Genomic DNA, 57,671 nt, shown 5'->3' on the forward strand with positions numbered 1-57,671 from the left:
GAGAATTGAGACATCAATATGGCAATAAACTGATCCCACCGGGAAGCCGCTCTAAATTTCTGTCCAACATGGTGTACTTTAGCAAGTTGTTCAAAATCCTGTCGCACAACAGGTTTAATTAGCTCATGAAATACGGTATTCTGATGGGACAAAACCTGAATCCTGGTCGTTAAAGTGTTTGTTTGCACTCATATTTTAACTGTTAGGACTCAGGTTTTTTTATTTAAAGCAAACTATGGGACAGCAGTGCCCTCGGGTGCTTTTTAATTTGGAATCTGGATTTATTTAAACTTAGATAAAGAACCAGTAAATAAACAGGGAAACCAAGAAAATACACATGATATTCAGGACAAAGCCGACTTTCATCATTTCACTTTGTTGAATATGGCCAGTACCAAACACAATCGCATTCGGTGGTGTCGCCACAGGTAGCATGAAGGCACAAGAAGCCCCAATCCCGATCACAATCACCAGAATCTCTTTAGGCATACCCATCTGGTCGGCAATGGCGGCAAAGACCGGAACCAGTAAGGCAGCTGAGGCAGTATTACTGGTAAATTCAGTCAGGAAGATGATGAAGGTTGCCACAACGAAGATAATTACGAGAGGCGAGGAGTCACCGAAAGCATTTGCCAGTGTTTGACCTAAAACCAGAGAACTGCCTGAATCCTTCAAGACAGCACTTAAGGTCAAGCCGCCACCAAACAGATAGAGCACGCCCCAATCGGTATTTTCAGCAACCTGTTTCCATGTAGCCGTACCCAGAATCACCACCAGACAGGGTGCCAGAATCGCGATCCAGGTATCAGGCTGTGAAATACCGAAATTTTCAGTCAATTTTTTACTGAAAATCCAGGCCATCGCCGTACAGAGGAACAACACCATCGTCGCAATACGGGTGGTGGTCCAGGGGATATTTTCAGTGACAAAATTCACCTTATGATTCAGTTTTGGACGCAATACCACATACAGACTGATCAACATTGCTGGCAGAATAATGAACATCATTGGCAGGCCGACTTTCATCCAGTCAGCGAAGTCATAACCGAGGGCTTTGGCTGCAATCGCATTCGGTGGAGAACCGACGATGGTGCCCAAGCCACCAATACTGGCTGAATAGGCAATCCCGAGCAGAATAAATACAAAGGTTTTACGTTCTTTTTCGGCATCCAGATGCGCAAGTAAACCCAGCGCCAGAGGCAACATCATAGCTGCGGTGGCGGTATTGGAAATCCACATCGACAGGGCAGCAGTTACTAAAAAGATAGCTAGTACCGAAGCACCGAGATGTCCACCGGAGAGCGAGATAATCCATGTGGCAATCTTCTTGTCCAGTTTCTGGATATGCAGCGCCGTAGCCAAAGCAAAACCACCAAAAAACAGGAAAATCACGGGATCGGCAAAGGTAGCGAGTGCTGCCTGCATGCTAATCGGTACCAGTTCATCACCATCTGCCATCGGCATACTCAATACAATCGCCAGTACCGGTATGAGTAGGGCTGTAATCGTAATATGCAGGGCTTCGGTCAGCCATAGAATGGCGATAAAGGTCAGTAGGGCCAATCCCTTATTGGCATTTTCGTCATAGGGTAAAATATGATACAAGCCATAAGAGATCACGGCAGCGATCACAATTAAAATCCAGCCTTTGCGAATTCCTTTTGGCATGGCATTAGTCGGGGTGCGTAAAGGGTCGTTCATACAACCTCCTTGCTCAACTTTTTTATTTAAAAGCGTTTTTGAAATTCTTATAAAAGTGAATATGTGTTTTGATTAAAAAAGATATTATTTAAACAGTATAGTAGAGTGTTGTAATAATCCCACACTTTGCCAAAGTGCGTAAATCCCCAGTCCAAATAGAAAAAACAGCACCAGATATTTGAAATGTTGCTGGGAAAGTCGATGCCGTATTTTTCCACCCAGCCAGACGCCGATGAGTGCAAATAACATGATTCCGAGCAGGATATGTCGCTGATGGGTTTGTAAAGAAATGAGGATCGGGAAGAGTAAGGTCAACTGCACCAGTTTGCTGGCAATAAAGTTAAGATTACTGATGATGACGATATCAGTTTTGGAGAGCTGGCAGCTAAGCAGATACATCATCAGGAAGGGGGCCATGGCATTGGTTGCACCTCCAATCATGCCGGCCAGTAAACCGAATCCTAGCATACTGAGCTGACTGCTACTGACCCGAAGCGGAGTAGAGCGTAACTGATCCAGTACATAGAAAATAATCACCAGACCCAGTAATAATTTAAGATAGCCTTCATTGATCCAGATGAGTAATTTGACCCCCAGCACACTACCGACCAAGCTGCTTAACATGAGTGGCCAATAGCGTGAGACATAATAGCAAATGCTCTGCAACAGGCTATGTTTTGGATCGCTATTGAGCATCCAAAGGTTCAATAACAGGCAGGGGAGGATCACTAAGGTGACTGCTGTACTTAAGGCATATTCACTGGATAAGGCAGCCGTACTCAGCATAGGAAAGCCAAAGCCACTGACCCCATGCAGTAATGCTGCGATCGCACACAGCCAAAGCACAATCCATTCTGCCTGTGTCATCTGGAATCCATTTCAAGAATAAAGTATCAACTTACCCTGAACAGGTGAGCAGGGTAAAGCATAAAATGGTAATAAGACCAAAACCTAAAATCAGGCAAAAAAAACCACGATCTTTTGGGGGAAAGACCGTGGCATAAAAATTTCACCATATGAATATTTAGGTGAAAGAGGAAACGATTTTATCGGTAGTCTTTATCCTGATTCACGGTACGCACAGGACGTTCATAATCAGTTCTGCTCGCAGCATAATCAGGCATAGAATTCTTTTTTGGCATCACTAACCATAGAACCAGATAAACTAAGATACCCGGGAAAGCAGCACTCATGACCGAAATAATCACGAAGATCAAGCGTAATAAATTTGCGTTCCAACCAAAACGTTCAGCAATACCGCCCATTACACCTGCAATCATGTTTGAGCGGTTAGAGCGATATAAACCAACATTGGCCATCCAAGTCTCCTAAAAGAAAAAATAAGGTTGAGTCTAAAAAATGACTCGTATTTATAAGAATGGAGTTTTATCTGAATTTTTAAAGTATCTATTGAAAATAAATTCGTTAAGTAATGTTACGGGAGATTAAATAATCCTTAAAAAATCACTAAGATCATAAAAATTCCATTGAATTCATTATTAAAACTTATAAGTTTTCAGTGAGTCGTCTGCCTATATAGATGTGCACCCCTTCAGGTATATTTTTAAAATGAAATCGAATGTATCGCATCATTTAAGTGGTTTATGCCGGCTTGGATTTGTGCTGGGAAGTGTTGCAGGACTGATTGCCTGTGATGACCATCAAAGCAAACCCTTACCTGATACTACGAAAACTTTGGCACAAGATGGCGTAGTCATCTCCGCCGCCAATGAAAGTTATGACACCCGTAATGCTAAATCGCTCACCCAGACTGCAACCTATAATGCATTGCCTGTAGAACCAAATGTCGATCCTAAACCTGTACCGGATTATGCCAAAAGCTATGTCGGGCGTTATCTTACCCAGATTGATTGTGACGGACGGTTTGCACCTTGTACGGAAGGGAAGTCGGTGTTTATTTTGACTTTATTGCCAGATGGTACAGTGCATCGCAGTATCGTGCATTATGGCAAAGTCTTTGTGAATAATTCCAGACGAGTTCAGACCGAAAGCAATGTGACCTATCGTAAGGACCGCTGGACGATTAATCCGGAACAAACTGAACTGATCGTGGACCGTAAAGAGGGGGCAAAATTCTATTATACAATTAAAAGCCCAACCCATCTGGTCATGAATCTGGAAAAAATTTATGACGAAAAAGAACGGGCAAACCAGCAGTTATTTGATCAGGGTTATCCTGCACCTTCTAAAGCGTATGAGTTGGTCAAAGATTCTGAATTTAAGATGACAGAATAAAAGCGATAAAATCTGTAAAAAATTTAAAAACAGAGTAAATGGAAATGGCGATTCTAAAATTGTCAGGATGAATTGCGCTTAAATAAAAAGAATGAACTGAATAATATATGAAATATTATAAGAATATTGAAAGAAGAAATAAATATAGAGGGGAGAATGGTGGGCCGTCCGCGACTCGAACGCGGGACCAATGGATTAAAAGTCCACTGCTCTACCAACTGAGCTAACGGCCCATTCGGGTAATCAAAGTAGCTTTGATTGAAGTTTCTAAAAAGAGATTTTAGAAATGATGGTGGGCCGTCCGCGACTCGAACGCGGGACCAATGGATTAAAAGTCCACTGCTCTACCAACTGAGCTAACGGCCCATCAGGGGATATCAAATTTAATGGTGGGCCGTCCGCGACTCGAACGCGGGACCAATGGATTAAAAGTCCACTGCTCTACCAACTGAGCTAACGGCCCTGAACCAACAATCAAGCAAGGCTTAATTGTGCAGTGCAAAAGAAACTAAAGAGTTCTGAAAGCACCACTTTGTTTGATGGAGCGTATTGTAGCAAGATCTCATTGCAGCGCAAGTAAAAAATAACAAAGTTGCCTATGTTTGATTATAAATACAACAATTCTGCTTTATCTAAACAAAAAATAGGCAACTTCAGCACTTAGAAACGATATTGATAGGCTTGAATGTTCTCAAAAATTTCTTGAGTCAGCTCACAATACGCATCGCTGCCTGGCAATAAAACCAGCAAGCGTTCATCGGTTTTGTTTGGGTCAAAAGCCTGTTCTTTCAGTTTGTTTTTCTGATACTTGAAGGTACCGGTCGTTTCTACCTGTTCTTGAATGCGCAGAAAAACTGGAACTGCATATGCAGGCAGACAGCGTTTAAAGGTGCTGACCATATTTTTCAGGTCTTGCTCATCCAGGGTGCTTCCCGGTTGCAGGGTAATTGCAGCCATACCGGCACGGCCATTGGTATTTGGAATTTCTACGCCATAAACCACAGCTTCGATAATTTTGTCATACTCGGTCAGCATGTTTTCGACTTCAGTCGTTGAAACATTTTCACCTTTCCAGCGGAAGGTATCACCGAGACGATCAACAAACTGGGCATGACGGAAACCGATATTACGCACCAGATCGCCGGTATTGAAGTAGGAATCACCTTTACTGAACACGTCATGCATGATGACTGCCTTGTTCTTTTCCGGATCGGTATAACCATCGAAAGGGGAGCGGCGGGTAATTTTACCGATCAATAAACCGGTTTCACCTTTTTTTACCCGTTTGCAGCGACCTTTGGCATCACGCACAGGCTCATTTTTATCTTTATCAAATTCGATAATGGCATAAGGCGTTGGTGAGAAACCGACAGTATTGTCAAAGTTAAAGACATTGCTGAAACCGACATTACCTTCACTTGAGGCATACAGTTCCAGTACTTCCTTGATGCCAAAACGGGATTTGAATTTATCCCAGATATTCGGGCGCATGCCATTACCAATCATCTTGGTGACACGATGGCCTTTTTCCAGTTCAGACGGTGGGGCATCCATCAGGTAGCGGCAAAGTTCACCGACATAACCAATCGCAGAAGCATCAAATTTTTTGACATCTTTCCAGAAGGAAGAGGTGGAGAACTTGCGACGGATGGCAAAAGTACTGCTTCCGGCAATCACCCCACACCAGCACACCACAATACCTGTCGCATGATAAAGCGGCAGGGTGCAGTACATCACGTCATCTTTATTCAGGTTCAGGACATGGCCATAGGTGCCATAGGCGAGTGTCCAGCGGCTATTGGTAAAGACCACAGCTTTAGGTAAGCCAGTGGTGCCTGAAGTATAGATATAGAACAGGCCGTCTTTGCCCTGTACCGAATGCGTAGTCGGTGTATTGAATTTCGGGAACTGGTCAATCTGCTCTGCCAGGTTGATAAAACCTTCAGGTGCCTGTCCGGGATTTTCTTGCGTATTCTGATCGGCAAACCAGTGAAAACGGTCAGCGGCAATATTGAGATCATGACGGATTTCATCAATAGCAGCACGGCACTCTTCACCGACAATGACTGCAATCGGTTTCACCAGGTTAATACTATGTGTCAGGACTTTACCGACCTGAGAGGTATTCACCAGCGCAATCGTGATGCCCAGCTTGGCCAGGCCAATCACACTGGCAATAAACTCCGGACGGTTTTCGACCATCACGGCCACCACATCACCTTTCTGTGCACCGAGAGAGAGGTAGAAATGTGCGATCTGGTTCGCCCAGCCATTTAGGTGAGCATAGGTATAGGACTGATCCTCAAAACGTAATGCAATACCTTCAGGATTACGCTGTGTTGCTTTTTCAAAAGCCAAACCCAGGCCTGCGGGCGTATTGGGAGTACGTAAATACGCCTGTCGCAGTCCGTTTAGCAGATTAGGGACCTTACTGATGAAGGCAGGGATTTTGGCTGCGACATCTGCAATGCCAATAAGATCGGGTTGATTCGTCTGGGTCATGGGCGTCCTATTATTTTTCGTATCCAATGCGTTTAATTTATATGCAATAAACGGATGGTAGCCATCTTTTAGCGTGTTGAAACTAGAGTAATCAACCTATTCTGACAAAATCTAGCAAAAAAAACCTAGCCACCGAAATGACTAGGTTTTTTAGTTAACTGCAATTGGGCGAATTATGACTCAGTTGCAGTATTGGTTTTTTTCGGTGGACGGCCACGTGGGCGACGTGGGCGGGCAGCCGGTTTTTCAGCTTTTGCTACAGTTTCTTCAGCTTTATCGGCTTCCGGAGTTTCGGTAGGTGCAGCTTTGTTTTCTGCTGGAGTTACTTCAACTGTAGTTGTTTCAGTGACTTCTTCAGCGGGAGCCTGTTCAGCTTTCGCAGTTTCTACAGATGCTTCCGCAGCTGGCTCAGGAGTTTGAGTCGCTTCAGTTGTATCAGCACTTTCTACTGCAGCTACCGGAGCTTCAGCAGGTGTAGCTTCAGCACTTTCAGCTTTTGCTTCTTCTGCTGGAGCCGTTGCTTCTGGAACAGGTTCAACCGCAGTAGATTCTGCTTCAGCTTGTGCTTGCTGTTTTGCCTGCTGTAACGCTTGCTCGGCAGCCAGTTTAGCAAGACGGCGACGCTCACGTGGATCATTCGCCACACGTTTCTCTGAAACCGGTGCAGGCGGAGTTAAATCCAGCACAGGTGCAGGTTCTGCTTCAGGTTGCGCTTTGCTGACTTCTACATCGCGAGTTACAGGTTTTTTCTCTGTGGCCGCGGTCGAAACCGTTGCTAAAGTCGCATTATATTCCTGCGTGAACTTTTGCAATGCACGGTTAAATGTTGGTAACAGACCGAACTGTTCAATCAGGACTGAACAGTCTTCACCATAAACATGGCGAATCAGGCTACCAATAGTGTATTGGCCAAGTGTTGGCACCTGTGATGGTGTCAATTGCTGAGTTTTCGCCTGTTGGCCTTGTGCAGCACGACGGTCGCGACGACGTTGACGTGGGTCATTGCTGGCACGCTGTTTTGATGATGACTGAGCTTCAGGCGTTTTCTCTGCAGGAGCAGATGCAGTCACTTCAGCCAGGAACTCTTCCGCAGCTGGTGCTTCTACAGGAGCATCGGCAGGGGCAGTCACTTCAACAGCAGGTTTTGCGACTGGAGCAGTGTCATTCAATGCCACAATTTCGCTTTTCGCCTCGTCAATATTTACCACCATTGCTGTTGGCATCACTTCTTTACGAGGAGCATCGACCAGTTCCACACGAACTTGCTTTTCATTGACTGCTGGCGCTTCAACGGCAGCAGGTGCTTGAGGTGCAGCTTGTTCATTTAGAACACTTGGATCGCGGTGGCGATTTGGACGTTCTGGACGTTGCTGGTTGCGACGGTCACGACGTGGCACGTTTTGCTGTTGCTCATTGCCGTGAGTATCGCTTTGCTGTGCAGACTCATTGTGGTGCTGACGGCGAGAGTTGCGTTTGTTTTCACGCGCTTCCTGACGTTGTTCCTGACGAGAAACCTGAACCACTTCTTCATGCACCTGATGTTGTGATGCATTATCAGACTGCGCCTGTTCACGTGGCTCTTTGTGCTTGTTGCTACGTGCTTTCTTGTTATGACGCTGTGATTTCTCTTCACGTTCAGCTTTTTCAGACTGATCACGCTCTGGTTTATGGACTACAGTCGATGGCGCCAGATAAGCATTGCCGGTAGTTGCTGGTGCTGCAACAGCTGTTGGCTGTGCGGATACTGCTGGTGTTACAGGAGCAACCTGGCCGAACTGGCCACGGCTCACTGCACCGCCATTCACCATCTGTTCAATAGCAGCAGCAGCATTGTTCGCTGTGCGAGATTGATCAACAGTAGTTGCCTGTTTTTGTACAAACAGGTTTTCTAACCATGCACATGGGCTGGCAGCAGGTGCGGCAACTTGAGCAGGTGCCTGTTGTGCAGCAGGTGCTTGCTGTACGTTTTGCTGATTCTGGTTATTGCGGCGTTTATTGTTTTTGCCGTTGTTTTGCTGCTGAGTAGGTGCTGGTGCAGCGGTATGCGTATGTTCTTCTTCTAAATGCCACTCAGAAGACTCATAGCCCAGTTCTTTTTCGCTTGAACGGGTTGCTTCAGTACGCTCGTAACTTGTCGGTGCGAAACCTTCAGGATTATACGAAATTTCGTAGTGAGGTGTTTCCAAGTGTGGATGTGGAAGTACAGTCACACGTGTATTTGAAGTTTGTTCCAGATATACCAGGCTGTGACGTTTTTCATTGAGCATGAACGCCGCAATTTCTACCGGTACTTCAACCTGAACTTCACCATGACGTTCACGTAGTGCGATTTCTTCCACTTTACGCATAATTGAAAGTGATAGAGAACGCAGGTCACGTACCATACCGGTACCATGACAGCGTGGGCAGACATAACCAGTTGCTTCTTCAAGCGATGGACGCAGACGTTGACGGCTCATTTCCATCAGGCCGAAACGAGACAGTTGGCCGAACTGGATACGTGCGCGGTCGCTTTGAGTTGCTTCACGCAGTTTCGCTTCTACCATACGCTGGTTGCGGTCTTTGGTCATGTCGATGAAGTCGATGACAACTAAGCCACCGATATCACGTAAACGTAATTGGCGAGCAATTTCTTCAGCGGCTTCAAGGTTGGTATTTAACGCTGTATCTTCAACGTCCTGACCGCGAGTTGATTTTGCCGAGTTAATGTCGATTGAAACTAAAGCTTCAGTTTGATCGATCACGATCGAACCGCCTGAAGGCAGTTTTACTTCACGTTCATAAGCAGTTTGAATTTGGCTTTCGATACCGAAATGCGCAAACAAAGGCTCATTCAATGTATAAGTTTTCAGTTTGTCTAACTGAAGCGGCATTACTGCTTTAACGAAGTTATAAGCTTCGTTATAGGCTTGCTCAGAGTCAATCAGGATTTCTGCTACATCATCACGCAGGTAATCACGGATGGCACGAGTTACCACACCTGCTTCCTGATGGACCAGCATAGGTGATGGACCTGAATTTGCAGTGCTTTGAATTTGTGCCCAAAGGTCTAGCAAATGTTGCAGATCAAGCTGTAATTCTTCTTGAGAACGGCCAATGCCTGCTGTACGAACAATGACGCTCATACCACGTGGCACATTTAAAGAGGCCAGCATTTCTTTCAGTTCTTCACGTACTGAACCAGAAATCTGACGGCTGATACCGCCACCTTTCGGGTTGTTTGGCATCAGAACCAGATAACGACCAGCTAAAGAGATGAAAGTTGAGAGAGCAGCGCCTTTATTGCCGCGCTCTTCTTTTTCCACCTGAACCAGAAGTTCAGTACCTTCAGTAATCAGTTCACGGATATTTGAAGTTTGGCGAGGATCGGCTTTGTAATAAGAGTTTGCGATTTCACGCATAGACAGGAAGCCTTGGCGACCTGCGCCGTATTCAACGAATACAGCTTCTAAAGAAGGTTCAACGCGAGTCACGTGACCTTTATAGATATTAGATTTTTTTTGTTCACGGGTACGATTCTCTAAATCGAAATCGTAAAGACGCTGACCAGTGACAAGTGCAACGCGAATTTCTTCGGCATGTGTTGCATTAATCAACATACGTTTCATGGGTGTAACACCTTATAGTGATACACAGCAAAAAATCGCTATTCACGTAGCGAACATCACACATCACGGATCAATGGCCCAGATCTCCAATGCTTGGCATTGTGGTCTGAGTCTTTTATTCCCGGCGTCTACTTGAATATAGATCAGCTTCGGTATTTTGATTCACGTATTGATGATGGCAATACGGCTTCAATCTTTAAACGATTAAAGTCACCTGAACGTTTCACTGGCGGACAAGCGGTGCATTAGATGTGAGTAACTTTCACTGTCACATTGCTCGAAGATCATCCCTTCTTTATAGAAAGTGTCTTGATACGGAATTGTCGTCGTATCTTTACAAACTGTGCAGATCCAATGCATCAAACGCTGTAGCCTGAAGTCGTCTTCAGGGTGCGACTAATCTGATGTGTATCAGTTTACGTTTAAAAACCAACTAGGTTGGCGACATATTTTTTCAGACAAACTGATTTATGTACCTGAGGTACAATTAAACGCAACAGTTTGCTTTGTTTGCCGATATAATAAGCCTTCGGCGTCGGCATAATTCTTTTGGGACCTTCCCGTATCATGTGAGTCTTTAATTGAATAATCAAGTTCAGAGAAATCTGAAATGCTTCAACTTTTACTCACAAACGATGGTTTCCGTGCGCTGACTATATCAAACCTTGCATCATCTGCCTATGGGCTAAGCTTATGTTTCTTGTGTAAAGCATAACCTAAGTGATCAGTTTTTAATCAATTTTAGTAATTTTTGGGTCATAGTAACTGTATGAATTCTACACAACAATGGCAAAGCGTCACTTGGTTTGAAGTGGATGAACATCAAGATGGACAGCGAATCGATAATTTCTTGTTCAGTCGTCTGAAAGGGGTGCCTAAAAGTCGGATTTATCGTCTGATTCGTGAAGGACAGGTTCGCGTCAATAAAAAACGCATTAAGGCCGAAACCAAACTGGCGATTGGCGACCAGATTCGTGTCGCACCTATTCGTTATGAACAAAAAGATGAATCAGAAGCGCCGATTTCGGACAAGGTGGCTCAAGGTCTTCTGTCACGTGTGGTATATGAAGATGAAGGCTTGATGGTTGTCAATAAACCATCGGGTATTGCTGTGCATGGCGGTAGCGGTGTGGCGTATGGCCTGATTGAAGGCCTACGTGCTGCAACAGGTAAAAAATACCTGGAATTGATTCACCGTATTGACCGTGACACATCGGGTCTGGTGATGATCTCGAAAAAGCGCAGTACCTTAAAAACGCTACAAGATTTATTACGTGAACATAAGATTAAAAAAACTTATGCCGCTGTCGTGAAAGGGCAGGTAACGCTAGATAAGCAACTCATTGATGCACCTTTGCATCGTTATGAACTTTCTAATGGTGAGCGCCGTGTCCGTGTCTCTAAAGAAGGCAAAGAGTCTAAAACCCAGTGGAATGTGGCAGAGCGTTTTATGCATGCGACACTGGTGTATGCTTCTCCATTGTCTGGTCGTACCCATCAGATTCGTGTACATGGTCTCAGCATTGGTCATCCGTTAGTGGGTGATGAGAAATATGGTCACGAGACTGAATATCGTGGACCAAAACCACGTCGTTTATGTCTGCATGCGATGCGCTTAGAAATTCCGGGTTATCCGACGATTGAAGCGCCTTTGCCTGAAGATATGCAGAGTCTTGTAGCTCAGCTTCGTGCGCAAAAGGCGGATAAGGTGGTAATACCTACGGAAGATGACGAGTAATTTTTAGCTTTTTAATGAGTCTTATCTTGCTTTACTTGAGTGGGAGAAATTTCCCTCTTTATTAGAGATGATTCAAGACAATTTCTAAATCAATGAAGGGCGACATGGATGTCGCTGTTACTCTGTGGTACAGGGACGTGCCATCAGAGTAACAAAGGATTTTTGCTACTTTTCATCCTTGAAAAGTAGATAATACCTATACGAAAACAGCTGCTCACTGATGTTAATTGTGGTGGGGAATTAATTTAACTCACCTCTCCCAAACCCTCTCCTAGAAGGAGAGGGCTGAGGTGAGGTAAAAGTAAAGCACAACCGAGTTTTGTAGTTATAAAATCAAATTTTATCGCGTAGGCAGTGTTTTACTTTTGACGGGGGCAAAAGTAACAAAACCCCTTCTGTTGATCTGATGGCATGTCCCTATGCCACAGATCAACGGCGACATCAATGTCGCCATTGGATAGCTAATAGCTGTTGTGATATCACAATAAAAGTTATTTTGTGATGAAATTCTCCCTCCTTAGAAAAAGGAGAGTTGGGGTGGATTAACACTAAATCAAATACTAGGAACCTTATATGAATTCACCTGTAAAACTGGTCATTTTTGATTGGGATGGCACTTTATTTGATTCAGTGGGTCAGATCGTGTCGAGCCTGCAGTTTGCCGCGCAGCAATTTCAGCAACCGTTAACTGATGCAGATGCGAAGGGCATTATCGGGCTGGGTTTGCCAGAAGTCGCACAACGGCTATTCCCAAGTGTGCCAGAATTACATGCGGATATTTTGCAGGCCTATTCAGATCATTATGTGGCGAATTCAGTGAATGATGCTTGGTTTGAGGGTGTTTCTGAAATGCTGTATAGCTTAAAAGACGAAGGCATCAAACTGGCAGTGGCGACAGGTAAAAGCCGGAAAGGATTGGATCGTGTATTAAAGCAGACTAATAGTCTGGAGCTGTTTCATGCTACTCGTGCAGCAAGTGAAACCCGCTCGAAGCCGGATCCTTTAATGCTGGCTGAAATTCTGGCTGAAACTGGTGTCAATGCGCATGAAGCGATTATGGTCGGTGACACTTCTTATGATCTGGAAATGGCGATGAACATTGCCATGCCAAGTGTAGGTGTGACTTATGGCGTACATACACCGGAAACTTTGGCACAGTTTAATCCACTGTCGATTGTAAAGGATGTCAGCAGTTTGCATGACTTTTTATTGGCTAAAGTCCAATGGAAGGAAGCGATTTAATTCAGTATCTTAGTCATTCTTCAAGATCCGGCATTTTCTGAAATAGAAGATGCGGATCAATGCGGTAGATTTGAACAACTGGTCTTATCTTTTAGTCTAAAGTTGTGATTACAGTGGTTTTGTTCTGTCATGATTGTTGAGTTATTTAGTTGGATATAACTTAATTCATAATTATAAGATTATGTTTTTAATTGATTTTTATAAATTTAATTTATAGATAATAGCTATTGCAAAAAATAAAATAACTATTGGCATTCACGTCGTATTTTTCCCATCCTAAAACTGTTTATTCATATGCCCGTACTAGGCGCAATTGTTTATTGGAATGATCGAAATGATCAGGTCAGAACATTTTGCTTGTCTTAGTTCTCGGCATAAGCCTCATTTTTGCAGTTTAAGGAAACATTGATGTCGAATTCTGCTGTTGTTGAATCAGTTGCACAAGCATTACGTACTGCTGAACTCTCAAAAACTGCGATCGCACCGATTCGCCCGGAACTTGGTGGTGAAAGTGCTGACGTAGATATTGCCTATGCCGTTCAGGAAGTAAATACCGAGCGTGCTCTGGCGGAAGGTCGCCGTCTGGTAGGTCGTAAAATTGGTTTGACATCGAAAGTGGTTCAAGCACAGCTTGGCGTAGATCAGCCTGACTTCGGTATGTTGTTTGCCGACATGGCCTATGGCGATGGTGAAGCAATCCCTGCAGGTTTGCTGATTCAACCGAAAGTTGAAGCTGAAATCGCATTGGTCATCAAAGAAGATCTGACTAAAGCAAAACATACGTATGCAGACATCATTAGTGCAACTGACTATGCACTTCCTGCTGTAGAAGTGGTCGATAGCCGTATCGAAAACTGGAAAATCAGCCTGATTGATACCGTAGCTGATAACGCATCTTCTGCTGCATTCGTTCTGGGCTCTAAGCCTGTCAAACTGGAAAACCTTGATCTTGTGAACTGCAAGATGGTCATGACGCGTGGTGATGAAGTGGTTTCTCAAGGTGTGGGTAAAGCATGTCTGGCGAACCCATTAAACGCTGCTGTATGGCTAGCTGACGAAATGGTACGCCGTGGCCGTCCATTATTAAAAGGCGACATTATTTTAACTGGTGCTTTAGGTCCAATGGTCGTGGCTCAGCCGGGCGATGAATTCAAAGTTGAAATTGAAGGCTTTGGTTCAGTAACAGCTGCTTTTGCTGCTGAATAAGGGAATACAAGAGAGTACATTCATGAAAAAGATTAAATGTGCATTGATCGGTCCAGGTAACATTGGTACTGATTTGCTTTATAAACTGCAACGTAGCGAATGGTTAGAACCAGTATGGATGGTAGGGATCGACCCAACTTCTGAAGGTCTGGCGCGTGCAGCGAAAATGGGTTTAAAAACCACGGCTGAAGGTGTAGATGGTTTGCTTCCTCACGTTGTTGAAGACGAAATCAAAATCGCATTCGATGCAACTTCCGCTTATGTCCATGCTGAAAACAGCCGTAAGCTGAACGAGCTTGGCGTGTTAATGATTGACTTAACACCAGCTGCACTCGGTCCTTACTGCGTACCACCAGTAAACCTTGAAGCATTGCTTGAACAAGGCGAAGTGCCAAACGTAAACATGGTGACATGTGGTGGTCAGGCAACAATTCCGATGGTTGCTGCAATTTCACGTGTTCAACCTGTTGAATATGGTGAAATCATTGCAACTGTATCTACAAAATCTGTAGGTCCAGGCACACGTAAAAACATCGACGAATTCACACGTACAACTGCTGGCGCAATTGAACAAGTGGGTGGCGCGAAACAAGGTAAAGCGATCATCATTATTAACCCGGCTGAGCCACCGTTAATGATGCGTGACACTGTTCACTGTCTCGTTGAAGGCGAGCCGGATCAAGCAGCGATTACTGAATCTGTTCACTCGATGATCCTCGAGGTTCAAAAATATGTACCAGGTTACAAACTTGTGAATGGTCCAGTATTTGATGGTAACCGTGTTTCTATCTTCCTAGAAGTAGAAGGTTTAGGTGACTTCTTACCTAAATATGCAGGTAACCTCGACATTATGACTGCAGCAGCTGCACGTACCGCAGAGATGTTTGCAGAACGTGTTTTAAATGCAGTTGAAGCTTAAGGAGCACCTTCATGTCTAAAATTATTATTAATGATATGACTTTACGTGATGGTATGCATCCCATGCGCCATCAAACTACACCTGAGCAAATGGTTGCGATTGCAACTGCGCTGGATGATGCAGGTGTACCTTTAATCGAAGTAACACACGGTGACGGTCTTGGCGGTAACTCTGTGAACTACGGTTTCGCGGCTGCAACTGATGAAGAATACCTGAAAGCAGTGATTCCAAACCTGAAACAAGCAAAAGTTTCTGCACTTTTACTTCCTGGTATTGGTACGGTTGATCACCTGAAAATGGCGCATGATGTAGGTGTAGCAACCATCCGTGTTGCAACTCACTCTACTGAAGCAGACGTTTCTGAACAGCATATTACTGCTGCGCGTAAACTGGGTATGGACACTGTGGGCTTCCTGATGATGGCTCACATGGCAACACCTGAAAAATTGCTTGAAGAAGCACAAAAAATGGTGTCATACGGTGCTAACTGTATCTATGTGACTGACTCTGCTGGTTACATGCTTCCGCAAGACGTGACTGACCGTGTAGGTATCTTACGTGCTAACTTGGGTTCAGATATCGAAATCGGTTTCCATGGTCACCACAACTTAGGTATGGGCGTAGCTAACTCTGTTTCTGCTGTACAAGCGGGTGCAACACGTGTTGACTTGGCATCTGCCGGTCTGGGTGCTGGTGCAGGTAATACGCCACTTGAACTGTTTGTTGCGGTTGCCAATCGTATGCAAATGGAAACTGGTGTTGACCTGTTTAAAGTACAAGACGTTGCAGAAGATCTGATCATTCCAATGATGACTCATCAGATCCGTGCGGACCGTGATGCTGCAACTTTAGGTTATGCGGGTGTTTACTCTTCATTCCTGCTGTTCGCTAAACGTGCTGAAGCAAAATATGGCGTATCTGCTCGTGAAATTCTGCTTGAGCTTGGTCGTCGTGGCACCGTTGGTGGTCAGGAAGATATGATTGAAGATTTGGCATTGACTATGTCTAAAGCGAAAGAGCTTCAAGCTTAATAGTTAAAAGCTAAATTTTAAAAAAAGCGTCCGAAAGGGCGCTTTTTTATTTATTTGAATAAAATGAATAAGATATTAAAACGATAGAATAAGATATTTTAATTATTACTATTTATTTTAAGAAAATAATCAAACACATTTCCTTAAACATAAAAACGATAAATAAAAAGTTATTTTTAAATTATAAAAAAATAATGGCTGTTTATATAAGAGAAAACATGGATTTATATTGATTATCTGGTTAATTTTTTATTTTAGTTAATTGTTTATAAATATAAGTCTTTTTCAAATTTCAGCATACTTATTCTATCTATAGAGATTAATAGAAAAATTTTAATACTGTAGTCGGATTTTTAAAAAAACTAGAGTTGAGCATGATAGCGGCATAGCTTAATTTGATTACTAGGAATAAGCCATGCGTCGTCAAAACTTATGGATAGCAATGCTTGCTGCAACAGCAAGTTTAGGAACAACTGCAGCGAATGCAGATTTTATTGACGATAGTAATGTCCAGCTTAAATTTAAAAACTTTTATCTAGATCGTCAGTATCAAGATGATTTTTCTTCACGTAATTGGGGTTCTTGGTCACAAGGTGTGACTTTGGATGCGAAGTCAGGCTATCACGATATTGGTGGTGGGGTGCAGGTTGGTGCAGATGTTCTGGTTCAACATGCAGTTAAACTCAAAGGCCGTGATCAAAATCCGGATTGGGTGTTGCCTCACGATGGTAAAGAATCTAAAGATCATTTTGGTAAAGTTGGCGCAACCTTAAAAGCTAAAGTTTCTGAGACTGAGCTGAAAGTGGGTGAGTTATTGCCTGTATCTCCAGTGCTGGTATTTGATCCATCTCGTCAGCTCATCACTACTTATAGCGGTGCATGGTTAGAATCTAAAGAGATTAAAGATACCAAACTGACTTTGGCTTATATTGATAAAATTAATAATCGTTACGACAATCAGTTCCGTGATTTAGCTTTATTTTCTCCAGGTAGAACTTTACCTGATGGTACACAAGGTCATTATGACTTAGGTCCTGAATCTGATGGTATGTGGATTGCCGGTGTAGATCACCAGTTCACGCCTGAAATTGGTGGTAGCTACTGGTATGCAGATGTTCAAGACATCTACCAACAGCATTACTTGGGTGTGAATTACAAAACTGCGCTAGGCGAAAAAACCAAATTAGATAGCCATGTGCGTTATTTTGATAACTCAGATTCAGGTGACAAACTGTATGGTGATATTGATAATCAGGCATTGTCAGTAGGGGCAAAAGTTAATCATGGTGCGCATACCGTAGGTCTGGGTTATCAGCAAATGTTTGGTGATACTGCATTTCCATCACTCGGCGGCTGGGTGCCGCAGCCTTATCTGGTGAACTGGGGCGTTGCAACCTTTACTGCACCAGAAGAAAAGTCATGGAATATTTCTTATGGCTATGACTTCTCTGAAATGGGTGCCAAAGGCTTAAATGCGACTGCAGTTTATTTCAAAGGTTATGATGCTAAATCAGATGATCAAAACTTTAATACTGATGAGTTAAATCTGATTGCGAATTACACTGTTCCAGAGGGTAAGTTAAAAGGTTTAGGCATCCAAGCGATGTATATTGATGTAAATTTTGCAAATCCTACTAAACCAGATCTTCAGGAATACCGCGTAGCGACAACTTATACTCATAAATTCTAAGTTAAGCGCAGTTTAAGGGCAGTCAGTATTCTGGCTGCTTTTTTTTGAGTTGAGAATCTAGTCAAAGCCTTAAATTAAACAGGGTTTTAAATTTAAAATAATTAATTAAAACAAATACTTAAATAATATATTTTTTGTAGTATGCAATCGTAATTTTATATCAGTTGAAGACAGTAGAGCGGTTAATATAAGACTGTAAAAAGATCATTTTTAATGAGTCAACTTGACGTCGAGTTCTCGTCATCGAGGAACACGCAAGCAAGAAACTGTAAGAGGAATCATGATGAGCACTGTTCAAATCCCTGATTATAAAACAGATCCTTTCTTCGGCTTAGAAGACAAATGGATTGAAACTGCAGAAGGTGAGTTGACTCACTACCATGAAATTGGTGAAGGTACACCTATTCTGTTCCTGCACGGTTCAGGTACGGGTGTGTCTGCTGCGGCTAACTGGTGGTTAAACCTGCCTTCAATTGGTGAACAAGCACGTTGTATCGCAATCGATACTATTGGTTATGGCCAAACTGTGGTTGCACCAGGTACTGCTTATGGTATCCGTGCATGGGTGGATCATGCTATACGTACTCTAGATGCTTTAGGTATCGAAAAAACCTGGTTAGTGGGTAACTCTCTGGGTGGCTGGTTGGCATTCCAGATGGCACTTGATTATCCTGAACGTGTTCTAGGTATCGTGTCTATGGGTACTGGCGGTGCAAAACAGACTGCTGCACTAAAAGCACATGCAAACCCTGTATTAACTGAAGAAGGCATCAAGAAAACACTTTCTATGTTTGTCGTGAACAAAGACCTGATCACTGACGAACTGGTGAAAGTACGTTTTGCTTCTGCTGCAAATGACTATGCATCAAATCGTTTGATGGATGTAGTGGGCGCACGTGACCGTGACCGTTTCGAATTCCCGTTAGACTTCGAAAAAATGAAAGACATCACTGTACCTGTATTATTGATTCATGGTACTCAAGACGTGGTCATTCCGGTTTCTCGTACTTGGGACATCCTGAACATCGTGCCAAATGCTGATGCACACATCTTCAGTCAATGTGGTCACTGGTCTCAAGTTGAAAAATCAGATGAGTTCAACACTGTGATCAAAAACTACCTGGCTGTACACGGCGTAAAATAAGTCGTAAACAGTTTAGAAAAAGGATGGCTTCGGTCATCCTTTTTTCTTTCTAAAATATTTGATTTACTGCTGCCAAATGAGTGTCATTTCATTCAGTGAATTTTTTGAATGTTTTTAATGCCTTTTAGCTATTAATCAGAATTTCAAAAATTAAAATGGGCCCTAGACTTCTTATTAGACTTAAGTTGTAAAAGAAGCCTAATTTGAGCAAAAATTAAACCTAATAAGCCATGGTCGGAGATGTTGGAAGCCAAGCTAGATGTGGTCTGTCATAGGAAAAATGAATATAAAATGAAATTTTGATCAGAAAAAATAAAAACAAAAAAGCACACGTATTCTCAGAGGAAATTACGTGTGCTGCTATAAAAATAGAAAATTAATGTGGTTCGTCGCGGTTAATGTCTAGGTAGAATACGCGAGTCAGGAGTTCCAGGAACTTCTTCACTGCGACTGAATTACTATCCTTGCGATAGCTAACATAAAGATCTAAAAAGGGAAGTTCTACATCCAGCGGGCGGATTACAGTATTGTTCATGGTCAATGGTGCGATATAGCCTGGCAGGATGGCACAGCCCAAGCCCATTCCAATCGAGTTGATATTGAACAGGATATTATCCGCCTTTTGCACAATATTAAGCTCAATGCCATTGGTCTTGGCAAATTCCATAATCGTATTGTGCAGGGTGAGTGACTGTTCTGCAGATGGAATAATAAAATCTATACCATTCAGTAATTTAACTGGAATACGGTCGTATTTCGCTAAAGGATGATCCTTCGGCAAAATGAAGATCAATGGCTCACGAATCACAAACTGGCTTTCAATTTCATCACTATGGAAATTGTGACGGGTGAAAGTTAGATCCAGTTCACCTTTCTTCAATAATCGCATTTGCTCATTATTGTTCAGACTGAGCAATTCAATTTTTAAATCAGGGTTTTGCACGCGCAGATTCGGCAAGATATACGGGAAGATTTTCATCTCTGCGACAGGGACGAAACCGATGCGTAGCATCTGCTGCTTGGCCTGTGAGACTTGACGGGCCATGGCAATCGCCTTATCGGCTTGTGCCAGCGTCAGGCGGGCCTGTTCTAGGAATACAGCACCTTCTTCGGTCAGTTCGACTTTACGCTTGGTACGGTGTAGCAGTTTGACACCGACATCTTCTTCCAAATCTTTGATTTGCTGACTAAGTGATGGCTGAGCCGTGTAAAGTTTGAGTGCTGCCTTACTGAAGTTGAGTTCTTCAGCCACAGTAATGAAGTAGCGGAGGTGTCGTAATTCCATATCATCAGCCCGTCGAGTAATCCAAAAAATGTCTTACTATAATTTCAGAAGAGTATAATCTATAAACAACTATGTCGTGAAGATTATTTTGTCATTTAGAAAGTAAATGCTTTGGAGGGATTGATTAGTGTTTTAATATAAAAATACACGCCTAGAATAATTGCTTAAAACTATTAATTGAAACAAAAAAAATATTTCCCCAAAACCGCCCTAAAATCCATCATCGTTGAAAAGTTGAGTCTATTACTTTGTGCCATAACTGGTCACAGGAGAGCTTTTCATGAGTGGAAAAATTGATGTGCGCGAAATCGACGCTTTAGTCGATGCACAAAATGGACGTATCACGCCATCTATCTATACAGATCCTGACATTTACGAATTAGAACTTGAACGTGTCTTCGGTCGTACATGGTTATTCCTTTGCCATGAAAGCCAAATTCCTAAGGCTGGCGATTTCTTCAATACCTACATGGGTGAAGATCCAATCATCGTGGCACGCCAAAAAGATGGCTCAATCAAAGCATTCTTAAACCAATGCCGTCACCGTTCTATGCGCGTAAGCTTCGCAGACTGTGGTAATACACGTGCGTTCACTTGCCCATACCACGGCTGGTCATACGGTATTGATGGTTCTCTAAAAGACATCCCGCTTGAAGATCGTGCTTACCCACATGGTGCATGTAAAGAACAATGGGGTCTGGTAGAAGTTAACCGTGTTAAATCATACAAAGGCCTGATTTTCGGATGCTGGGATGAAACTACGCCAGATCTAGAAGAATACATGGGCGATATCGCTTGGTACCTGGACGGTGTTGTAGATCGTCGTGAAGGCGGTACTGTGATTGTGGGTGGTGTACACAAATGGGAAATCGAGTGTAACTGGAAATTTGCAGCTGAACAGTTCGCATCTGACCAATATCACGCGTTGTTCTCTCACGCATCTGCAATTCAGGTGCTTGGTGCGAAACCAGACGACGAATCTTCTAAGAAATTAGGTGCTGCACAAACTGCTCGTCCAGTTTGGGAAACTGCGAAAGACGCGATCCAATACGGTTCACGTGGTCACGGTTCAGGCTTCTTCTTCACAGAGAAACCAGATGCAAACGTATGGGTTGACGGTGAAGTAGCGAACTACTTCCGCGAAACTTACGAAGAAGTGAAAGAACGCCTAGGTGAAACTCGTGCGCTTCGTTTAGCGGGTCACAACACCATGTTCCCTACATTGTCTTGGTTGAACGGTACTGCGACTCTTCGTGTATGGCACCCACGTGGTCCAAACAAAACTGAAGTTTGGGCATTCTGTATCTGTGATGCGGACGCACCAGAAGATGTACAAGCAGCATTTGAACGTTCTGCAACTCGTGCCTTCGGTCCTGCAGGCTTCCTGGAGCAAGATGACTCTGAAAACTGGATCGAAATCCAAAAAGTTTTACGTGGTTACAAAGCGCGTCAAAACAAACTCATTATGGAAATGGGTAAAGGTAACGAGAAAGTACGTGAAGATGGTATCCCGGGTATCACTAACTATATTTTCTCTGAAACTGCAGCACGTGGTATGTACCGCCGTTGGGCAGATTTATTGATTCATGAAAAATGGGAAGACGTTGAAGCTGCGGCTGACGAATATGAGAAGGAGCTTATGAAATGAGTCAAATCAGTTTAGAACTTCATCACCAAATTAGTCAGTTCCTGTATCAAGAAGCCAAGCTTCTTGATGACTGGAAATTCCGCGAGTGGTTAGACACGCTAGCTGAAGATATTTCTTACACGCTACGTACTACACCAAACGCTCAAACGCGTGACCGTCGTCGTTCAGTTGAACCACCTACTACCTGGGTATTCAACGATACGAAAGATCTTCTGGAACGTCGTGTTGCACGTCTAGAAACTGGTATGGCTTGGGCTGAAGAGCCTCCATCACGTACCACTCACATGGTGAGCAACGTGATTGTTGAGCCAACTGAAGTTGAAGGCGAATACGATGTGTACGTGACATACCTACTGTACCGTACCCAGAAAGAGAAAGACGTTACGATTTACTGTGGTAAACGTCATGACAAGATCCGCAAAGTTGAAGGCGGCCTGGGCTTCCAGATCTTCAACCGTAAGATCACGCTTGACCAAGTTACCTATAACTCACATAACCTGAGTGTGTTCTTCTAATGAATAAGATTTTTGTTTGCCAAGTTGACGAATTAGACGAAGGCGAAGCGTTAAAAGTGGATTGCGGCGTAAACGGTATCGAAGCGCTTGCAGTATTCAACAACGGTGGCGAATTCTTCGCAATGAACGACCGCTGTTCACACGGTAATGCTTCTATGTCTGAAGGCTACCTTGAAGACGACGGTACAGTGGAATGTCCACTTCACGCAGCTCGCTTCTGTTTGAAAACAGGTCAGGCACTTTGCTTACCAGCAACTGACCCAATTCAAACATTCCCAGTTGTACTTGAAGATGGTGCGTTATACGTAGAGATGGCAGGAGAGTAATCATGGGTTGGCTACAAGGCGAAGTTGCACTGATCACTGGTGGTGGTTCAGGTCTCGGTTGGGCACTGGTAGAACGTTTCCTGGAAGAGGGCGCACAAGTGGCCGTTCTTCAACGTTCACAGTCTAAAGTCGATGCACTGAACGCACATTTTGGTGACCGCGTGCTGGCAATCGCAGGTGATGTGGCCAGCTATGAAGACAACGTCCGCGCTGTTAAAGCGACTGTAGAGCGTTACGGTAAACTCGACTGTTTCGTGGGTAATGCCGGTATCTGGGATCACTATGCCGATATCGTCAATACTTCAGGTGAGCAGCTGGAAAAAGCCTTTGATGAGATTATGGGGATTAATACCAAATCTCTGATTTTAGGCGCGAAAGCTGCACTGGATGAGCTCGTGAAATCTGAAGGTTCGATCATTTTCACACTGTCAAATTCTGCACTTTATTCTGCAGGTGGCGGTCCGGTTTACACTGCATCAAAACATGCCGGTGTAGGCATTATGAAAGAACTGGCTTATGAACTTGCACCTAAAGTCCGAGTCAATGCCGTTGCGCCATCAGGTATGAATGTGAACATCAAAGGTGCTGCATCTTTGGGTCAGGAAAATCTTGGCCTGCTCGATGCACGTGATCCTGAGAAAATCGCCCGTGGCATGCCACTGAATTTCTTACCTGAGCCGGAAGATATGACTGGTTCATATGTGCTCTTGGCATCTCGTCAAAATAACCGTCCTTTGACTGGTGTTCTGATCAATGCAGAATGCGGTCTGGGTATTCGTGGTCTACGTCAGCCACGTGCCGGTTTCTTTGACGAATAAAAATCTAGTCTGAAATGGACTTTTCGGCAGCCTGTTCTTGGCTGCCTTCCTTTTAAGGAGTCTCTCATGGCCGTTAAACTTATTTGTGCGTCGCACAGTCCTTTAATGGAATTTGCTTCACCGCAGGAAAAACGCAAAGAACAGGCTGTTCGTGAAGCGTTTGAAAAACTGTCTGCTGAAGTGAAAGCTTACGACCCAACCCTGATCATTACCTTTGGTCCTGACCATTTCAATGGTTTCTTCTATGACCTGATGCCGAGCTTCTGCGTGGGCATTCGCGCGACTGCTGCAGGTGACTGGGACTATGGTAAAGACAATGCACACATTGATGTACCAGAAGACAAAGCACTGGGCTTAGTGCGTCGTGTACTCGATGAGGGCGTGGACGTTGCGTATTCTTACCGTATGCAAGCTGACCATGGTGTGACTCAGCCATTGCACTTCCTGTGCGACGGCAAACTTGATCGTTATCCAACGATTCCAATTTTCATTAATGGCGCTGCAGCACCGATGCCAACTACGAAGCGTACCATCGCTTTAGGCCGTGCTGTAGGTCAGTTCATCAAATCTCTGAACCTTGAAAATGAGCGTGTACTTGTCCTAGGTACAGGTGGTCTGTCACACGATCCACCAACTCCGCAAATGGGTTCTGTACCACCAGAAGTGGAAGAGTTCCTGATTGCAGGTCGTAACCCGACACCTGAAGCACGTAACGCGCGTCAGTCAAAAATTATTGCAGTGGGCCAGAAACTGGCAGCGGGCGATACCTCTGTTGCAGTTCCTCTGAATGCTGAATGGGATATCGCATTGCTTGAAAAATTCAAAAATGCTGATTTCGCTGCACTAGAAGCCATGACTGAAGCTGAAATCCGCCGTGATGGTGGCCGTGGTGGTCAGGAAGTTCGTTCGTGGATGGCGGCATTTGCTGCTTTAAGCGAAATGGGCGAGTACGAAATGACAACGCACTGTTATGAAGAAATCAGTGAATGGATTGCGGGCTTCGGCATCGTATCTGCAGAGTTAAAAGGTTAAAGACATGAGCAACATCGAAACCATCGTAATTGTAGGTGCTGGCCAGGCAGGTGCAAGCGCGATTTTAGAACTTCGTGGCAATAAATACGAAGGTAAAATCATTCTGATCGGTGATGAAACGCATCTTCCTTATGAGCGTCCACCCCTGTCTAAGGATGTAATTCTAAAACCTGAAGAAACCAAGATTGAGATTCTGTCAGAAGAAAAACTGGCGGAACTTGGTGTAGAAACCATTCGTGGCAATGGCGTAAAAAAAATCAACGCTGAAGCGAAAACGGTTGAACTTCAAAATGGTGACGTTGTTGCTTATGACAAACTGTTGCTTGCTACAGGCGGCGCAGCTCGTCGTCTGCCGAACTTCGATGCGCTGGGTAAACACGTTTATACGCTGCGTAACCTAGAAGATTCACAAGCACTGGTCCCTGTATTGCAATCAGGCCGTCGTATTGTCTTGATTGGTGGTGGTGTGATCGGTCTGGAACTGGCTTCTTCTGCACGTTTCAAGGACTGTCAGGTGACTGTAATTGAAATGGGTCCTATGGTCATGGGTCGCTGCTCGCCGCGTATCCTGAGCGAATTCCTGCTTGAACAACAACGTTTGGCAGGGATCGACGTTCGCTTGGAAACCAAAATTGCAGACTGCAAACTTGACGGTGAAGAAGTGGTGATTACCCTTGAGGGTGGTGAAGAGCTTCGTGCTGATGCTGTAGTTTATGGTATCGGTATCGTGCCAAATGCACAATTGGCTGTAGAAGCTGGCCTGGATGTTGATTTCGCGATTAAAGTGAATGAAAACTGCCAGACTTCAAATGCAGACATTTATGCAGCGGGTGATGTGGCAACTCAACTCCGTAACTGCGGTAACCACCGTCGTGTCGAAACCTGGGAAAATGCCAACCTTCAAGCAGGGATCTTTGCACGTCATGTGATGGGCGTTGAGCATCCGACACCTAACCCGGCATGGTTCTGGACAGATCAGTTGGACATCAATTATCAGTTCGTAGGTGACATGGCGGCTGCTGAATGGCAAGTTCGTGGTGAAATCAATCCAGAGCTTCGCGCTGAATCATCATTCGTGATGTTTGGTGTGACTGATGGCGTTATTGTTGGCGGTATTACTGTAAATGCGGCAAAAGAAATGCGTCACCTGAAAAAGCTGATCAGCAAGAATGCAGCGTTTGAAGCAGACAAATATTTAGATCTCAGCCAGGATCTTCGTAAACTTGTGAAATAACTTTGTTTTATTGATAAGTTTACAAAAGGGCAGACCTCGGGCAACCTAGGTCTGCTTTTTTATGTCTGTCAGATTGTGCTGTCATGACCTCACATTCCCTTGTGATTTGAAATGGCTTTGTGTAGGTTTGACTTACTTTTCAAAGATGAAAAGTAATAAAAATCTTTTGCTAAACTGAGGATATATCCCTATATCCCAGTTTAGCGGCGGCATCCCTGCCGCCATCAGTATTGTCGATTGTGGATTTGAACGAGAAGTTAGTTCAATTCTTTCTAAAAAAATTTAATTGAGTCTTTTATGAATTCAAATTCATCTCCCATGCTGGTGACGGCAAGTATTTATGCCTTGCTGGTGCTGATCTGGGCAGCAACGCCACTGGCGATTGTCTGGAGCGTGCAGGAAGTGCACCCGATGTGGGTGCTGATCATCCGTTATTTCGGCGCTTCTCTGCTGGCGTTGGCGATCTTGGCTGCCATGCGTAATCCATTGCCATTTGATCGAACCTCCATGATGAGCTATGTAGCAGGTAGCCTGAACTTGATCGGCGCGCAGTTATTTATCTACCTGGCTGCGAATTATTTGACCTCTGGCTTAATGGCCTTAATTTTCGGTTTCTCACCACTGGTTGCAGGTCTGATCGGGCATGTCATCCTGAAAACCAACCGTCTGATCTGGCTGCAATGGCTCGGTATGGCAGTTGCCGTCGGTGGTTTAAGTTTTGTCTTTGCGGAGTCAGCAGATAGTAAAGTGAATCCGTGGGGTGTGGTGCTAATGCTGATTAGCATGGTGTCTTATATCAGCTCGATTTTCTGGGTGAAGCAGATCAATGCACCGTTAAAACCAATGTCACAAGCAACGGGTTCTTTGATTGTTTCCTCATTGGGATCATTACTAATCATTCCTTTTATCTGGCAATCTTTCCCAACACAAATGCCAAGTATGCAGGCGCTATTCGGCTTTGGTTTTACCATGATCCTGTCTTCGATTGTGGCGATGCTCTGTTACTTCTGGCTGATTCGCCGTCTGGCTGCATCCACCGTATCCCTCAGCAATGTGATGACGCCAATCATTGCCCTGATTCTCGGTGCAACCCTGAATAACGAAGTGATCAGCAGTCATGCGTTTGCCGGAATTGCCGTGGTGATGTTCGGGATCGTGATGTACTTCTGGAAAGAATGGCGCGAGCAGTATTTTTCTAAATCTTAAAATAGATTGTTCAAGTTAAATTCAGACCTAAAAGCTTTGGCTTCCTTTTTTATTTTTGCAGTTTTAGATGCAGAATTGGGTAGGGATTACCTTCAGCATCGGTTTCTGAACGGCTGATCATCTCGAAACCATGTTTTAAATAGAAAGCAGTCGCATCAGGATTCTGCTCATTCACATCAACTTCAGTCACACCTAGAGCAAGCGCATGTTGTAATAACTGGCTGCCTATGCCTTTTCTAAATGCCGCAGGAGAGACAAACAGCATTTCCAGTTTGTTGCCTGCAATGCCCGTAAAACCCAGAATCTGCTGCTGATGTTCCACATGGAACAGTTGCACCTGATCAAAATAACCATGCTGGATAATGTGCTGACGGATCTTTAGGATCTGCGTGTCATTTAGGAAATGATGCGTAGCACGGACGGATTGTTCCCACAATTCTAGGAGCTGAGGATGCCGATCGGCAGAAGTATGGACAATTACAGGCATGAAGATTCCGATTAAAAATGAGAACAACAAAACAATAAACAATTTATCGCAGCAGTTTATTAAGATGCAAAGAGATAAAATGAAAAATCAAATAGATCCATCTGTTTGAGAAAAAAATTAGGACAAATTTGAATGTCGTCTGAATCGAATAAAATTGTGGTATATGCAGCGCTGTTTGGTAATCTGGCAATCGCGCTGGTGAAATTTGTCGCAGCCTATATCACCAACAGTTCTGCCATGCTGAGTGAGGCGATTCACTCGGTAGTGGATACCCTGAATGAAATTCTGCTGCTGCACGGTATGAAAAAGGCTGAGCAGCGCCCTGATGCCTTGCATCCTTTCGGCTATGGACGTGAACTGTACTTCTGGGCCTTTATCGTGGCCTTGATGGTCTTTGCACTGGGTGCCATTGTGTCGATCTATCAGGGCATCCAGCACATTATTCATCCTGAAGAAATGCAGGATCCGATGATCAACTACGTGGTGCTCGGTATTGCCATTCTATGTGAAGGTTTTTCATGGTTTGTCGCATTGAAAACATTCCGAAAAATGAAAGGGAAAATGGGCTATTTTGAAGCCTTTAGACGCAGCAAAGACCCAACAACCTTTACCGTGTTATTTGAAGATACAGCTGCATTGATCGGTCTGTTTATTGCCTTGACCGGTATCTTCCTGGCACATCAACTGAATATTCCTGAGCTGGATGGCGCAGCTTCAATTCTGATTGGTGTTGTGCTGGCGGTATCGGCCTGGTTGCTGGCACGTGAAACCAAAGGCCTATTACTGGGAGAAACAGCAGATCCTAGACTGCGTGAAAATGTACTTAACATTGCTCAGCAGGATGCTGCGGTCTATAGCGCCAATGGTGTACTCACCGAGCAGATGGGCGCGCATCAGGTGATTGCCTCCTTAAGTCTGGAATTTAAAGATGATCTTACTTCTGATGAAATCGAAGCTTGCGTCAACCGGATTGAAGCGCAGATCAAACAGCTACACCCTGAAATTATTACTCTGTTTGTGAAACCTCAAACCAAAGCGGTATGGCTGGAACGGACCCAAGGTCGTATTTGAGGAAGTGAAGATTTCAGCAGATAACTTTCGTCGGATAGTCAGGAGGGCATCAAGCGTGATTACATGAATACGGAATAAAAATTTAGGTCATGAAATCATGTACAGTCAGGTATGGAGTGAGAATTGTCGGATGAATATCGATCATTCTCCTGTCTTTTTAGAAAGAAGAATGGACACAAACTTGATCTCGAGTATTCATTTTTTTAGAAGCTTTTCATCGGTTTTAGTCTTTCCATGGGCTCGATGTTTTGCTAAAAATAACAAAAACATAAATGAATCTTAGGCACGTATTTCATACTATGCTGAAATACCGAAGTATATAAGTTTGTATGCGATTTAAAGAGATGCTCCGTTTGAAAATTCCAGGTGGATGCTGTCTTGCATATAACAAATAATAAATAGTGGATATTTATGCAAGATCTTTTCAAGACTAAAAAATTTCAGCTTGAGACTGAGTCCAGTTGGAAACATCTCTGGTCCAAGCCGGTATTTGATTATCTACATTCCGATCATTTTGATGGTGAGCGGTTTAAGAATCTGGAGCATCATTCGCTCGAGCAGAGTCGCTTTGACTTGTATAAATGGTTATTCACCAGAAAATCCAGAACTTGGGAAGTAAATCTGGAACAGGAACGTGCCGAGTTTTTTTCACGTCCGCGTGCCTTGCCACAAAATCGGCCGGAAGCCACTTTAGATGACTGGCAAATCTGGTTTATTGGGCATGCTACCGCTCTGATCCAGATCGGGCCGTATAATTTTCTGACTGATCCGGTCTGGTGTGAATATGCCAGTCCTTCTGCATCCCGAGGGCCACAGCGCGTCATTCCTGCTGGCATTGCCCTGGATGAGCTGCCGCATATTGATGCCGTATTGCTCAGCCATAACCATTATGATCATATGGATCTGGCGACCTTGGCCTGGCTGCATCAGACCTATCAAATGCCGATCTATACCGGCCTTGGTAATGGCTGGTACCTGCCTAAAGACTATAATGTCATTGAAATGGACTGGTGGGAAAATGCATTTTTTGAAGATATCCAGATTGTCTATTCGCCAGCACAGCACGCTTCAGGACGTGGAATGCGTGACCAGAACTGCGCATTATGGGGCGGTTTTTCCTTATTGAATGGCAAGGATCATTGCTATTTTGCTGGGGATAGCGGCTATGCGCCGCATTTCAAGGAAATTCGCAAACGCCTTGGACCACCACGAATTGCGCTGTTGCCGATCGGTGCCTATGAACCGCGTGAACTGATGCACAATATTCATATGAATCCGGAAGATGCTTTTCATGCCCATCAGGACTTAATGGCACGTTGTTCTATGGCCATTCATTATCGGACCTTCCAGCTCACCGATGAAGCACGTGACCAGCCTGAAAATGAACTGCAGCATATTATCCAGCATTCATCCAAGCTGATTAACCCGTTTTACTGTATTCGTGAAGGCAAACGGATTATTGTCTAAGGGCTTAAGATCACTCCTGTATAACGATTGAGTCGTTAGCTAGCATATAGAGTAGCTCTCATTTGTATAGGATTAAATCCTATGCTGAAGGGTACAGGTGCCAATCGTGGTGGAAACAAGCATGGCATACTGACTGATCGGGTGGGTATGTTGAGCAATGATTTCTTCGTGAATCTGATGGATATGAAAAAGATCTGGGTACCGGTAGAAGAACCTTTTTGAAATCCGTGACCGTCAAACACATGACCTGAAATGAACTGCAATTCATATTCCTAATGCTTTAATTTAACACCAATAAAAAAACCACCCTCGGGTGGTTTTTTATTCGCTCAGTTCAAGCTAAAAAACTTAGAGAAAGCTTGGTAGGCCTTTAGCTGGATCAGTTGCTCGAGCCATCTGGGCATCAGCTACGCTCATCCCAAGAGCTTGAGCAATACCTTCACCATAGGCGGGATCACAGGCATAACAGTTACGGATATGACGGTACTTGATGAAATCAAGCGCATCACCCATTGCGGCTGCGGTATTATTAAATAGAGCCTGTTTCTGCTCATCATTCATCAGGTTGAACAGGGCACGTGGCTGGCTGAAGTAGTCATTATCATCTTTGTGATAATCCCAGAAATCTGCATCACCCGTGATTTTGAGGGGGGGCTCTCTGAATTCTGGCTGTTCCTGCCACTGGCTGAAACTGTTCGGCTCATAATGCGGCAATGAACCATAGTTGCCATCCATACGGCCCAAACCATCACGGTGATTTGAATGTACCGGGCAACGTGCGGCATTGACCGGAATCTGGGCATGATTCACACCTACACGGTAACGCGCTGCATCAGCATAATTGACCAAACGTGCCTGTAGCATGCGATCCGGTGAATAGCTGATACCTGGTACCAGATTGCTTGGCGCAAAAGCGGCTTGTTCTACGTCCTGGAAATAGTTTTCCGGATTACGGTTGAGTTCGAATTCACCTACTTCAATTAGTGGATAATCACCTTTCGGCCAGACTTTGGTCAGGTCAAACGGATGATAAGGCACTTTCTCGGCATCTGTTTCAGGCATGATCTGAACGTACATTTTCCATTTCGGATAATCGCCACGTTCAATCGCATCAAACAGGTCGGTTTGACTGCTTTCACGGTCTTTAGCAATCAACTCTGCTGCCTCAGCATCAGTCAGATTCTTGATACCTTGCTGGGTACGCATATGGAATTTTACCCAAAAGCGTTCATTTTGGGCATTGATAAAACTGTAGGTATGACTGCCGAAACCGTGCATATGACGATAGCCGGCTGGAATCCCACGATCGGACATTACGATGGTAACTTGATGTAGTGCTTCCGGCAATAAAGTCCAGAAATCCCAGTTATTGGTGGCGCTACGTTTATTGGTTTTCGGATCACGTTTTACTGCTTTGTTTAAGTCAGGAAATTTACGTGGATCACGCAGGAAGAATACCGGTGTATTGTTACCGACTAGATCCCAGTTCCCTTCTTCGGTATAGAATTTCAGGGCAAAACCACGAATGTCACGTTCTGCATCAGCTGCACCGCGTTCACCAGCGACGGTCGAAAAACGGGCAAAGAGTTCAGTTTTTTTACCGACTTCCGAGAAAATTTTTGCACGGGTATATTCGGTAATGTCATTGGTTACGGTAAAGGTACCAAATGCACCTGAACCTTTTGCGTGCATACGGCGCTCAGGAATCACTTCACGAACAAAGTTAGCCAGTTTTTCATTCAGCCATAAATCTTGGGCCAGCAATGGGCCACGGCTACCTGCCGTCATACTGTTCTGGTTGTCGACTACAGGTGCGCCAGCTTCAGTAGTCAGATGGGTGACAGGGCACTTTTTCATATCTTGGCTCATATTTCTCTCCAAGCGTTGAGAATTTTATTCGTTATTCCAGCATTCAAAAAAATCATCTATAAGCGCAGGAATAACATTAGGGGCTTTATTTCCAACAGATTTTTAATTAAGTGAGTTGTTGAATTGGGTGTTTTGGCAATAAGTTTGGTTTTTCTGTAACTTCAGAAAATACTGCCTAAATGAATAAAAATTAAGTCATTGAAAATAAATAATCTAATTTGAACATAAGATATTTCTAGAAATGTGACAATGTTAAAATATGCAAATTTTTCACTCAGTTTAAAATGATTAAGTAAGAAAATCAGAATTTAAGATGTCTTCTCTAAGTCAGAAAAATGCTTCAATATCTCTTTTAGATTTCATTAGGTTTTATTAAATATTTATTAAGTTATTAATTTTATAAATATTTTTTAAATAGAAAGATTTAAGGATTAAAATTCAAGGATTAAACAGGTAGTTAAATCAGCATTCTCTTGCTCACAATTTTCTGATTTTTACAGCAAGAATATCTACCAAATTATCTATTTTCTGGAAAATATTTAAGTCCTGATCTGCTTGAAAATTGGCCAGTCGCCCTTATAATCATTTCACATCCCGAGCGGATCATTTCCTTAGCCCAAATTAAACAGAGAGCAAGATGGCAAAGAAAAAAGCTGTAGAGGCAGTCATGCCAAACTTCGTGGCCAAACATATGCATGAAGTCAATAAAAGCCAGGTTTTTGTAGACCGGAAGAAAAATGCAAAACGTGGTTATACCAAGCACAAACAAGGGCGATATCAACAAGATGATCGCCCTTTTTTATGGGCGGCTTAGGGCGGCCAGGAAGAAGTGGATCTGCTTTGGACAGGAGCTGACTTTAAGGGATTCTGGAGGGTATAGTGAAAAGATGAATTTCTTTTCGAAGAATGCGGTGAAGTCCGCCGGGTGGTTGAAGAAGCTTCTTCGGGAAACATATTTTGAAAAAAACGGGGCAGGGTCGCAGAACTCGAAGATCTATTTGGATCAGCATCAGCCATAGGCCGGGTTTGCTGAAAACTGGCAAATTTTCCTAGCTGTTGCCGATACAGTTTTGCCGCAATGACCGATGGATCATTCTTGCCTAAACGCCGTTGCTGGGTACGAGAAATTTCAATTCCCCATAAGGGACAGGCTTTAGGACGTTCAGTTTCACGGATATACTGATGACTGGTACTTGTGTTATTACGACCACGAGAAAATGTATATCTGGATTTTTGCGAACGTAAGGCTGGTGCAACAATAATAAAATAAAACGCTGCAGCCAGCATAAGCAGGATAAGCACAAATTCCATAAGTACCTCGACTGATGCAGAGGAGCCTGGAAAAGTTCCTCCTTAAGCGCTGACCATACGGGTGGTGGATTTCACCATATCTCCTAAACCATGTGTTCTAAAATAATGCTCCATCCAGCTTTTTACCATGAGTGGATTGTCCAGTTTTAGTACATGTTTGAGTAATTCCTGTGCATCAGGCATCGGTACATGACAAATCGTTTTTCGGACTCTCAAAATATTACTGGAACTCATGGACAGGGTATTGAATCCCATGGCCATTAATAGTACGGCCGATAGAGGATCACCGGCCATTTCACCACAGATACTGATCGGTTTGTTATTACGGTGACAATCCTCTACCAGACGGGTCAGGGCACGCAGGATCGCTGGATGTAAGTGTGAATAGACATTGGCCACACGTGGATTATTCCGGTCTACAGCAAGTAAATATTGGGTCAAATCGTTAGAACCGACCGAGAAGAAATCGACCAGTTCAGAAAATTCATCAATCTGATGCAGTACGCTTGGTACTTCGACCATAATTCCGATTTGCGGTTTGGTAATTTTGACCTGCTCTTCTTCCTGAACGGCATGATGATCACGTTCTAACAGATACAGTGCTTCTTCAACTTCACTGACACTGGTCACCATCGGCAACAGGATATGCAGATTGTTCAGACCGATACTGGCTTTCAGCATGGCGCGAATTTGTGAAGAGAAGATTTCAGGATGATCCAGCGTAAAACGAATTCCGCGCCAGCCCAATGCTGAATTTTCTTCCTCAATCGAGAAATATGGAAGGTCTTTATCTGCACCAATATCCAGCGTTCGCATGACTACCGGTTTATTGGCAAAGTGACTCAGTTGCTGCCGGTAAATGGCACGTTGTTCCTCTTCTCCCGGGAAGCGGTCACGTAGCATGAACGGGATTTCCGAACGGTATAGGCCAACACCTTTGGCACCACGCTGTACACCACGAACCACATCAATCATCAGGCCGGTATTTACAAACAGACGTACAGCGGTACCATCTGGCGTAATTGCATCTTTGGTCTCGTATTGACGTAGATCTTTGGCAATCTGTTCTTCTTCTTTCTGAATTTCTTTATAGCGGGTACGCAGACGACGTGGTGGATTGATAAAGATACGGCCCTGATGCGCATCGACAATCATCTCGACGTCATCCAGGGTATTGATTGGCAGTTCAGTCACACCCACGACAGTCGGAATACCGAGTGCGCGTGCCACAATCACCATGTGTGAATTCATGGCACCTTCAGTGGTGACAATCGCTGCAATCTTATCGACAGGCAGTTCCACCAGTGCAGCCGTTGAAATTTCTTCACCAATCAGGATACTTTCATCTGTCAGTTCGCGATGGCTTTCATCGGCTTCCTGCAACTTGGCCAGAATACGACGTCCCAGATCTTTTAGATCAGCGACACGTTCACGCAGGTAATCATCCTCCATCTGGGCAAACTGCGCCACATGGTTATCAATCACGATGCGAACCGCACCTTGTGCCCAGTGACCATCACGAATCAGTGCTTTAATCTCCGATGGGAGGGCATTTTCATCCAGCATACGCAGGAACACACTGAACAAAGCACGTTCTTCGGCCATCAGCGCATCCTGCATCTTGTCATCCAGGAACTGAATTTCTTCACGTACCGAATTTAAGGCATTATCCAGCAAAGCCAGTTCTTCGCTAATATCATCCGCTTCACGATCCGGAACAGCGCCCAGATCTGCAGGTGGATAAAGCACAATGGCACGGCCGAGTGCAATACCGCCAGAACCCGATACGCCCTGGAAGGTTTTATATGCCGGTAAATTATTTGGCTTGCGGAATACATCAATATTGCCGACTGCATGGGCGTGAGCGATTACGCCCGAAAGCTGGGCACATAGCGTAACCAGGAACGATTCAGCCGCTTCACTAAAATCCTGGGATTCTTTATTTTGGACCACCAGTACGCCCATGACCTTACGGCGGTACATGACCGGAACGCCCAGAAAGGAATTATAAATTTCTTCGCCCGTTTCCGGTAAATACAGAAAACGATCATGCTTAGGGGCATTGTCGAGGTTAACGATTTCCTCACGCTGACCTACCAGACCTACCAGACCTTCACCAGTATGTAAAGAGACGTGACCAACAGCTTCAGGTTTCAGGCCTTTAGATGCCATCAACAGATAGCGCTGGTTGCGTTCATCGAGCAGATAAATGGAGCAGACATCCACATGCATGGCCTCGGCCACCTGATTGACCATAATATCGAGTGATTCATGCAAACTGGCAGACGCATTAATCTCTTGGACAATGCGTCTCAGGGTATCCAGTTGCATATTCGACATGGGAGCTGCTCCGTATTTTTTTAGAAGTCCGGTAATTTAGTTTATTTATAACAATAGCCGAGCAAAAAATCTGCACATGCACGCGATTTTTTTAAGGTTTTTGTTGTGGTAATTGCTGACAGAGTTCAATCATGGCCTTGCGATAAACATCGCGTTTAAAATTCACCACTTGGCCTAATGGATACCAGTAACTGACCCATTGCCATTGATCAAATTCGGGCGGATCGGACAGATCAAGTTGAATGTTCTGTACGGGCGCCGTCAGTTTGAGTAAAAACCACTTCTGTTTTTGACCGATACATACCGGATCTGAATCCGTGCGAATGTATCGATACGGCAAACGATAACGCAACCATCCTTTGGTCTGCGCGATAATCTGGACGTGTTCAGGCAGTAAGCCAACTTCTTCTCTCAGCTCACGATAAAGTGCCTGCTCAGGGGTTTCTCCATATTGGATACCTCCTTGTGGAAATTGCCATGCATTATGACCAATGCGTTTTGCCCATAAAACCTGTCCAGCATCGTTTGCCAAAATGATCCCGACATTCGGTCGGAAACCTTCTGAGTCGATCATTTGGCTACCTAAAATTGTTTAATTTATGCCTTTGCTTTCGGGGAATATTATTTCTTTATCCAACTCGAAAAAAAGCAAAGTTTAAAAATGTTAAAATTGCTATGATCTTAACGAATTTCTATCGACTAGCGGAGATAGATTTACAATTTTTTTCTTAAATTTCAGTTTTTACGAGTATTTTCATGAAATTGGCGCTATTTGATCTCGATCACACCCTGTTAAACACCGATTCGGATCATTCCTGGGGGGAATTCCTGGTCAATGAAGGCCTGGTGGATCCCGTTCATCACCGCGCCATGAATGACAAGTTCTATGAGGACTATAAAAAGGGTCAACTGGATCCCTATGCCTATAATGAATTTGTGTTCCAGTTTTTGACCCAACATGACCATGATTATCTGACCGAATTACATCAACTGTTCATGCAAAAAGTCATTCGCCCCCAGATGCGTCTGGAAGGTTTTAAAGCGATTCAGCGCCATAAAGATGCAGGGCATGAAATTGTAGGCATTACTGCAACTTCGGACTTTATTACTGCACCGATTTTCCGTGAGTTTGGGATTACTGAAATTATTGCCACAAATGCTGAAGTCGTTGATGGTAAATATACCGGTAAGGTGACCAATATTGCCTGCTATCAACAAGGTAAACTGACCCGTCTGGAACAATGGCTGGCAGGTCGTGACGTGACCGAGTCTTGGGCCTATTCAGATTCAATCAATGACCGTTTTCTGCTGGAATATGCCGATCATGCCATTGCCGTAAATCCGGATGAGCGTCTGGAAGCATTGGCCAAAGAACAGGGCTGGGAAATTCAGGACTGGTCGATTTAAGCAATTCTTTTGATTTAATCAGGCACAACTTCGGTTGTGCTTTTTTATAAGCAGAATAGGGTACTTTTTGACATGCCCGTTGCTGAATAAACATGCTATGCTCAGAATAAATAAAGCAAGTCGACAATAACGATAGCAAGCGCTGAGGTAATGAAAATGACCCAAGTTAGACCGCGTATGACTCATCTATTTGCACAGTTAGGTCTGGATTCGAGTGCAGAAGGGATTGCCCAATTTATTCATGAGCATCAATTACTCAAAGATGTAAACCTGATGGAGGCGCCGTATTGGTCAGATGCACAGCGCCAGTTCCTGGCTGAAAAAATTGCTTCAGATGGAGAATGGGCCATTGTGGTGGATCAGCTCAATGAATCTCTGCATGAGGATGCCACTAGCGGAATTGAGTAGTGAACAAAAAGCCAATCAACTGATTGGCTTTTTTCATTTGGGGCATTACTGTGTCCGTTTCCATAAAGTTACTTGGGACAGGGTATGTTGATATTTACGCGCTGTTTCCCGAATCACAAAAGGCACATCCACAGGTTCGTCCAGCATTTCAAAATGTGGACTTAGCAAAGCTTTGATGCCCTCTAAGGTACTCAGGTTTTCTCCCGCCTGCTTAAATCCGCCGATCCACTCACTGCGTGCTGTATGTTCTTCCTGCCAGGTATAAGGCGAGGCTAGCATCAGGATGCCGCCCATATTCAGCCGATTATGAATTTCACTTAGAAAAGCTTTAGGATGATGCAGACGATCAATCAGGTTGGCTGCCAGAATAAAATCATAATCTTTGAATTGCGGTTTCATATTGCAGGCATCGGCCTGATAAAACTCGACCTTATTGGCAACCTGTTCAAGTTCAAGTTCTGCCAGTGAGCAGGATTTATATTCCACCAGTTCGCCCTCAACAGGAATGCTATAGCGCAGGGTCTCTCCTTGCGCCAGCACCACACCTTGCTGAATAAAACGGGCTGAAAAATCCAGACCTGTGACCTGATCAAAATCCTGAGCCAGTTCAAAGCTGGCGCGCCCGGTGGCACACCCGATATCCAGCGCTTTATGACACGGAATGTTTTGAAAATAAGGACGGGCCAGTTGAATGAGGCTTTGGGCAAAGTTTGGAACAGCAAAATATTCCGCCCCATACTGGAATTCTAGATATTGGGAAATCAGCTGATCGCTTTCATATTGAGAGTGAAACTGCGGTGATGTCTCGTCCGCGGCAACATAGCGAAAACCAGCATGCTGGAAAAAATGTCGCCGGAACGCATAGCGTGAACTGTGCAGGGCTTCATTACCGGCTGAAATCCAGGAACCGCCTTTAATCAGATGATGTTGGCCATCGAAGGTTGGGGTACTAAAATCATCATAGAAAGGATGGACTTGAAAGCCTTCGAAAGGATAAATCGGGGTCTCGGTCCATTGCCAGACATTGCCCTGAACATCATAAAAATCGCCATGCTGAAAATGATCCACCGGAAAAGAGTTAGGGCCATATTTTAATTCAATATTGGCTTGCTCAGGACTTGGTAATTTTGGATCCAGTCCTGAAACTGCATACAATCGATACCATTCATCCTCAGTGGGCAGACGAATGGATTCTCCAGTCTGTGTTGATTTCCAGTTACAGAAAGCTTTGGCTTCATGATAATTCACTTCGACTGGCCAGTCCCAAGGCATTGGAACTTCTTCCAGCATCAGTCTTAAGGACCAACCCAGTTCCGTTTTGACCCAGAAGCTAGGATGTGTGGCTTGAGAAAATGCTAACCATTGCTGGCCCTCTTCAGTCCAGTAGTCAGCTGTCTGATAACCTTCTGCTTCAACAAAGGCTAAAAACTCCTGATTGGACACCAGATATTTAGAGGCTTCGAATTCTGCAATTTCGGCATGATGGTGGCCGTATTCATTGTCCCAGCCATAAAAAGCATGTTCGAAATTTTTATGTAAATTGACCTGACCTGCCGGTACCTTTACCAGACTATTTTCAGGCGCAATGCCGGTAATGACATTGGCACGCCACTGCGGATGATTCTGTACATAACGTAACTGATGCTGGCGAATTAAAACTGAAGAGGTTTCCAGATGAATCCGTTCATGCTCAATGCCCATGATGATGGTCCACCAGGGATTGTGCCAGTTCAGTGGAAGTTGTAGCGGCGCATGTTCTATCACTTTCAAGACCAGGGCACGCACCTGATGCCGGTAATCACGTACCGCCTGAATGCTAGGCCAGTGATAGTTCTGTTCATCCAGATCATCCCAGCTCATTTCATCTACACCAATCGCGAAGATACTTTCCAGATGCGGATTTAAACGTTCCGGGATCAGTTGAGCCAGCAACAGCTTATTGATAAAAAAAGTGGCAGTATGACCAAAATAAAAGATCAGTGGATGACGTAAGGCAATCGGTTTGTCATAAAAGGCTTCTTCATTTTTCAGACAGTCAAACAGTTGCTCATAGGTGTCAAAGGTATTTAGAAAATAATCACGTAATACGGCACGCGCTGTCGGTTCATCTTCAAAATCAAGGTTGGGAGTCGGGTGTAGCGTTGGTTTAAGCGGTTTCCATAAACCCATTTCTTCGAGCAGGTCATGAGAAGAAGATAATAAAGTTTTGGAATCAGAAGATTTGATCTGCATTCTGTGCTTCCTTGAATACGTTTTAATTTTTCATCTTCAGGAAAATGAATTTGATACTTTTAAAAGTACTTGAAAGGAAGCAACTGATGCGATGTATTTAGGTAACAAAATGCTGCATCGATATTGATGCAGCCGAGAAATGTGAAAATTAATTTTAAATTGATGGACCTTGCATCAGTTGAACCAATGCTTCAGCCGCCTTCGATTGAGTACGTCCCGGATGCCAGACCATACCGAGCTGACGGTTCATTTCCAGATTCAGATCCAGTTCTTGCAGGTCATGGTTGACCAGGGTTTTGGGCAAGACTGACCAGCCTAAACCAATTGAAACCAGCATCCGGATGGATTCAAGGGGATTATTACTCATGGTCGTTTTCGGCTTGATGCCCTGTTTTTCAAACTCGGCCATGGTGATCTGCGTGGTATAGGTCTGTGCAGAAGGCAGAAGGCTTGGGTAATTCACCAGATCTTCAAGAGACAGGTCTTTTTGCTGAGCCAGCGGATGGAATGGTGCTACCACAAAAACCAGAGGATCATTCCAGATGGTGACATATTTCAGGCGCTCATCCCCATGCGGTGGCAGAGTAAGGAAAGCCAGTTCCAGATCACCGGCAATGACCTGTTCATGTGCCTGTTCAGAATCTACAAAATGTACATCCAGGGTCACATTCGGATATTGCTGTACATATTCACGCAGATGGCTCGGTAAATGATGCAGACCAATATGATGGCTGGTGCCAATTTTCAGTTTGCCTTGTACCTGACCTTGTTCATGACTCAGGGTATAGTGAATATCACCCAGCTCGTTCAGCCAGTTTTTTACTTTAGGCAGCAGGGAATGTGCTGCATGAGTGGCCTGTACACCACGGCCCGCAGATTCAAATAATTTCACCCCGAAATATTCTTCCAGACTGTGAATACGTTTGGTCACAGCTGGTTGGGTAATAAAAAGCTGATCTGCAGCCAAAGAAATCGAACCTGTTTCCATGACTTTTACAAAGGCTTCAAAAGCTGCGAGATTCATCTTGATCACCTATAAAGTTTTTTTATGCTTAAGTTTATTATTGTAATAATTTAAGAATAAATCAAAGTAAAAATATAGAACTATTGGTTTAATGTTGAATTAATACACATTTTCAAATGTTTTATTTTATGTCATAAAAAAAGCCACCGAGGGGTGGTGGCTCAAAGAGGAAGATCGAAAAAAAATTATGCGGTGATTTCCTCATCCTGTTGCTGGCTTTTTGCTTCCCAGATTTTCTCGTGGAAGAAGAAAGCAACTGCCTGTACAGTCGGTTCTAATAAACTCAAGGCAATCGCCATGGTTAAACTGCCGGTGACAAAATAGCCCACTAACATCGCGACAGTGATGTGCATGATGTAATAGCTAAATGTCTTTTTGAACATGCGCTGATTGTTGTCTACGAAACGTTGAATATGTGCCATGTGGATCTTCCTCAAAACAAATGATCTGTGCCGATGAGGAAATAATAATAATTCTCATTTAATTTGTAAAAACGAATATTTTTAATAAAACGATCGGAAAATTAGATTTATAAAAAGAGAGCTAAACCATGATTTAATTTAAGTTTTAAAAGATTCCAAAAAGTTTTTTAACTAATAAAAATGATAAATTAGATTTATGTGAATGCAGCGATATAATCAAAATTAGCGAAAGAATTTACCCAGTCCAGTGGAGCACATCGACATGGCAGGCGAGACCCAAACAGCAAAAACATTATACGATAAGTTATGGGATGACCATTTAGTAAAACAACGAGATGATGGTTCAGCTCTACTTTATATCGACCGTCATTTATTGCATGAAGTGACTTCGCCACAAGCCTTTGAAGGCTTGCAACTTGCTGGCCGTAAGCCATGGCGTTTAAGTGCCAATATTGCGACACCTGACCATAACGTACCGACCTCTAAAAAAGAGCGTGAGCAGGGCGTGGCTGGGATTGAAGATGATACTTCACGTATCCAGGTACAAACCTTGGATGATAACTGTAAGACGTTCGATATTGTTGAATTTGATATTAACGATATTCGTCAAGGCATCGCGCACGTTGTTGGTCCTGAGCAAGGCTTAACCTTGCCAGGTATGACCGTTGTATGTGGTGACTCACATACTGCAACACATGGTGCATTTGGCTGCTTGGCACACGGGATTGGAACATCAGAAGTTGAACATGTATTGGCAACCCAATGCCTGGTTCAGAAGAAAATGAAAAATATGTTGGTACGCGTTGACGGTAAATTGGGTCAAGGCGTAACACCGAAAGATGTGGTTTTAGCCATTATCGGTAAAATCGGAACTGCAGGCGGTACAGGTCACGCGATTGAATTTGGTGGTCAGGTGTTCCGTGACATGTCGATTGAAGGCCGTATGACCGTGTGTAACATGGCAATCGAAGCGGGTGCACGTGTCGGTATGGTCGCAGTCGATGAAAAAACCATTGAGTATGTTAAAGACCGTCCATATGCACCGAAAGGCGAGCAATGGGATCAGGCGGTTGCGTACTGGAATACTTTGCACTCCGACGAAGGTGCTCACTTCGATACAGTTGTAGTGTTACAAGGTGAAGAGATTGAACCGCAAGTGTCTTGGGGGACTTCTCCTGAGATGGTGATTCCGGTGTCTCAAGCGGTTCCAACTTTGGAACAGGCCAAAGATGATGTACAGCGCAATGACTGGAACCGTGCTTATCAATATATGGGCTTAACTGCAGGTCAGCCTTTAGCAGATATTCAGTTAGACCGTGTATTCATCGGTTCTTGCACCAACTCACGTATCGAAGATATTCGTGCTGCGGCTGAAGTAATCAAAGGCCGTAAAGTGGCTTCTAGCATTAAGCAGGCCATGGTCGTTCCGGGTTCGGGTTTAGTGAAACAGCAGGCAGAATCTGAAGGTTTGGACAAAGTCTTTATCGAAGCTGGTTTTGAATGGCGTGAACCAGGCTGTTCTATGTGCTTGGCAATGAATGCTGACAAGTTGCAGCCAGGCGAACATTGTGCCTCAACTTCAAACCGTAACTTTGAAGGTCGTCAGGGTAATGGCGGTCGTACCCACTTGGTGAGTCCAGCCATGGCGGCGGCGGCAGCGATTGCCGGTCACTTTGTTGATGTCCGTTCATTTTAATTGGTACGCAGGAGCAGAAATATGAAAGCTTATACCGTTGAACAAGGTATTGTTGCACCCTTAGACCGTGCCAATGTCGATACAGATTTAATTATTCCAAAACAGTTTTTGAAATCGATCAAACGTACCGGTTTCGGTGAAAACCTGTTTGATGAATTGCGTTATTTGGATGAAGGTTATCCGGGTCAGGATAACTCGGTTCGTCCGATTAACCCGGACTTCGTGTTAAACCAGCCACGTTATCAAGGTGCATCGATTTTAATTTCTCGTGCTAACTTTGGTTGCGGTTCAAGCCGTGAGCATGCGCCGTGGGCATTGAATGAATACGGTTTCCGTACTGTGATTGCACCAAGCTTTGCTGATATTTTCTTTAATAACTGTTTTAAAAATGGCATGTTGCCGGTGATCTTGCCGGAAGAAACGGTTGATCGGTTATTTAAGGAATGTGCAGCAGCTGAAGGTTATCAGTTAACGATTGATCTGGAAGCGCAGGAAGTTCGTACACCAAATGGCGAAAGTTTCAAGTTTGAAGTGGACCCATTCCGTAAGCATTGTTTGTTAAATGGTTTGGATGATATTGGCTTAACTTTGCAGGCAGCAGATGATATTCGTGCCTACGAAGAAAAAACCAAACAATCACGCCCATGGGTATTTGCTGAAATTCATTCATAAAACAGCAAAAATTGTCATGGCATGACTGCGAAGGCCTTGCTAATATCAGAAGATTATTAATTTTTTTTGATAGGTTAATACAGACATCATGGCAACGTATTGGAAACAGTGGCTTGCTCTAAGTGCAGTATCAGTGCTGATGACCGCGTGTCAGAGCATTGATACCTTCAAACTTAAACATGCCAAAGAAGATGCAGAAAGCAAATCCAATGCCTTGATTTATTGTGCAGGCACACCGGATTGTCAGTTTGAACGTTTAAATCGGACCATGATTGTGGATGAGTCCACCAAGCGAATCAGCCCAGAAGCGCTGGATCAGCGTCTGGTTCGTTTGCAGGCCAAAAACCTGAAACAGGATAATCCGATTTATTTATCTGTGCCGGAAGGGCAGCATGAACTGGTGGTGCGTTTCTATCCGATTAGCAAGGATAAGGCTGAGACCTTGCATCTGTTCCAGCAGTTTAAGGCGAATAAACGCTATACCCTGAAAATGTTCCGTGACCGAAATGCACGTAGCACCAGTTTATTAAATGCCTCTGCACCTGATCCATTGTGTGTGGACCTGTTGCAAGAGCAGAAAGTGATTCGTCGTTTTTGCAAACCGTATAATGTCATCAATGGCATTGCAGAGTTTGTAGAAAAAAAAATTTAACCTAGTCAGGTGGATGCCTGACCTTATAAATGGAAAAGCTCATGTCTAAACAAATTTTGATTTTAGCTGGTGACGGTATTGGCCCTGAGATTGTAAAAGCCGCAGAACAGGTGCTTACACGAGTTAATGAAAAATTCAATCTGGGTTTAACATGGGAACAAGGTCTGTTGGGCGGTGCTGCGATTGATGCACACGGTTCACCTTATCCAGACGTAACGTCTGAACAGGCGAAAAAAGCAGATGCAATTCTGCTCGGTGCTGTAGGCGGTCCAAAATGGGATACGATTGAGCGTTCAATCCGTCCAGAACGTGGCCTGTTAAAACTACGTAGTGAGTTGAATCTGTTTGCGAACTTGCGTCCAGCAATTCTTTATCCACAATTGGCTGATGCCTCTAGCTTGAAACCGGAAATCGTCTCTGGTCTGGATATCCTGATCGTACGTGAATTGACTGGTGGTATTTACTTCGGTCAGCCACGCGGGATCCGTGAACTGGAAAATGGCGAAAAACAAGGTTTCAACACTGACGTTTATGCAGAATCTGAAATCAAACGTATTGCCAAGGTTGCGTTCGAACTTGCTGGTCTGCGTGGCGGTAAAGTATGTTCAGTTGATAAAGCCAACGTGCTTGAAGTGACTGAGCTTTGGAAACAAACCGTGACTGCACTGAAAGAAGAGCAATATCCGGACATTAACCTGTCTCATATGTATGTAGACAATGCTGCGATGCAGTTAGTACGTGCGCCTAAACAGTTTGACGTGATCGTAACGTCTAACCTGTTCGGTGACATCCTGTCTGATGAAGCTGCAATGCTGACTGGTTCAATCGGTATGTTGCCATCAGCTTCATTGGATGAAAATGGTAAGGGTATGTATGAACCTTGCCATGGTTCTGCACCAGACATTGCAGGTCAAAACCTGGCAAACCCATTGGCAACCATTCTGTCGGTAGCCATGATGCTGCGTTATACCTTCCGTGAAGAAGCAGCCGCTAAAGCGATTGAAGATGCAGTAGGGAATGTTTTAGACCAAGGTCTGCGTACTGCTGACATCATGTCTGAAGGCATGACTAAAGTGGGTACTGTGGAAATGGGTCAGGCAGTTGTGACTGCATTGAACTAAGTTACACATTAGTTCCACGTAAAAAACGCAGCCTTGAGCTGCGTTTTTTACGACTGATTTTGATTAACAGGTTCGACCCGAAAGGCTGACAGAAGTTGCAATATTGTCTTTGAGCAAAAAGGTAATCTTGCATTGCAAATTCACATCATAACCTGATGCAGGACTCACAGTGACTGGAACCGGAACTGTGCCAGTACCTGCTGCCGGAAACTGGGCAATCGGTAAGGGAACGGTCACAGGACGTTCCACGACATAGCTGAGCTGTTGGGAGCTGAGCTCAGGTTCACTGATTTGCTGATAACCCAAACGTTTCAGATCTAAATTGCGATCAATATACTGGCTACTCTGCCCAATAAATTGCTGTAAATAAGTTTCACGGTCAGTCTGGCTGATCGTAGGTGTTTGTGCACACCCTGACAGACCGAGCAACAGGATGCTCAAGCCCAATACCAGAGAAGTACCTTTGCTTAACAACATCACATCACTCCTACTCAAGGAACGCTTAAAAACAGTGTAGTAGCAAAGTGTGAGAGGAACTGTTGTAATTTATTATTAGGCAAGACAGGATCAATCAGGCAGTTAGCTGTAGCTGTCAAATTCAAGACAACTTAGAACGCTCTTATATCCACTTTAAAATGAATAAAACGCAAAAATAAGTCTTAACAGGCACGTCCGCTATATTGCACGGATTGAGCAATCCCTTGTTCTAGTTAAAAATGAATCTGGCAGGGCATTTCAACCTGATAACCTGGGCCGGGTGCAGTCGCGAATCGTACAGGAGCACCTATACTGACACTTTGCTGAATGGTCGGTGTTCCCAGCGGAAGTTCAATGGTGCGAAGTACAGTATAACTCAGACGTTTTTCCGTTTGTACAGGTGCTTTTGAGGTCTTAAAACCGAGTGCAGTTAAATCCAGATCCTTGCGAATCGACTCTGCAGATTGGCCGATATATTGCTATAACTGCTGATCTATTTGTCGTAATTTTGTCGAATTGGTAGTGGCGCAGGCAGTCAGGCTGATTCCTAGGATCAGAGAAAACAAGATTTTTTGCATGAATGATTCACTGTTTTTATTAGAAGAAAAATAGAAATTATTATCTTCGAATGCAGTATAGGGAATGTGCAGGGGAATTGATATAAAAGAAAAGACAATAAAAAAGCCACTGGATGAGTGGCTTTTGCTTCCGCTAAAACTTAGCGCGCACGGTATGTGATACGACCCTTAGTCAAATCATAAGGAGTCATTTCGACCTTCACGCTATCGCCAGTCAAAATACGAATATAGTGTTTACGCATTTTACCAGAAATATGGGCAATTACTTCGTGACCGTTTTCTAAACGTACACGGAACATAGTATTAGGAAGCGTCTCGGTGACAACGCCTTCGAACTCGATGAGTTCCTCTTTATTGGCCATAGCCTACCTGAATGAATAAATTGGAAAGGCGCAAATTATAGTCAATTTTTTCGCAAAACACAAGGTGTAACGGGCGTTAGACTGATCATCTGTCAGTAAAATAAGCGAAGTGTGAGTTTAAACTTTTTAACTAAAAAGCGTGTGGTATCTGTTGTCAGTTTGGTCAATCACAGTTAATCTAATTTCAATCTTTTTAAGTATAAATGAAGTACATACAAGGAAGGTTTTTGAGTGAGTCAGCTAACGGATGCATCAGTCGTATTGCGTTTAGGCTATCAAGCGATTCGTCGTGCAGGTTTGCCAACAGAAGAACTTCTGACAAAAGCAGGAGTCGCTTTAAATCAGGTGGAGACCAATGATCGTACTCCGCTCAGTGCTCAGTATGCCTTCTGGGTTGCCGCAGAAGAGGTCAGTAAGGACCCGGATATCGGATTGCATCTGGGTGAACATTTGCCGCTCTATCGCGGACAGGTGATCGAGCATCTGTTTATTTCATCAGAGAATTTTGGTGAAGGCTTGAAACGTGCACTGGCTTATCAGCGTCTGATCAGTGATGCCTTTCATGCCAAGCTGGTGGTCGAAGACGATCGCTGCTATCTGACCAATGGTGAACAGCCTTTTGCTGAAAGTCTGGTCAATCGTCACTTTACCGAATGTGCGATGTCGGGTGTGCTGCGTTTCTTTAAATTTATTACTGAAGGCCGCTTTGAACCGATCTATATCGATTTCAATTTTTCCAAAGGCGCGGCAGATGAAGAATATTTCCGGGTTTATGAATGTCCGGTAAGTCTGGGACAGAAAGAAACCCGTTTGTATTTTGATCCAAGCATTCTTGATTTCCCGCTTTGGCAGGCAGAGCCGGAACTGTTGCAGCTACATGAACAGCTGGCAATTGAAAAATTACAGGAACTGGCTCGTTACGATTTAGTCGGGGAAGTGCGTCGGGCTATTGGCTCTACTTTAGAAAGTGGTGAAACAACGCTAGAAACTGTAGCCGCTCAACTGAATATTACTCCACGCCGTTTACGTACCCAGCTCAGTGAGGCTAATACCAGTTTCCAGCAGATTCTGTCTGATTATCGCTGTCGTCTGGCTAAACGTCTATTGGCGAGTACCAATGAAAGTGTGGAGCGGATTGTTTATCTGACTGGATTCTCGGAGCCAAGTACCTTCTACCGTGCTTTTAAACGCTGGACCAATGAAACGCCGGTGGAATATCGGAAGCGCAAGCAGCGTTAATCTTTAAAATCTAAAATCCTCCCCCAACCCCTCCTTTAATAAAGGAGAGGAGTTCCTCCCTTTTTCAAAGGGAGTTTAGGAGGGATTTAAAAATTAAAAATAATTAGCTTATTCCGGCATATTTAACCAGTATGGACCCAAAGGTACTTTGGGTAGGTCAAAATACTCTGGATATTCAGCCTGGATAAAATACAGACCGTCCGGTGGTGCGGTAACACCGGCTGCTTTACGATCTTCTGCTGCAAAAATATGGTCAATATGGTCAACCCCATACATGCCTTGGCCGATTTCCAGCAAACAGCCCATGATATTGCGTACCATATGATGCAGGAAGCCATCCGCCTGAATATCTAGAATCAGATAAGGCCCATGCTGGATCAGGCGGCAGTGACGGACGTGACGTACCGGCTGATTGGACTGGCAGGCTGCTGCACGAAAACTCTCAAAGTTATGTGTGCCTTCAAACTTTGCAGCCGCTTCAATCATCTTTTTGACATCAAGTGGATAGTAAATATGAGTGACCTGTTTATGCAGCAAGGCAGGGCGTACCGGATAGTTATAGACAATATAACGATAACGGCGTGCCTGTGCTTTAAAGCGTGCATGGAAGCCATCATCCATCTCCTTGATCCATTGGATTGAGATATCCTTAGGTAACTGGCTATTTGAGCCCATTAACCAGCCTCGTTCAGAACGCAAGGCATGGGTATCAAAATGTGCGACCATATTGGTCGCATGCACGCCGGCATCGGTTCGGCCTGCACCATGCAGAATAATCGGTTCATCGGCAATTTTACTGAGAACCTTCTCGATGGTTTCCTGAACACTGATTACGCCCGGTTGTTGAGTCTGCCAACCTCGATAATTCGTTCCACAAAACTCAATTCCCACCGCAAAACGCTGCATAATGACCTCAAAACCTGACTAATCGTACCAATGGGCATGCCATTGTTCTACCGTGTCATATTGTAAATACATTTTTAGGGCTTTTGCATAAAGATCAGCATGGCCATAACTTTCATTGAGTAGAATTTTGCAATCATGCACCCATTCAGCAATGGCATAACGCTGATCGGTGGCACCGAAAGGCACTTGAGTAGTTAAGACCGAGATACAGCCTTTGGCATAGAGCTGATTGATAAAATCTACGATCTCTGGATTGACGGCCAGATTGCCGGTTCCAAAGCCTTGCAGGAATAGAAAATGCGGAGGATAGGCCAAAATATTTTTCAGATTATTGAACTGTTGAACTAAATCGATCGGCTGCATCATCAAGCTCATACAGTTAAAATCCAGAGCTTTGGCAATATCGTCTGCTGTAACCTGATGACTTTGCTGGTTGGCCTGAATAGCGATATGCGCATCCAGACCAGTAAAGGCATTCAGCTCAGTGGTATGTTGCTTTAAGGCAGTTTGAGCATGAATCAGTTGCTGATGAAAAGCCAGATAAACACCTGCATTACACTGAGTTACTGAAGCGAGCGCAAAGCTCAGATTGTCCATGGCATCGCTAAATTCGCGTTGCGCATCGCCTTCAGCATTCAGGAGGGGATACTGGCTGCCAGTCAGCACAATATGAGCCGAATTCCCCATAAAATGTGCCAATACTGCGCTGGCATAGCTCAGGGTATCTGTCCCGTGAATAATCACAAAATGTTGTATCTGCTGTTCAGATTGCAGATTTTGGATAAATTGCACCAGTTCTAACCAGTCTGTAGCAGTACAGGCACTACTGTCCTTAATCACAGGAGCGCAGTAATACTGAATGAACGGTTGATCTGTAAGTAGCTGTTCCAGTTTTGGAATAAATAAATCGGCAGACATAGGGGCGAGCGGATCACCGACACAGCCAAAGGTGCCGCCCATATAAATCAGTGCAATATCTTTCATCATAAAAAAAGCAGCCAAATGTGACTGCTTTAGTGTAAAGGGAAATTGATTAAGATGCGATTTGATTCAGCAACTGATCGGCTTGCTGACGTTGTGCTGCTGTATATTCAGCTTCACGTTCAGCTATGACTTCACGGGCAGCTGCATAAGCGCCTAACTGGATATATTGCTGTGCCAGCTCCAGGTTAAGGTCCGCTTCATTAACTTCCATCAGTTCCGGGAAGGACTGCACCAATGGATCATGTTGATCGGTTGTTGAAGTCACAGGCGCTGTCGGAATCTCAAAATTCACCCCTGTAGAAACAGGAGCCTCTTTTACAGCTTCGACATTATCAAGTTTAAAATCTAGTCCAGATGTTTCAGTCGCAGCAGGCGTTTCAGTTGCAGGCGTTGCAATATCGAGGCTAGACAGGTCAAACTCAGTCGCAGGTTCGGCGGTTTTTTCCGCTGCAGGTGTTGGAGTGTCTAGAGAGAAAGAGAAATCTAAAGGCTGGATTTCTTCTGTTGTTGCAGGCGCTGATTCTGTTTCTAAGGATATAGATGGTTCAAGCTTAAGCTTAAAATCCAGAACCGGTGCTGACTCAGTTGCTGTTGTTGGAGCAGTCTGGGTTTCAGCAGTATTCATCTGAAGATCAAATTCAACTGAATTATCTGATACAAGCGAAGCTTCTTCCGTTTTTACTGGCTCAGCCGCTGGAATCTTCGGTTCAAAGTTGAACTCTAAGGGTTGGATATCAGGTACTGGTTCCGCTACAGCAGCTGGTTTGCTTGGTTGCAGTTCCTGTTGTAATGCATCAAATGCCTGTTCGTTTGAAGCAGGAGTGGCAACCAGGTCTGCAAAGGCATCTGTAGAAGGTTTGCTTTCCTGTACAGGAGGGGTTTGTGGCTGAGCACTTGGGAAATCAATAGTATCCTGAACAGCGACCGAAGAGTTTTCAAACTCACGCTTTTTGACCTCAGCCTGAGCCAGAATATCTTCCAGTTCCAGAGAGCGAACATGGTTAATCAGCTGTGAAATCGCAAATTCATCTTTTTGCAGGATATGAATGTCGAGTAGCAGTAAATACAACTCATGTTGAGAATTATCGCGATTCAGTGCCTGATTGATTTGCGCTTCAGCTGCAAAGAAATTACGTTCCTGAATCAGACCTTCAATTTTCTTGCGTGTCTCTGCTGATAGAGGCGTTGCTGATTTTTTAACGACTCCGGCTGGCTCGACCACTTTGGTTCTTTGTGAAGTGGATTTTGACGCAGCGCCAGGTTTTTTCGCTTTTACAGTTTTAGTTTTTGCTTTATCTGATTCTTGAGCATCTTGTCGTTTTTTTACGACAATTAATACGATGATCAATATCACTAATGGAATCACATAAATCAGCATGTTTTACCCCTTGGGGATAGAGTCATTAAGTTCGCCTATCCCAATAAATCGTCATGTGTAACTTTTTAATTAATTGGCTTTTTATCTGCCTGTTGTGCTTTAAGCTGTTGTTGCAGCTGGGCAAGACGAGCATTTAATAATTGAATTCTGTGATCCTTCTGATTGAGTGCCAATTCTAGTTCAGTTACGTTTCTCTGTAATTTAACGGTTTTTTCACGGGCTGTCATAACTTTTAATGACAACTCTTTCGAAGTTCGATTTTCTTTTGTGTTTGAGTTGGCAGAAACCTGGCCGGAATCACGCTGATTCTCGGCAACCAGGCTCATTTCAGCCTCATTCAGGCGATATTTGGTTTTTGCAGCAGGTTTGGAGGGTGCTTGAGCAGACTTAATCGCTGCGGCCTGTATCGGAGTTTTCGCAGTATGAACGGTCGCTAAATTAAGCGCTGCACCTTTACGCAAGCGGTTGGCATCGCCTCCAATAAAAGCATGTTCATTCTCACGTTTGATCTGCTGCATGACCTCACTCACTGGACGCTGCTGTTCATTGGCAATCCTGGAAGCAATGCCCCAAAGCGACTCATTTGACTGTACCACATAGGTCGGTTTGATCTGGGTTGAGACGCTTTGTTTGAGAGCTGTTGGCTGTGCCTGAGTTTTAGCCGCTAAACTTGGTTTGTCCTGTGCAGTAATGGATGCAGCCTGCTTGCGTGCCTGTTGTTCTGCATATTTTTTGACAAGTGGATCACTGGACACCATCTGATTTTCAGTGCTTGTCGGTGCAGAAACTTGCACTGAGGCCACATTTTTATTTGTTGGATCTACTGCAACTTCAGCTGGTTTTGTTTCAGCCTGAACTTTTGTCGCTACAGCCTGTAAGTTTGGCGTTACATCTGCTTGAGTTACAGCCGTGTTGATTGCTTTGGATGGAGTATTCACTGGCGCAGTGTTTACAGTACCAGCTTGCTGTGAACTATGACTTGTCGTTGCTACCGCAGTTTCAGTATTAAGTTTTGTTGGGCTCGCGATCTGAGCTGCAATACTTGATGTTGGCTCATGGGTAACAGCAGCTATGGCTGTTTTAGGAATCGAGCTGGCTGATAATGCAGGAGGTGCTGTGTTTTGTAAGGCTAACGGTTTTTCTGCTACAAATGAGGTGGCTGGTTTGGATGGGGCATTGGTATAACGCGTACTCACCGGTAAGTTCAGGGCAATATCTTTTTCACTCACGACTACGACAGGCGCGAGTGGCTGTTCATTCTGTTTCAGGCTGGCCTGTAACAAATCAGTTTTAGGTCTTAATGCAGTACGGATATGCTGTAGGCGTGCTGCATTGCCTTCCTTTATTTTGACAATGATATTTAATTCACGATCAGTGACCGGGCGCGAGGAGGTAATGGTAATAACCCCAGTACCATTACTGTTGCGACGGGTGAAAAAATTTAAATGACCCGGTGGCTGATGCGATGCATCCATAGAAATCAGGTCTTCTGGCGAGGCTAAACTTACCTCAATGGGCAAGTTAATATCTGATTGACGGAAATTCATTTCCGCATAAAGCAATTCCCCAGGTGCAGACTGGATTTGTACCGAATCTACATTAATCGCATAGATATTTTGTGAAGCAACAATGGCTAAAATGGCAAGCTTTAATTTGTTATATACAGTCATCTGTGAGCTCAGTCATTATCGCATAGCGAAAATTATAGATTAACGGGATGTTTGTTTTTTGTAAAATACTTACGCAATAGTTACACAAAAAAGCCGATCAATAAAGATCGGCTTCATGCTTTATTTCCTGACGGAAACTTAAGAGTTTTTATAGTCAATCAAGATGCGCAGCATACGACGTAAAGGTTCTGCAGCACCCCAAAGTAACTGGTCACCTACTGTGAATGCACCTAGGTATTCTTTACCCATGTTCAGTTTACGCAGACGACCAACAGGTACAGTTAATGTGCCAGTCACTGCGACAGGAGTCAGGTCAGTCATTGAGGCTTCACGAGTGTTTGGCACGACTTTAGACCAGTCATTTGCATTTGCAATGATATCTTCGATCTCATCCAGTGGAACGTCTTTGCGAAGTTTCAGCGTTAATGCCTGAGAGTGGCAACGCATTGCGCCAATACGTACACAGTGGCCATCAATCGGTACAATCTGCTGGTTACCTAGAATCTTGTTGGTTTCAGCCTGACCTTTCCATTCCTCTTTAGACTGGCCGCTTTCCAGCTGCTTGTCGATGTATGGAATCAGAGAGCCCGCTAAAGGTACACCGAAGTTTGCAGACGGGAAGCCTTCACCACGTTGCAATTCAGCAATTTTAGAATCAATGTCCAGAATTGGTGAACGCGGATCATCTAGCAAGTCTTTGGTATTGTTATATAAATAACCCATACCAGTAATCAGCTCACGCATGTTTTGCGCGCCAGCACCCGAAGCTGCCTGATAAGTCATTGAAGTTGCCCATTCCACCAGATTGTTCTGGAACAGACCGCCTAAGCCCATCAACATCAGGGAAACGGTACAGTTACCGCCCACGAAAGTTTTGGTGCCTTTGACCAGACCATCTTTGATTACATGCATGTTCACCGGATCAAGTACGATAATCGCTTCATCATCCATACGCAGGGTAGATGCTGCATCAATCCAGTAGCCATCCCAGCCTTCAGCTTTAATTTTCGGGAAAACTTCAGTGGTGTAATCGCCACCTTGACAGGTAATAATGACATCCATTTGCTTCAGACTGTTAATGTCTGTTGCATCCATAAGTGCTGGGGCAGTCTTACCACCAAATGCCGGAGCTTCACCACCCGCATTACTGGTAGAAAAATAGAATGGCTCAAAATGAGCAAAATCATTCTCTTCAACCATACGTTGCATAAGGACGGAACCCACCATCCCGCGCCAACCGACCAGACCTACTTTCATGTCACTTTGCCTCGGTGCGTTAAAAAATCAAAAGGGATTCGAGTGTATCAAAAAGGGACGTGACTGCAAGAGCTACACAATCAAAACATCAATATTCTTGAGCGAAATATCTGCTTTATGATACATACAAAATTGATAAAGCAATTTTTCTTTTAGAAAAAATAATAACTTAGTAAAGAGTGTATCTTATGGTAGGGTTTATCCAGATCATGGCAATCGTGGTCATCTGGTTAAGTTTTTGGTCGCTGATTCCCCGAGATGAATGGTGGATTCGTGGTGCCGATTTTCCACGTTTACAGATTCTGGTTTTGGGCTTCATAGCCTTTGTTCTTTTTCTCCTCGTCGATCATCCTTGGACGGCCTTCAATCAGCTGCTTTTTGTTGGTCTGATCGCAGCTTTGGCGTATCAGCTAAAAATGGTGCTGCCCTATACCTTTGTCTGGAAAAAACAGGTCAAGCAGGTCAAGCAGGATCAGCTGGATCCGGATCGTCAGATTTCCCTGATTGTCTCTAATGTCCTCACGACCAATACTAAATATCATTTACTGATTGAACAGATCCAGACCCATCAGCCAGACTTGGTCTTAACGCTGGAAACCGATCAGGCATGGCAGGATGCATTGGCTGTCATTGAGCCAGATTATCCCTATCGGGTGCCCGTACCTTTGGATAATCTGTATGGCATGCATCTGTACAGCAAACTTGAGCTGAGTGAAACCGAGGTTAAATTTATTCTGAGCGATGAAATTCCCTCGATTCATACCAAGGTCTTGTTACGTTCCGGACAGCCGGTACAGCTCTACTGTCTGCATCCGAAGCCGCCAAGTCCAACTGAAGCCAAAGATTCAACCTTACGTGATGCGGAACTGCTGATTGTAGGGGATCAGATTAAGGATCTGGATGAAAGCTGCATTGTGATGGGAGATTTGAATGATGTGGCCTGGTCACGCACGACACGTTTATTCCAGCGTATCAGCGGTTTGCTGGATCCACGTGTCGGTCGACGCTATGTAAATACCTTCCATGCCGATTATCCTTTATTACGCTGGTCGCTTGACCATGTGTTTCACAGCACCGATTTCGCTCTGGTGCATATGGAGCGTTTAAAACACGTCGGGTCAGATCATTTTCCGGTTTATCTGGTTTTACAAACTGGGCGGGTATTTGAGCATCACCAGGAAGCGCTGGAAGAAACGGATCAGGATGATCAGGAAGCCAAAGAAGCGATTCAGGAAGGAATTGAAAAGGCAGAGAAAGAAGAGAAGAAAGTCACTGATAAGATTGCGATGGCATATAAGAATGAGGAGAAATTCTTATAGTTTTAGCTGAAAAGTGTACGATATTGCTTACAGCAGTTTCCGCTTCTTGCGAATGGGCAGTACAGAGGAATCCACGTATTCTAAGCTCATCAGCACAGGGAGTCGAGAAAGGATATTCTCATAAGGAAGACGAAGCTGAATGAAAACATCATGGAAATGATGCTGAAAGGGAAATCACAACAACGAAGAAGCAATTATAACATATGAAAGCACAACCTCATTAACCCGGGTTTTACAGGATGTAGAACCCGGGTTAAATTATTTTTGGCTCATTTTTTATTATAATTAATTGATTATTAAAATAAAATTTAAATTAAAAAATGGATATTACCTGAATGGAAGTTATGATTTCCGATCATGATTCAGTCAATGAATTCGAAGTGCTACAGCTCTATCTTGTCAATCAATGGTCAGCTGCAGAAAAACCTCAATTGCTTTTAAAGGCTTTGCAGCATTCTTATAGTCTGGTGACGGCACGTATCAACGGTCGGCTGGTCGGCTTGGGAAATGCGATTTCAGATGGTTATCTGGTGGTGTATTTCCCACATTTATTGGTTCACCCGGAGGTGCAGCGACAGGGTATTGGTCGTCTGATCATGCAAGAAATGCTGCAACGTTATTCAGGATTTCATCAGAAAATTCTGGTGGCTGATTAGCATGCCACTGAATTTTATAAAGCTCTAGGTTTTGAGCGTGCAGGGCATACAGAAGCGATGTGGATTTATCAAGGAATGGATCATTGAGTTGTCTTGCCAATAATACCGTTCATATTTTTTCTAGTTTTTAATAGATTTTATCATAGCCTTCAGGACGGGTCTTAAAGCGACGGTGGAACCACATATATTGCGTTGGTGCAATGCGCAACTGGCGTTCAATAATCAGATTTACCCGGGTTGCATCGTCGACTTCATCCGCACTTGGCAAGTTCTCTACCGCAGGCTCGATCAACACACAGTAACGTGGATCTTTAATATCGCCAGTCCGGTAAAAATAGAGTGGAATGGCAGCGGCCTTGGTCATTTTCAATAAGCGACGATGTGCAGTGACTGTGGCTGCAGGTACCCCAAAAAAGGGCGCCATTACACCCTGTTTTAAACCAAAATCCTGATCCGGACTGTACCAGATGGCATGGCCATTTTTCAGGTTACGCACCAGACCACGCATATCATCATGGTCAATCTGGTTGGCATAAATGGTGGCACGGCAACGGTAAATCAGCATATCAAGCAGGGGATTATTTTGTGGTCGATACACCACATCTGGCTCAAAATACTGTGCACATAAATAACCGCCGGCATCTAGCAAAGTCGAGTGGGTGCCGAGCAATAAAGCCCCTTTACCTTCTGCCTGAGCCTGCTGGATATGTTCCAGCCCTTCAATCTGTACCCGGCCTTTAAACCATTTTGGACAGTACCAGGCATTCAAGGTCTCAAATACACCGAGCATCTGGTCAATAAAGACCATACGAGCATTGTCCTGAACTTCTTGAGCTGACCATTCAGGGAAACAAACTTCCAGATTGCGAAGCGTGGTTTCACGGCGAGATTTCAAATATTTAAATGCCATCTGGCCAAGTAGACGTGCCAGACGATGCTGAATCGCCCAAGGTAAGATGGCCAGAATCATCAGAAATACAATACCCACCCAGATACCCCAGTATTGCGGTAACAGGAATGACCATTGAAATTCACCGGGTTTGTATTCTGGCGTTCGACTCATAAATTCAATATTTGAAATCAAAGATGTCAGCAGTGTAGCAGAAGAGCTTTTTGAAATAAAAAACTGTAAAATAAAAAAGCACCTGTACGAATACAGATGCTTAGTGACTAGGCGATTTAAAGATTAGCCTTTGGTCATATTTTCCAGTTCGTCCCAACGTTCCATTTTTTCCAGCAAAATCTCATCAATTTCGCCTAAACGTTCAGAGGCCTTGGTCGCTGCTGCTGCATCTGTGACAAACCACGAGCCATCCGCCAGTTTGTCAGAAAGTTCAGCTTGTTCTTTTTCCAGTGCTTCAATTTCAGCCGGTAACATTTCCAGTTCACGCTGATCTTTGTAGCTGAGTTTTTTCTTCGGAGCCGATGCTACAGGTGTAACTGCTGCTTCAGCTTTGGCCTGAGCTTTTTTGACAGCCATTTTCTGGTCAACCACAGTTTGATCTGGACGTTGTTCCAGATAATCCTGATAGCCACCGACATATTCATCAATATTGCCTTTGCCA

General features: G+C 44.1%; 52 protein-coding genes and 3 tRNA genes (1 of these 55 running past the window's edge). 28 read left to right on the forward strand and 27 right to left on the reverse strand.

The window, feature by feature from the left end; translation table 11 throughout:
* From FTV34_RS01470 to FTV34_RS01485, 4 genes are all read right to left on the reverse strand, one after another.
* Nucleotides 1–152: DUF4372 domain-containing protein (locus FTV34_RS01470; protein ID WP_141214591.1), on the reverse strand; the 152-nt coding region annotated here is incomplete at its 3' end.
* Nucleotides 153–291: 139 nt separating this feature from the next.
* Nucleotides 292–1,701, reverse strand: coding sequence for a DASS family sodium-coupled anion symporter (locus FTV34_RS01475; protein ID WP_180068566.1), 1,410 nt, complete (start codon nucleotides 1,699–1,701; stop codon nucleotides 292–294).
* An 84-nt stretch (nucleotides 1,702–1,785) separates the two neighbouring features.
* Nucleotides 1,786–2,568, reverse strand: coding sequence for a sulfite exporter TauE/SafE family protein (locus tag FTV34_RS01480; RefSeq protein ID WP_180010971.1), 783 nt, complete (start codon nucleotides 2,566–2,568; stop codon nucleotides 1,786–1,788).
* A 179-nt stretch (nucleotides 2,569–2,747) separates the two neighbouring features.
* Complete coding sequence (locus FTV34_RS01485; protein ID WP_034169835.1) at nucleotides 2,748–3,020, reverse strand: PspC domain-containing protein; 273 nt, start codon at nucleotides 3,018–3,020, stop codon at nucleotides 2,748–2,750.
* Between the two features lie 250 nt (nucleotides 3,021–3,270).
* On the opposite strand from FTV34_RS01485, the gene FTV34_RS01490 reads away from it, so the two are divergent.
* Nucleotides 3,271–3,957 carry a hypothetical protein gene (locus tag FTV34_RS01490; RefSeq protein ID WP_159123913.1) on the forward strand — a complete coding sequence of 229 codons (687 nt, stop codon included), beginning with the start codon at nucleotides 3,271–3,273 and terminating at the stop codon, nucleotides 3,955–3,957.
* 157 nt (nucleotides 3,958–4,114) lie between these two features.
* Here FTV34_RS01490 and FTV34_RS01495 read toward each other — a convergent pair.
* From FTV34_RS01495 to FTV34_RS01515, 5 genes are all read right to left on the reverse strand, one after another.
* Nucleotides 4,115–4,190, reverse strand: a tRNA-Lys gene (locus tag FTV34_RS01495).
* Nucleotides 4,191–4,247: 57 nt separating this feature from the next.
* Nucleotides 4,248–4,323: transfer RNA gene (locus FTV34_RS01500), tRNA-Lys, on the reverse strand.
* 21 nt (nucleotides 4,324–4,344) lie between these two features.
* Nucleotides 4,345–4,420: transfer RNA gene (locus tag FTV34_RS01505), tRNA-Lys, on the reverse strand.
* Nucleotides 4,421–4,617: 197 nt separating this feature from the next.
* Entirely contained in the window at nucleotides 4,618–6,459 is a 1,842-nt protein-coding gene (locus tag FTV34_RS01510) for a long-chain-acyl-CoA synthetase (RefSeq protein WP_180010969.1), read from the reverse strand.
* 173 nt (nucleotides 6,460–6,632) lie between these two features.
* The gene (locus FTV34_RS01515; protein WP_180068568.1) at nucleotides 6,633–10,067 is read right to left on the reverse strand and encodes an Rne/Rng family ribonuclease; all 3,435 of its coding nucleotides are present in this window, start codon (nucleotides 10,065–10,067) and stop codon (nucleotides 6,633–6,635) included.
* A gap of 769 nt (nucleotides 10,068–10,836) precedes the next feature.
* Here FTV34_RS01515 and FTV34_RS01520 point away from each other — a divergent pair.
* The 7 genes from FTV34_RS01520 (at nucleotide 10,837) to FTV34_RS01550 (ending at nucleotide 19,037) form a co-directional block, all read left to right on the forward strand.
* Nucleotides 10,837–11,805: an RluA family pseudouridine synthase gene (locus FTV34_RS01520; RefSeq protein ID WP_004781807.1), complete on the forward strand. Its 969-nt coding sequence runs from the start codon at nucleotides 10,837–10,839 to the stop codon at nucleotides 11,803–11,805.
* A 573-nt stretch (nucleotides 11,806–12,378) separates the two neighbouring features.
* On the forward strand, nucleotides 12,379–13,047 hold the full coding sequence (locus FTV34_RS01525) for an HAD-IA family hydrolase (protein ID WP_180010964.1): 669 nt from the start codon (nucleotides 12,379–12,381) through the stop codon (nucleotides 13,045–13,047).
* 408 nt (nucleotides 13,048–13,455) lie between these two features.
* Nucleotides 13,456–14,253 (forward strand): 2-keto-4-pentenoate hydratase, encoded by a 798-nt coding sequence (locus FTV34_RS01530; RefSeq protein WP_004781809.1) that lies wholly within the window; start codon nucleotides 13,456–13,458, stop codon nucleotides 14,251–14,253.
* Nucleotides 14,254–14,275: 22 nt separating this feature from the next.
* The gene (locus FTV34_RS01535) at nucleotides 14,276–15,172 is read left to right on the forward strand and encodes an acetaldehyde dehydrogenase (acetylating) (RefSeq protein WP_180010962.1); all 897 of its coding nucleotides are present in this window, start codon (nucleotides 14,276–14,278) and stop codon (nucleotides 15,170–15,172) included.
* 11 nt (nucleotides 15,173–15,183) lie between these two features.
* Entirely contained in the window at nucleotides 15,184–16,203 is a 1,020-nt protein-coding gene (gene dmpG, locus FTV34_RS01540) for a 4-hydroxy-2-oxovalerate aldolase (protein WP_125279391.1), read from the forward strand.
* A gap of 415 nt (nucleotides 16,204–16,618) precedes the next feature.
* Nucleotides 16,619–17,893 (forward strand): OprD family outer membrane porin, encoded by a 1,275-nt coding sequence (locus FTV34_RS01545; RefSeq protein ID WP_180010960.1) that lies wholly within the window; start codon nucleotides 16,619–16,621, stop codon nucleotides 17,891–17,893.
* 283 nt (nucleotides 17,894–18,176) lie between these two features.
* Nucleotides 18,177–19,037 carry an alpha/beta fold hydrolase gene (locus tag FTV34_RS01550; protein ID WP_180068570.1) on the forward strand — a complete coding sequence of 287 codons (861 nt, stop codon included), beginning with the start codon at nucleotides 18,177–18,179 and terminating at the stop codon, nucleotides 19,035–19,037.
* 376 nt (nucleotides 19,038–19,413) lie between these two features.
* Here FTV34_RS01550 and hcaR read toward each other — a convergent pair whose 3' ends face one another.
* A complete protein-coding gene (gene hcaR, locus FTV34_RS01555; protein WP_159123907.1) occupies nucleotides 19,414–20,322 on the reverse strand; it encodes a DNA-binding transcriptional regulator HcaR in 909 nt (302 codons plus the stop codon).
* A 280-nt stretch (nucleotides 20,323–20,602) separates the two neighbouring features.
* On the opposite strand from hcaR, the gene hcaE reads away from it, so the two are divergent.
* The 7 genes from hcaE to FTV34_RS01590 all read left to right on the forward strand — a co-directional run bounded on the left by hcaE (nucleotide 20,603) and on the right by FTV34_RS01590 (nucleotide 27,101).
* Nucleotides 20,603–21,970, forward strand: coding sequence for a 3-phenylpropionate/cinnamic acid dioxygenase subunit alpha (gene hcaE, locus FTV34_RS01560; protein ID WP_004781815.1), 1,368 nt, complete (start codon nucleotides 20,603–20,605; stop codon nucleotides 21,968–21,970).
* Entirely contained in the window at nucleotides 21,967–22,485 is a 519-nt protein-coding gene (hcaF, locus tag FTV34_RS01565; protein ID WP_004781816.1) for a 3-phenylpropionate/cinnamic acid dioxygenase subunit beta, read from the forward strand. Before hcaE ends, hcaF begins: the two co-directional genes overlap by 4 nt.
* The gene (gene hcaC, locus FTV34_RS01570) at nucleotides 22,485–22,811 is read left to right on the forward strand and encodes a 3-phenylpropionate/cinnamic acid dioxygenase ferredoxin subunit (RefSeq protein WP_004781817.1); all 327 of its coding nucleotides are present in this window, start codon (nucleotides 22,485–22,487) and stop codon (nucleotides 22,809–22,811) included. The genes hcaF and hcaC overlap by 1 nt, the downstream gene beginning before the upstream one ends.
* 2 nt (nucleotides 22,812–22,813) lie before the next feature.
* Complete coding sequence (hcaB, locus tag FTV34_RS01575; protein WP_004781818.1) at nucleotides 22,814–23,629, forward strand: 3-phenylpropionate-dihydrodiol/cinnamic acid-dihydrodiol dehydrogenase; 816 nt, start codon at nucleotides 22,814–22,816, stop codon at nucleotides 23,627–23,629.
* 66 nt (nucleotides 23,630–23,695) lie between these two features.
* Nucleotides 23,696–24,661 carry a 3-carboxyethylcatechol 2,3-dioxygenase gene (locus FTV34_RS01580; RefSeq protein WP_004781819.1) on the forward strand — a complete coding sequence of 322 codons (966 nt, stop codon included), beginning with the start codon at nucleotides 23,696–23,698 and terminating at the stop codon, nucleotides 24,659–24,661.
* Nucleotides 24,662–24,665: 4 nt separating this feature from the next.
* On the forward strand, nucleotides 24,666–25,895 hold the full coding sequence (hcaD, locus tag FTV34_RS01585) for a 3-phenylpropionate/cinnamic acid dioxygenase ferredoxin--NAD(+) reductase subunit (protein WP_180068572.1): 1,230 nt from the start codon (nucleotides 24,666–24,668) through the stop codon (nucleotides 25,893–25,895).
* Between the two features lie 297 nt (nucleotides 25,896–26,192).
* Nucleotides 26,193–27,101: a DMT family transporter gene (locus FTV34_RS01590; protein WP_125279397.1), complete on the forward strand. Its 909-nt coding sequence runs from the start codon at nucleotides 26,193–26,195 to the stop codon at nucleotides 27,099–27,101.
* Between the two features lie 49 nt (nucleotides 27,102–27,150).
* Here FTV34_RS01590 and FTV34_RS01595 read toward each other — a convergent pair whose 3' ends face one another.
* Nucleotides 27,151–27,588, reverse strand: a complete 438-nt coding sequence (locus FTV34_RS01595; protein WP_180068574.1) for a GNAT family N-acetyltransferase — start codon at nucleotides 27,586–27,588, stop codon at nucleotides 27,151–27,153.
* A 132-nt stretch (nucleotides 27,589–27,720) separates the two neighbouring features.
* On the opposite strand from FTV34_RS01595, the gene FTV34_RS01600 reads away from it, so the two are divergent.
* The 3 genes from FTV34_RS01600 (at nucleotide 27,721) to FTV34_RS01610 (ending at nucleotide 30,348) form a co-directional block, all read left to right on the forward strand.
* Entirely contained in the window at nucleotides 27,721–28,659 is a 939-nt protein-coding gene (locus tag FTV34_RS01600) for a cation diffusion facilitator family transporter (protein WP_004781824.1), read from the forward strand.
* 411 nt (nucleotides 28,660–29,070) lie between these two features.
* Nucleotides 29,071–30,126 (forward strand): MBL fold metallo-hydrolase, encoded by a 1,056-nt coding sequence (locus FTV34_RS01605; protein WP_180068576.1) that lies wholly within the window; start codon nucleotides 29,071–29,073, stop codon nucleotides 30,124–30,126.
* A gap of 81 nt (nucleotides 30,127–30,207) precedes the next feature.
* Nucleotides 30,208–30,348 (forward strand): hypothetical protein, encoded by a 141-nt coding sequence (locus FTV34_RS01610; RefSeq protein WP_171431268.1) that lies wholly within the window; start codon nucleotides 30,208–30,210, stop codon nucleotides 30,346–30,348.
* Between the two features lie 126 nt (nucleotides 30,349–30,474).
* Here the strand turns inward: FTV34_RS01610 and FTV34_RS01615 are convergent, their stop codons facing one another.
* On the reverse strand, nucleotides 30,475–31,995 hold the full coding sequence (locus FTV34_RS01615) for a catalase (RefSeq protein ID WP_180010952.1): 1,521 nt from the start codon (nucleotides 31,993–31,995) through the stop codon (nucleotides 30,475–30,477).
* Nucleotides 31,996–32,632: 637 nt separating this feature from the next.
* Between FTV34_RS01615 and FTV34_RS01620 the strand changes: the two genes are divergently transcribed.
* Nucleotides 32,633–32,809, forward strand: a complete 177-nt coding sequence (locus FTV34_RS01620; RefSeq protein WP_004781833.1) for a hypothetical protein — start codon at nucleotides 32,633–32,635, stop codon at nucleotides 32,807–32,809.
* On the opposite strand, the gene FTV34_RS01625 is transcribed toward FTV34_RS01620, so the two are convergent.
* The 3 genes from FTV34_RS01625 to FTV34_RS01635 all read right to left on the reverse strand — a co-directional run bounded on the left by FTV34_RS01625 (nucleotide 32,806) and on the right by FTV34_RS01635 (nucleotide 36,220).
* On the reverse strand, nucleotides 32,806–33,306 hold the full coding sequence (locus tag FTV34_RS01625; protein ID WP_180068578.1) for a hypothetical protein: 501 nt from the start codon (nucleotides 33,304–33,306) through the stop codon (nucleotides 32,806–32,808). The two genes, FTV34_RS01620 and FTV34_RS01625, sit on opposite strands and share 4 nt — an antisense overlap.
* A 42-nt stretch (nucleotides 33,307–33,348) precedes the next feature.
* A complete protein-coding gene (gene ptsP / locus FTV34_RS01630) occupies nucleotides 33,349–35,646 on the reverse strand; it encodes a phosphoenolpyruvate--protein phosphotransferase (RefSeq protein ID WP_180057641.1) in 2,298 nt (765 codons plus the stop codon).
* A gap of 91 nt (nucleotides 35,647–35,737) precedes the next feature.
* Nucleotides 35,738–36,220: an RNA pyrophosphohydrolase gene (locus FTV34_RS01635; RefSeq protein ID WP_004781838.1), complete on the reverse strand. Its 483-nt coding sequence runs from the start codon at nucleotides 36,218–36,220 to the stop codon at nucleotides 35,738–35,740.
* 182 nt (nucleotides 36,221–36,402) lie between these two features.
* On the opposite strand from FTV34_RS01635, the gene FTV34_RS01640 reads away from it, so the two are divergent.
* Both FTV34_RS01640 and FTV34_RS01645 read left to right on the forward strand, forming a co-directional pair.
* Nucleotides 36,403–37,053, forward strand: coding sequence for an HAD family phosphatase (locus FTV34_RS01640; protein ID WP_180068580.1), 651 nt, complete (start codon nucleotides 36,403–36,405; stop codon nucleotides 37,051–37,053).
* Between the two features lie 156 nt (nucleotides 37,054–37,209).
* Complete coding sequence (locus FTV34_RS01645; protein WP_180068582.1) at nucleotides 37,210–37,461, forward strand: DUF2789 domain-containing protein; 252 nt, start codon at nucleotides 37,210–37,212, stop codon at nucleotides 37,459–37,461.
* 45 nt (nucleotides 37,462–37,506) lie between these two features.
* Here FTV34_RS01645 and ovoA read toward each other — a convergent pair whose 3' ends face one another.
* The 3 genes from ovoA to FTV34_RS01660 form a co-directional block, all read right to left on the reverse strand.
* Nucleotides 37,507–39,630 carry a 5-histidylcysteine sulfoxide synthase gene (gene ovoA / locus FTV34_RS01650; protein ID WP_257226095.1) on the reverse strand — a complete coding sequence of 708 codons (2,124 nt, stop codon included), beginning with the start codon at nucleotides 39,628–39,630 and terminating at the stop codon, nucleotides 37,507–37,509.
* Nucleotides 39,631–39,847: 217 nt separating this feature from the next.
* Nucleotides 39,848–40,717: a LysR family transcriptional regulator gene (locus FTV34_RS01655; RefSeq protein WP_180068586.1), complete on the reverse strand. Its 870-nt coding sequence runs from the start codon at nucleotides 40,715–40,717 to the stop codon at nucleotides 39,848–39,850.
* 185 nt (nucleotides 40,718–40,902) lie between these two features.
* Entirely contained in the window at nucleotides 40,903–41,139 is a 237-nt protein-coding gene (locus tag FTV34_RS01660; RefSeq protein WP_159123642.1) for a DUF2061 domain-containing protein, read from the reverse strand.
* Nucleotides 41,140–41,401: 262 nt separating this feature from the next.
* Here FTV34_RS01660 and leuC point away from each other — a divergent pair, with 262 nt between their 5' ends.
* From leuC to leuB, 4 genes are all read left to right on the forward strand, one after another.
* On the forward strand, nucleotides 41,402–42,835 hold the full coding sequence (gene leuC / locus FTV34_RS01665; RefSeq protein ID WP_004781848.1) for a 3-isopropylmalate dehydratase large subunit: 1,434 nt from the start codon (nucleotides 41,402–41,404) through the stop codon (nucleotides 42,833–42,835).
* 21 nt (nucleotides 42,836–42,856) lie between these two features.
* On the forward strand, nucleotides 42,857–43,507 hold the full coding sequence (gene leuD / locus FTV34_RS01670) for a 3-isopropylmalate dehydratase small subunit (RefSeq protein ID WP_034702382.1): 651 nt from the start codon (nucleotides 42,857–42,859) through the stop codon (nucleotides 43,505–43,507).
* Between the two features lie 88 nt (nucleotides 43,508–43,595).
* On the forward strand, nucleotides 43,596–44,159 hold the full coding sequence (locus FTV34_RS01675; protein ID WP_034702380.1) for a hypothetical protein: 564 nt from the start codon (nucleotides 43,596–43,598) through the stop codon (nucleotides 44,157–44,159).
* Nucleotides 44,160–44,200: 41 nt separating this feature from the next.
* The gene (gene leuB / locus FTV34_RS01680; protein WP_004781852.1) at nucleotides 44,201–45,280 is read left to right on the forward strand and encodes a 3-isopropylmalate dehydrogenase; all 1,080 of its coding nucleotides are present in this window, start codon (nucleotides 44,201–44,203) and stop codon (nucleotides 45,278–45,280) included.
* A 63-nt stretch (nucleotides 45,281–45,343) separates the two neighbouring features.
* Here leuB and FTV34_RS01685 read toward each other — a convergent pair whose 3' ends face one another.
* Together FTV34_RS01685 and infA are read right to left on the reverse strand one after the other, a co-directional pair.
* Nucleotides 45,344–45,757, reverse strand: a complete 414-nt coding sequence (locus tag FTV34_RS01685) for a hypothetical protein (RefSeq protein ID WP_159123639.1) — start codon at nucleotides 45,755–45,757, stop codon at nucleotides 45,344–45,346.
* 718 nt (nucleotides 45,758–46,475) lie between these two features.
* Nucleotides 46,476–46,697, reverse strand: coding sequence for a translation initiation factor IF-1 (gene infA / locus FTV34_RS01690; RefSeq protein WP_001284370.1), 222 nt, complete (start codon nucleotides 46,695–46,697; stop codon nucleotides 46,476–46,478).
* Between the two features lie 231 nt (nucleotides 46,698–46,928).
* On the opposite strand from infA, the gene FTV34_RS01695 reads away from it, so the two are divergent.
* Nucleotides 46,929–47,936: an AraC family transcriptional regulator gene (locus FTV34_RS01695; RefSeq protein ID WP_004781856.1), complete on the forward strand. Its 1,008-nt coding sequence runs from the start codon at nucleotides 46,929–46,931 to the stop codon at nucleotides 47,934–47,936.
* A gap of 108 nt (nucleotides 47,937–48,044) precedes the next feature.
* On the opposite strand, the gene truA is transcribed toward FTV34_RS01695, so the two are convergent.
* The 5 genes from truA to asd all read right to left on the reverse strand — a co-directional run bounded on the left by truA (nucleotide 48,045) and on the right by asd (nucleotide 54,131).
* Nucleotides 48,045–48,842 (reverse strand): tRNA pseudouridine(38-40) synthase TruA, encoded by a 798-nt coding sequence (gene truA / locus FTV34_RS01700; RefSeq protein WP_159123637.1) that lies wholly within the window; start codon nucleotides 48,840–48,842, stop codon nucleotides 48,045–48,047.
* An 18-nt stretch (nucleotides 48,843–48,860) separates the two neighbouring features.
* Entirely contained in the window at nucleotides 48,861–49,829 is a 969-nt protein-coding gene (locus tag FTV34_RS01705) for an asparaginase domain-containing protein (RefSeq protein WP_004781859.1), read from the reverse strand.
* A 46-nt stretch (nucleotides 49,830–49,875) separates the two neighbouring features.
* Nucleotides 49,876–51,204, reverse strand: coding sequence for a fimbrial protein FimV (locus tag FTV34_RS01710; protein ID WP_180068588.1), 1,329 nt, complete (start codon nucleotides 51,202–51,204; stop codon nucleotides 49,876–49,878).
* 65 nt (nucleotides 51,205–51,269) lie between these two features.
* Nucleotides 51,270–52,874 carry a hypothetical protein gene (locus FTV34_RS01715; protein WP_180068590.1) on the reverse strand — a complete coding sequence of 535 codons (1,605 nt, stop codon included), beginning with the start codon at nucleotides 52,872–52,874 and terminating at the stop codon, nucleotides 51,270–51,272.
* Between the two features lie 138 nt (nucleotides 52,875–53,012).
* Nucleotides 53,013–54,131, reverse strand: a complete 1,119-nt coding sequence (gene asd, locus FTV34_RS01720; RefSeq protein WP_004781864.1) for an aspartate-semialdehyde dehydrogenase — start codon at nucleotides 54,129–54,131, stop codon at nucleotides 53,013–53,015.
* A gap of 188 nt (nucleotides 54,132–54,319) precedes the next feature.
* On the opposite strand from asd, the gene FTV34_RS01725 reads away from it, so the two are divergent.
* Nucleotides 54,320–55,450, forward strand: a complete 1,131-nt coding sequence (locus FTV34_RS01725; RefSeq protein WP_180068592.1) for an endonuclease/exonuclease/phosphatase family protein — start codon at nucleotides 54,320–54,322, stop codon at nucleotides 55,448–55,450.
* Between the two features lie 335 nt (nucleotides 55,451–55,785).
* Nucleotides 55,786–56,106, forward strand: coding sequence for a GNAT family N-acetyltransferase (locus tag FTV34_RS01730; protein WP_257226088.1), 321 nt, complete (start codon nucleotides 55,786–55,788; stop codon nucleotides 56,104–56,106).
* A 127-nt stretch (nucleotides 56,107–56,233) separates the two neighbouring features.
* Here the strand turns inward: FTV34_RS01730 and FTV34_RS01735 are convergent, their stop codons facing one another.
* Both FTV34_RS01735 and FTV34_RS01740 read right to left on the reverse strand, forming a co-directional pair.
* A complete protein-coding gene (locus FTV34_RS01735) occupies nucleotides 56,234–57,169 on the reverse strand; it encodes a lauroyl acyltransferase (RefSeq protein WP_180068594.1) in 936 nt (311 codons plus the stop codon).
* Nucleotides 57,170–57,292: 123 nt separating this feature from the next.
* Nucleotides 57,293–57,671, reverse strand: partial view of an ATP-binding cassette domain-containing protein gene (locus tag FTV34_RS01740; RefSeq protein WP_180052971.1) — the end only. It continues 1,529 nt past the right edge of the window; 379 of the gene's 1,908 nt are visible here — the last part of the coding sequence; the start codon falls outside the window, past its right edge; its stop codon occupies nucleotides 57,293–57,295.

This window comes from Acinetobacter sp. YH16038, from assembly GCF_013417275.1.
Taxonomy (GTDB): Bacteria; Pseudomonadota; Gammaproteobacteria; order Pseudomonadales; family Moraxellaceae; genus Acinetobacter.

Excerpts from the sequence above, each read along its gene's own strand:
- FTV34_RS01660 (WP_159123642.1), bottom strand. The coding sequence starts at position 41,139 with ATGGCACATATTCAACGTTTCGTAGACAACAATCAGCGCATGTTCAAA.
- FTV34_RS01600 (WP_004781824.1), top strand. The coding sequence starts at position 27,721 with ATGTCGTCTGAATCGAATAAAATTGTGGTATATGCAGCGCTGTTTGGT.
- FTV34_RS01515 (WP_180068568.1), bottom strand. The coding sequence starts at position 10,067 with ATGAAACGTATGTTGATTAATGCAACACATGCCGAAGAAATTCGCGTT.
- FTV34_RS01735 (WP_180068594.1), bottom strand. The coding sequence starts at position 57,169 with ATGAGTCGAACGCCAGAATACAAACCCGGTGAATTTCAATGGTCATTC.
- FTV34_RS01520 (WP_004781807.1), top strand. The coding sequence starts at position 10,837 with ATGAATTCTACACAACAATGGCAAAGCGTCACTTGGTTTGAAGTGGAT.
- leuC (WP_004781848.1), top strand. The coding sequence starts at position 41,402 with ATGGCAGGCGAGACCCAAACAGCAAAAACATTATACGATAAGTTATGG.
- FTV34_RS01535 (WP_180010962.1), top strand. The coding sequence starts at position 14,276 with ATGAAAAAGATTAAATGTGCATTGATCGGTCCAGGTAACATTGGTACT.
- FTV34_RS01710 (WP_180068588.1), bottom strand. The coding sequence starts at position 51,204 with ATGCTGATTTATGTGATTCCATTAGTGATATTGATCATCGTATTAATT.
- FTV34_RS01590 (WP_125279397.1), top strand. The coding sequence starts at position 26,193 with ATGAATTCAAATTCATCTCCCATGCTGGTGACGGCAAGTATTTATGCC.
- FTV34_RS01615 (WP_180010952.1), bottom strand. The coding sequence starts at position 31,995 with ATGAGCCAAGATATGAAAAAGTGCCCTGTCACCCATCTGACTACTGAA.
- FTV34_RS01530 (WP_004781809.1), top strand. The coding sequence starts at position 13,456 with ATGTCGAATTCTGCTGTTGTTGAATCAGTTGCACAAGCATTACGTACT.
- FTV34_RS01475 (WP_180068566.1), bottom strand. The coding sequence starts at position 1,701 with ATGAACGACCCTTTACGCACCCCGACTAATGCCATGCCAAAAGGAATT.
- truA (WP_159123637.1), bottom strand. The coding sequence starts at position 48,842 with ATGCAGCGTTTTGCGGTGGGAATTGAGTTTTGTGGAACGAATTATCGA.
- FTV34_RS01595 (WP_180068574.1), bottom strand. The coding sequence starts at position 27,588 with ATGCCTGTAATTGTCCATACTTCTGCCGATCGGCATCCTCAGCTCCTA.
- infA (WP_001284370.1), bottom strand. The coding sequence starts at position 46,697 with ATGGCCAATAAAGAGGAACTCATCGAGTTCGAAGGCGTTGTCACCGAG.
- FTV34_RS01545 (WP_180010960.1), top strand. The coding sequence starts at position 16,619 with ATGCGTCGTCAAAACTTATGGATAGCAATGCTTGCTGCAACAGCAAGT.
- FTV34_RS01685 (WP_159123639.1), bottom strand. The coding sequence starts at position 45,757 with ATGTTGTTAAGCAAAGGTACTTCTCTGGTATTGGGCTTGAGCATCCTG.
- FTV34_RS01525 (WP_180010964.1), top strand. The coding sequence starts at position 12,379 with ATGAATTCACCTGTAAAACTGGTCATTTTTGATTGGGATGGCACTTTA.
- hcaF (WP_004781816.1), top strand. The coding sequence starts at position 21,967 with ATGAGTCAAATCAGTTTAGAACTTCATCACCAAATTAGTCAGTTCCTG.
- FTV34_RS01605 (WP_180068576.1), top strand. The coding sequence starts at position 29,071 with ATGCAAGATCTTTTCAAGACTAAAAAATTTCAGCTTGAGACTGAGTCC.
- hcaR (WP_159123907.1), bottom strand. The coding sequence starts at position 20,322 with ATGGAATTACGACACCTCCGCTACTTCATTACTGTGGCTGAAGAACTC.
- asd (WP_004781864.1), bottom strand. The coding sequence starts at position 54,131 with ATGAAAGTAGGTCTGGTCGGTTGGCGCGGGATGGTGGGTTCCGTCCTT.
- hcaD (WP_180068572.1), top strand. The coding sequence starts at position 24,666 with ATGAGCAACATCGAAACCATCGTAATTGTAGGTGCTGGCCAGGCAGGT.
- FTV34_RS01580 (WP_004781819.1), top strand. The coding sequence starts at position 23,696 with ATGGCCGTTAAACTTATTTGTGCGTCGCACAGTCCTTTAATGGAATTT.
- FTV34_RS01485 (WP_034169835.1), bottom strand. The coding sequence starts at position 3,020 with ATGGCCAATGTTGGTTTATATCGCTCTAACCGCTCAAACATGATTGCA.
- FTV34_RS01480 (WP_180010971.1), bottom strand. The coding sequence starts at position 2,568 with ATGACACAGGCAGAATGGATTGTGCTTTGGCTGTGTGCGATCGCAGCA.
- leuD (WP_034702382.1), top strand. The coding sequence starts at position 42,857 with ATGAAAGCTTATACCGTTGAACAAGGTATTGTTGCACCCTTAGACCGT.
- ovoA (WP_257226095.1), bottom strand. The coding sequence starts at position 39,630 with ATGGGTTTATGGAAACCGCTTAAACCAACGCTACACCCGACTCCCAAC.
- FTV34_RS01620 (WP_004781833.1), top strand. The coding sequence starts at position 32,633 with ATGGCAAAGAAAAAAGCTGTAGAGGCAGTCATGCCAAACTTCGTGGCC.
- FTV34_RS01610 (WP_171431268.1), top strand. The coding sequence starts at position 30,208 with ATGCTGAAGGGTACAGGTGCCAATCGTGGTGGAAACAAGCATGGCATA.
- FTV34_RS01490 (WP_159123913.1), top strand. The coding sequence starts at position 3,271 with ATGAAATCGAATGTATCGCATCATTTAAGTGGTTTATGCCGGCTTGGA.
- FTV34_RS01510 (WP_180010969.1), bottom strand. The coding sequence starts at position 6,459 with ATGACCCAGACGAATCAACCCGATCTTATTGGCATTGCAGATGTCGCA.
- hcaE (WP_004781815.1), top strand. The coding sequence starts at position 20,603 with ATGAGTGGAAAAATTGATGTGCGCGAAATCGACGCTTTAGTCGATGCA.
- FTV34_RS01715 (WP_180068590.1), bottom strand. The coding sequence starts at position 52,874 with ATGACTGTATATAACAAATTAAAGCTTGCCATTTTAGCCATTGTTGCT.
- FTV34_RS01635 (WP_004781838.1), bottom strand. The coding sequence starts at position 36,220 with ATGATCGACTCAGAAGGTTTCCGACCGAATGTCGGGATCATTTTGGCA.
- FTV34_RS01725 (WP_180068592.1), top strand. The coding sequence starts at position 54,320 with ATGGTAGGGTTTATCCAGATCATGGCAATCGTGGTCATCTGGTTAAGT.
- FTV34_RS01640 (WP_180068580.1), top strand. The coding sequence starts at position 36,403 with ATGAAATTGGCGCTATTTGATCTCGATCACACCCTGTTAAACACCGAT.
- hcaC (WP_004781817.1), top strand. The coding sequence starts at position 22,485 with ATGAATAAGATTTTTGTTTGCCAAGTTGACGAATTAGACGAAGGCGAA.
- FTV34_RS01625 (WP_180068578.1), bottom strand. The coding sequence starts at position 33,306 with ATGGAATTTGTGCTTATCCTGCTTATGCTGGCTGCAGCGTTTTATTTT.
- FTV34_RS01645 (WP_180068582.1), top strand. The coding sequence starts at position 37,210 with ATGACCCAAGTTAGACCGCGTATGACTCATCTATTTGCACAGTTAGGT.
- FTV34_RS01550 (WP_180068570.1), top strand. The coding sequence starts at position 18,177 with ATGAGCACTGTTCAAATCCCTGATTATAAAACAGATCCTTTCTTCGGC.
- ptsP (WP_180057641.1), bottom strand. The coding sequence starts at position 35,646 with ATGTCGAATATGCAACTGGATACCCTGAGACGCATTGTCCAAGAGATT.
- dmpG (WP_125279391.1), top strand. The coding sequence starts at position 15,184 with ATGTCTAAAATTATTATTAATGATATGACTTTACGTGATGGTATGCAT.
- leuB (WP_004781852.1), top strand. The coding sequence starts at position 44,201 with ATGTCTAAACAAATTTTGATTTTAGCTGGTGACGGTATTGGCCCTGAG.
- hcaB (WP_004781818.1), top strand. The coding sequence starts at position 22,814 with ATGGGTTGGCTACAAGGCGAAGTTGCACTGATCACTGGTGGTGGTTCA.
- FTV34_RS01730 (WP_257226088.1), top strand. The coding sequence starts at position 55,786 with ATGGAAGTTATGATTTCCGATCATGATTCAGTCAATGAATTCGAAGTG.
- FTV34_RS01655 (WP_180068586.1), bottom strand. The coding sequence starts at position 40,717 with ATGAATCTCGCAGCTTTTGAAGCCTTTGTAAAAGTCATGGAAACAGGT.
- FTV34_RS01705 (WP_004781859.1), bottom strand. The coding sequence starts at position 49,829 with ATGATGAAAGATATTGCACTGATTTATATGGGCGGCACCTTTGGCTGT.
- FTV34_RS01675 (WP_034702380.1), top strand. The coding sequence starts at position 43,596 with ATGGCAACGTATTGGAAACAGTGGCTTGCTCTAAGTGCAGTATCAGTG.